Genomic DNA, 55517 nt, shown 5'->3' with positions numbered 1-55517 from the left:
CTGGCGGCTGAGCAGCAGCGCGGTGGGGCGCGACTGGTTCTGCAGCGCCACGGCCCAGGCCACGGCCGTTTCAGCCGTGTCGCCCGGACGCCAGACGTCCAGGTTGGGAATGAGGCGCAGCGACGCGGCGTGCTCGATCGACTGGTGCGTGGGGCCGTCTTCGCCCAGGCCGATGGAGTCGTGCGTGAACACATGCACCACGCGGCGCTTCATGAGCGCGGCCATGCGGATGGCGTTGCGGCTGTAGTCGCTGAAGGTGAGGAAGGTGCCGCCGTAAGGAATGAAGCCGCCGTGCAGCGCCACGCCGTTCATGATGGCCGCCATGCCGAACTCGCGCACGCCGTAGTTGATGTGGCGGCCGATCACGCCGTGGGGCGGCTCGGCCTTGTCGGCGGTGCTGTCGGGCTTGGGCTCGTCTTCGGCGCCCTGGGCGGGCTGCTGCGGCTGGCCCATGACCACGGCACCGGTCTTTGCATCGAAGCGCAAGGCCGCGGTGCTCTTGGTGTTGGTGAGGTTGGAGCCGGTGAGGTCGGCGCTGCCGCCGAGCATTTCGGGCAGGGCGGCGGTAAAGGCCTCGAGCGCGAGCTGGCTGGCCTTGCGGCTGGCAACGGTTTCGCCCTTGGTGTGGGCAGCCACCACGGTGTCGAACGCCACCTGGTGGAAGTTCCTGGGCAGCTCGCCCTTCATGCGGCGGGTGAACTCGGCGGCCAAGCCGGGATAAGCCTCGGCGTAGGCGGCAAACTTGTCGTTCCAGGCGGCTTCGGCCTTGGCGCCGTCGGCCTTGTGGTCCCAGTCGGCGTAGGCTTCCTGCGGCACTTCGAAGGCAGGGTACGGCCAGTTCAGCGCGGCGCGGGTGAGGGTGATCTCATCGGCGCCCAGCGGCTCGCCGTGCGCCTTGGCGGTGTTGGCGCGGTTCGGGCTGCCCTTGCCGATTTGCGTCTTGCAGATGATGAGGGTGGGCTTCGAATCTTCCTTCTTGGCCTTGGCAATGGCCTTGGACACATCCTTGGCGTCGTTGCCGTCGATCGGGCCGATGACATTCCAGCCGTAGGCCTTGAAGCGTTCTTCGGTGTTGTCGATGAACCAGGGCTTGACCTGGCCGTCGATGCTGATGCCGTTGTCGTCGTACAGCGCGATCAGCTTGTTCAGGTGCCATGCGCCGGCCAGCGCGCAGGCTTCGTGGCTGATGCCTTCCATCATGCAACCGTCGCCCAGGAAGGCGTAGGTGTGGTGGTCGACGATGTCGTGGTTCTTGCGGTTGAACTCGGCGGCGAGCAGCTTCTCGGCCAATGCGAAGCCCACGGCGTTGGTGATGCCCTGGCCCAGCGGGCCGGTGGTGGTTTCCACGCCGGGGGTCACGTCGACTTCAGGATGGCCTGCGGTCTTGCTGTGCAGCTGGCGGAAGTTCTTGAGCTCGCCGATGGGCAAGTCGTAGCCGGTGAGGTGCAGCACCGCGTACAGCAGCATCGAGGCATGGCCGTTCGAGAGCACGAAGCGGTCGCGGTCGAACCAGTGCGGGTTGGCCGGGTTGTAGCGCAGGTGTTCGCCCCAGAGTGCGACGGCCATGTCGGCCATGCCCATCGGTGCGCCCGGATGTCCGGAGTTAGCTTGTTGGACGGCATCCATGGCCAGCGCGCGAATCGCGTTGGCCATCAGGGCTTGGTTTGCCATGGGCGGTGGACTTTCGGGGAATGTGGATTGGGGGGAACCCGCGATTTTACCGGGCTCGCTCCGACCCGCTCCAATACGGCCTGAACACCCCACTGATGTTCTTTGGCGACAGCCGGACTGCTAGAGTTGCCACCCATGCATGGGCTGCACCTCACCGCCGATCTCCACGACTGCCAATGCGCGATGCAATGGCTCACCGACAAGGAGGCGCTCGGCGCCGTCTGCCTGAAGGCCGTAACCGCCGCGGGGCTGCAGCCGGTGGGCAAGCTGGTGCACGGGTTTCCGGCCACGCCGCAGGGGCCGGGCGGCGTCACGGCCACGGTGCTGCTGGCCGAATCGCACCTGTGCATCCACACCTGGCCAGAGCAGCGCGGCGCCACACTCGACGTGTACGTGTGCAACTTTGGCGGTGACCATTCGGCCAAGGCGCATGCCTTGATGGAATGCCTGGTCGCGCTCTTCCAGCCAGGCCGCAGCGAGCGCAACGAACTCGTACGCGGCCAGGTTGCCCAGGTGGCCGCTTGAAGCCGGCGCCTTCCCCGGTGCGAGCCATGATCCTCGCGGCCGGACGCGGCGAGCGCATGCGGCCGCTGACCGACACCACGCCCAAGCCGCTGCTCGAAGTGCGCGGCAAGCCGCTGATGCAATGGCCCATGGAAGCCCTGGCGGCCGGCGGATTCACCGAACTGGTGGTCAACACCGACTGGCTCGGCGAGCAGATTTCGAGCCGCTTCGGTGCCGAGCCGCAAATTGGCAGGCAGGGCGCGCTATCAATTTCATATTCCGACGAGGGCCGCGACTTTGGCGGCGCGCTGGAAACGGCCGGCGGCATCGTGCGCGCTCTGCCGCGGCTGGGCGATATTTTCTGGGTGGCGGCGGGCGACGTGTTTGCACCGGACTTCGCCTTTACACAGGCTTCGGTGGAGCGCTTTGCGGCCAGCGGCAAGCTCGCACACCTGTGGCTCGTGCCCAACCCGGCGCACAACCCGAAGGGCGATTTCGGGCTTTCGACCGAGGGACTCGCGCTCAACTCGGCGGCGGAGAAATACACCTTCTCGACCATCGGCCTGTACCGCGCTGCGCTCTTTGCGGCGCCCTACTGCAATATTCCCGCCGGCAACCCGGCGGGCCTCAAAGCCCCCCTGGCACCTATCTTGCGCGCCGCGATGGACAATGAACTCGCGAGCGCCGAGCTCTACGCCGGCCCCTGGACCGATGTGGGAACGCCCGAACGGCTTCTTCAACTGAACACGCCAAGATGACCTCAGAAGACAACAAGATCTACGCCGAGCGCCGCGCGCGCCTCGCCTCGCAACTGGGCAAGGACGGCATCGCCATCGTGCCGACGGCGCCCGAGCGGCAGCGCAACCGCGACAGCGACTTCCTGTTTAGGCACGACAGCTACTTCTACTACCTGACGGGCTTCACCGAGCCGAACGCCTGGCTGGTGCTGGCGGGCGATGGCCGAAGCACGCTGTTCTGTGCCCCCAAAGACCTGGAACGCGAAATCTGGGACGGCTACCGCCTGGGCCCCGACGCAGCCCCTGAGGCGCTTGGCGTGAACGAGGCCTTCTCGGTCAACGACCTCGACGCAAAGCTGCCGAAGCTGCTCGAGAACAGGTCGACCGTGTGGTTTCCGTTTGCTACCCACAAGGGGCTCGAAACCCGTATCGACGGCTGGCTGCAATCGGTGCGCGCGCGCGTGCGCTACGGCGCGCTGTGCCCGCAGGAGCAGCACGACCTGTGCGGCCCGCTCGATGAAATGCGCCTGGTCAAGGACGCACACGAACAGGACATCATGCGGCGCGCTGCGCAGATCAGCGCCAGGGCCCATATTCGCGCGATGCAGCTTTCGGCCCGCATGCTGCGCGACGGCAAGGACGTGCGCGAATACCACCTCGATGCCGAGCTGCTGCACGAGTTCCGCCTGGGCGGCTCGCAGTACCCTGCCTACGGCTCCATCGTGGCGGCGGGCGCCAACGCCTGCGTGCTGCACTACCGCGCCGACGCAGCCCCGGTTCGAAGCGGCGAGCTGGTGCTCATCGACGCGGGCTGCGAGCTCGACGGCTACGCCAGCGACATCACGCGCACCTTTCCGGCCAATGGCAAGTTCAGCGGCCCGCAACGCGCGCTGTACGACCTGGTGCTTGCAAGCCAGGACGCATCGGCCGCGGCCACCAAGGCCGGCAGCCGTTTCAACGACCCCCACGATGCGGCGGTGAAGGTGCTCGCGCAGGGCATGCTCGACCTGGGCCTGCTCGACGGAAACAAGGTGGGAAGCGTGGACGACGTGATCGACAGCCGCGCGTACTTCCAGTTCTACATGCACCGCACCGGCCACTGGCTGGGCATGGACGTGCACGACTGCGGCAGCTACGTCGAGCCCGCGCAGGTGGGCGAAGTGAGCGAACGGAAAGATCCGCTGTCGAACGAAGTCATCAAGAACCGGCCGAGCCGCATCCTGCAGCCCGGCATGGTGCTGACGCTGGAGCCCGGCATCTACGTGCGGCCCGGCGAGGGCGTGCCCGAGCAGTTCCACAACATCGGCATTCGCATAGAAGACGATGCAATCGTCACGGCCACCGGATGCGAGCTTATTTCGCGCGGCGTGCCGGTGAAGGCGGACGAGATCGAGGCACTGATGCGAGCTTGACCGCCCGCTGGGAAACCGGCGGCGGCTCATGCCGCGCCTGCAGGAAGTCGATGAACACCCGCAGCTTGCGCGGTATTTGCGCGGAGCTCGGGTGATAGAGGTAAAAGCCCGGAAAGGTCGGCCACCAGGGCTCCAGTAGCGGCACAAGCCCGCCGTTTTCGATATCGCCGCGCACGGAGCCCTCGAACGCCACTGCAATGCCGGCGCCGTTGCGCGCTGCCGCCAGCAGCACGTCGCCGTCGTTGCTGATCAGCGGACCGGCCACCTCGATGTCGAGCACGCGGCCGTCCTGCGCGTACTCCCACCGATAAAGGCCGCCGGTGGTCAGGCGGTAGTTCATGCACTGGTGCTCGCGCAGGTCTTCGGGCGTCTTCGGCAACTGGCGTTCTGCAAGGTAGCGCGGCGACGCAACGGTCACCATGCGCTGCGGTCCGCCCACCGGCAACGCCACCACGTCTTGCGCCAGGCTTTCTCCAAGCCGGATGCCCGCATCGAAACCGCCTTCGACCAGATCGACCATGCGGTTGTCGCAGACCAGCTCCAGCGTGATGTCCGGAAAGGCTTCGGCAAAGTCCCCCAGGTGGGGATACAGCAGTAGCTCGGCCGACGCGCGCGCAACGTTCAGGCGCAGCAGGCCGGCCGGCTTGTCTCGCGCCTCGTTGATGCCTTCAACCGTTTGCGCGAGCGCGGCAAGCGCCGGCTGCGCACCCTTCAGAAGTTGCTGGCCCAGTTCGGTCACGCCCACGCGGCGCGTGGTGCGATCGAGCAGGCGCACGCCGAGCCGCCGCTCAAGCGTGCGCAGGGTCTGCGACAGGGCCGAAGGCGATACGCCCAGCTCTTCCGCCGCCCGCGTGAAGCTGGCGTGATGCGCAACGCGTGCAAAAGCGGCAATGGCAGGAAGCAGTTCGGGCGACATGCGCCCGATTATCGAGACCCTGGCAGACCCCGGCTACTTCGCCTGCAGCAACGCGCCCGCTTCGAGCAGCACCAGTTCGTTGTCGTCCGCCCTGTTCGGCTCGCGGCTGCTGGAAAACGGCAGGTTGTTGTCGTTGCCGACCACGATGTGGGTGGGGTCGACGACATCGACGTTCTCAATGGTGAAGAACGGAAACTTGAGCACACCGTCGTTGAGCGGCTTGCGCGCGAGTCCGGCCGGATCGGCAATGTTCAGCAGGTCGATGTAGCCGATCTTGCGCACTGCGCCGCCTACGTTGGCATCGTTCAATTCGACCTTGTAGACGCGCTTGAACCTGGCGATGTCGTGGAAGCAGTCGGTCCGCTTCTGCCCTTCAGGGCAGGCCTTGTCACTGGTGCCTTCGCCGTTGTCGCGTTCGATGATGAGGCCCGTGGTGCCGTCGATCATGTTGAAGTCGCCGATGGCATTGCCGTTGGTTTCGAGTGCGTACTTCCAGTGGCGGCCGGTCCACTTTTCCGAGGCCACGTCGAACTCCAGCACGCGCAGCGCTTCCTTGCCGTCCTGCTTCTCGTAGTCCTTCGCATCGGCGTTCCACACCGGGCCTTCGAGCAGCGCATAGAGCTTGCTGCCGTCTTTCGACGCCGCCATGCCCTCGAAGCCCTTGGAGCGCTTGATCTGGAAATCGACCGCGCCGCCAGGTGCGCCCGGCGTCGTCACCGCGGGATGGTCCGGCGAGCGCACGGCCTTGCCATCGACAAGCGTATCGAACACCGCGAGCACCTTGCCCTTGAGGTCGGCCTTGATCAGGAAAGGGCCGAACTCATCGCCGATCCACATCGCGCCACCCGCGAACTGGAAACTCTCGGGGTCGAAGTCGGAGCCCGTCAGGTAGCGCTGCTTCGTGCCTTCGTGAACGATGCGAAAGGGCACCTTCTTGTCGGGGTCGTGCAGAAAGACGGTTTCGAGGCGGTTGAACTTGCCGCTCTTGAAGTCCACCTTGTAGTGGTTCAGGTAGAGCATGAAGTCGGGCGAGTTAGCCTTGGCACCGGCGCCGTTGTCGGTGATGATCCAGAACGAGCCGTCGTCCATCTTCTTGATGCCCGAGTGGCCCTGCAGCGGCTGGCCCTTGAAGGGGACCGACACGCCGGTGCCGCGTCCACCCGAGAGACCTTCAACCGTGCCCAGCGCCTCGACGCGCCTGCCCGAGGTGAATTTGCCGCTGACTTGCAGATCTGCCGGCGCATCCTTGGGCGCGCCCACGAAGCTCTGCGCGGGTAGAACGGCATGGCCAGCGAGCGTGGCGGGAAAGGCGGTTTGTGCGGCGGCGTTGCCGCAAACGAATGCGGCGGCAAGGGCGATGAAGGAGAGGGAAGCGATGCGCGTCATGGGAGCAAGCAGAGAGAGGTTTCAGTCGAAACGCGAGACCATGCCGACGCCGCGTGACGCGGCCATGACATGCGGCGCTCAGAACTGGAGCGGGGGCTTGTTCGCCACTGCGCAGAACGCAGCGACCGCGACAAAGATCTTTACGCGACGCCCATGCCCGCAACATGCCCGCGCGTGAAGGCTTCTTCGAAAATCGAATAGCCCGACCAGTCCGCATGCGCAAAGGAGAGCCGGCCGGCAGCAATGGGGCCGCGGTGCGCGGGCCCCAGCCGTGCCAGCAAGCCCGGTGTGGGAATGGCCATGGCGTGCCCATAGCGGGTGATCTCGACGCGGGTTGCCAGCCGCGGCAGGTCTGGGTGTGGCACCGAGAGTTCGGCAAGCAGATCGTCACGCCAGCCGCTCCAGGGGCGCTCCTGCAGCACACGGCGGCCGTCGGGCGCGTCGTAGCGGCTGGGGCCAAGAGGGCGATACCAGCTGATGACGGTGCCGCGCGGCGTGGGGTCGAGCGTCTGGTGGCGCGCATCGACGTAGCCCAGGCCCCGCGTGCCATAGACCACGTTGTCCCAGCTCGGCGCGGCGCCGGGGCGGTCGGCAAACGGGCCGCTCAGGTGCACGTTGGCGACCAGCCACGGCGCATAGCGCGTGTGCGTGGCGGCGTTGCGCAGCACCTCTGGCGCGTTCTCGACGATGCGGGCGGCAATGAACACCGGCAGTGCGACGATGCAGCGCTCGGCCTGCCAGCGCACCAGAGATTTAGCTTGAGCGTCCCATGCATCGACCTCTATTCCGCCCCGCAAATCGGCGATTCGCGTGACGACCTGACCGGCGTGCAGCCGGTGACCGAGGGGCTCTGCAAGCCGTTTCGTGAGCCAGCCGTTGCCCTCAGGCCAGGTGAGTACGCCGTCGCGCTCGGGATTCGAGTCGGCCCCGGTGCCCGATGAACCCGGCGCATGAAACCCGTGCCGGCTGGCAAAGTAATGGATGCCGGCCCAGGCTGAAACATGGGCAATGCCGGCGCCGTAGTCGTCGCGGCAGCAGTAGTCGAGGTACCACCGAAGCTGCGGATCGCTGAAGCCTTCGCTGTCGAGCCAGCGTTCGAACGGAACGGCGTCGAGCGCGAGCAGCTCGGCGGATACCGCCACCTTGAGCGTGGGAATAGCGAAATGCTCGGCGTGCTGCAGTGCCTCGATTCGCTGCGCGAACTTGCGGTACTGGGCATGGGTGCTTTCACCAACGTCATGAACGGGCAAGAGGCCGTCTTGCCACTCGCCGCGAAAGAACAGGCGCTCCTGGGGGCTGTGGCAAAGATGGCGCTCGTCATATTCCCAGCGGCCCGACACGCGGCGGCGCAGGCCCAGCTCTTCGAGCAGGTCTTGCACTTCGCGGGCGTTGTCGTCGGGCACCGGCAGGTAATGTGCGCCTAGCGGGCACGCAATGCCGTTGACCGTGCCGCCGCGCGAGTTGCCTCCAGCGGTGTCTTCGAGTTCGAGCAGGGCGAAGTCTTCGATGCCTGAAAGCCGCAAGGCGCGCGCAGCCGCAAGACCCGCGACTCCACCTCCGGCGATGACCACGCGGGCGCGCTTTACGGTTGCGGGGGTCTGGCTCTTGAGCGCGCCATCCCGCATCGCGTGGCCTCGCGCCATGTCGATGCCGGTGAAGCCGCCTTCGATGGTTGGCTGCGGCGCCTCGCAGCCGGCGAGCGCCAATGCGCCTGCCGCACCTGCCACGCCCAGAAAATCGCGCCGCTGCATGCCGGGGCTAGTGCGCCATGACCTTGCCCCACTCCTGCTCGTAGGTGGTGACAAGGGTCTGGTTCGACAGGCGATTGACCTCCGCGGGCACGCGCGCCATGTCGAGCGGAAAGTCGAACATCAGTGGTAGCGTGGACGGTGCCAGGAAGCGCAGGCCGGAAGGCAGCGCATCGGGCATGCGGTACGGGCGGCGGCTGGCGATGATGTAGCCCCACTCGCCAAAGCTCGGCACGTGCGCGTGATACGGCGTGGCCTTCAGCCCGACCGATTCGATGGTCGTTGCGACGGTCCAGTAGCTCTTGCGCGCCACCAGCGGAGAGGTGGTCTGGATGACCGCGTAGCCGCTTGCGGAAAGACGCTTTTCGAGCAGCGAATAGAAGCTGTTGGTGTAGAGCTTGCCAATGGCAAAGTTGGTGGGGTCGGGAAAGTCCACCACGATGACGTCGAACATGTCTCCTGGCTGCTGCAGCCACTGGAAGGCATCGGTATTGACGACCTTCACCTTGGGTGAAGACAGCGAATGCCCGTTGAGTGCCGCCAGCGTTTCATGATCGGTGAAGAGCCGGGTCATGTTCGGGTCGAGCTCCACCAGCGTGACCGATTCGACCGAGGGGTATTTCAGAATCTCGCGCACCGCCATGCCGTCGCCACCGCCGAGCACCGCGACTTTCTTCGGTGCGCCATGGGCGGCCATTGCCGGATGAACGAGCGCCTCGTGGTAGCGGTATTCGTCGCGCTCCGCAAACTGCAGGTTGCCGTTCAGGAAAAGACGGTGGCCGAGTTGCCCGCGCGTGACCACGATGCGCTGGTAAGGCGAAGTGGCGCTGAACACGATGCGGTCCTGGTAGAACTTGTCTTCGGCCAGGGTGGTGATGTGGTCGGCCCACACAAAGGCGCCGATCAGCGCAGCCAGCGCAAGAAAGCAGGCCAGCGCATGCGCACCCATGCGGCGCAGTTCGTGGCGAAACAGCCATAGCGCCCACACGGCCACGGCCGCGTTCATGAAGCCGAACAGGAGCCCCGTGCGGATCATGCCGAGCTGCGGCACCAGGATGAGCGGAAAGGCGACCGACACCGCCAGCGCGCCAAGATAGTCGAAGGTGAGCACCTGCGACACGAGGTTCTTGAGCTGGATGTTGCGCTTCAGGATGCGCATCACAAGCGGTATCTCGAGCCCCACCAGGGTGCCCACCACCATCACAAGGCCGTAGAGCAGCAGGCGGAACGCGCCGGGTACATAGGCATTCGCCAGGAACAGAATGGCCGGCAGCGCGCCGCCGACGAGCGCGACGAGCAGCTCGATGCGAAGGAAGTGCGCGGGCAGTTGCCGCTCGAAATAGCGCGAGAGCCACGAGCCGACGCCCATGGCGAACAGGTAGGTGCCGATGATGGTGCTGAACTGCAGCACCGAATCGCCTAGCAGGTAGGAGCTCAGCGCTGCGGCGGTCAGTTCGTAGACGAGGCCGCAGGCGGCCACCACGAACACGCTGGCGAGCAGCGCAATTTCAACGGGCTGCGGCCCCTTGGCCGGCCGCGCCGGGCTGGCAGGAGCATCCACGGAAGCCAACGAAGCGCTAATGAATTGCCGCCGCCACGATGACGCAGATGCCCAGGCTCATCGCCGCGACCACCAGCCCCAGCGCGACGTTCTGCTTCTCGACGATCTCGCCCCACAGGTCATAGGGCGTGAGCTTGTCGATGATTAAGAAGCAAAGCCAGAAGATCAGCACGCCGAGCAGCGCATACACGAGCGATCCGAGGACCACGCCCGGTTTCAGCCATTCAAATCCCATGGGGACCTCCAGTCGTAGTAGCAGTAGTAGTGAGTGTCATCGACGCGAACCTGGTTGCGTTCTTCATTTGTGGCCGCCTCCGCTCGAGTAGCCGCCGTACGAGCCGCCCGAACTGCGCGACCCGCTCGACGAGCTGCTGCAGGTGCTCAGGATGATGAGCAGAACGATGACGATGATCGCGATGAGGATGATCGTGCCGCAGCCCAGGCCCGATGCAGCGCTGACGGGCAATGCGTCGCCGCGCACGAACATGTCCTTCTTGTCGTCGAGCTTGAACGCCGCGGACACCGCGCCGCTGTCGAGCTTGCTGCCCGAAGACCAGGTCAGCTCGTTGGCCGAGCGCTCCATCGACAGCAGCGAGTTGCCGCTGGCGAAGTCGCGATTGAACGTTTTCTGCCCGCGCTCGACCTGCCAGTAGAACTCGCCCGCCACGTAGGTGGTTTCGGCGTTGTAGGCGTATTGCTGGGTGTAGCGTTTGCCGAGATAGGTGGCGCTGCTGCCGTTCTCGGCCATGACGGGCGCGCCGGTGGTCGGCTTGACCATGCTCCAGCCGTCTTCGGCGTCGACCAGGAAGCTGAAGCCGCGCTTCTTGTTGTAAAGCAGGTACTCGCTCCAGCCGAAATGCTCGTCGTCGCCGGGCTCCGTGCCCATGCGGTGCTGGAAGCCCACCACCTGCCACTGCGCACCCTGCAGCTGGCCCACGCTGCCGATGGCGATGAGCGGACGAACGGGTTCGTTCTGCTCGGCGTGCCTCAGCTCCCCGCCGATGCCGTGCGACAGGTCGATGATGCTGTTGCACGAGCCGCAGGTAATGCTCTTGCTGTCGGCCAGGTTGACGGTAACGGGCGCACCGCAATTGGGGCAGTTGAAGGCGCGGCCTTTTTCGTCCTTGGCGGACTCGTCGCGCAGACCGGTGAGCTGCAGGTCTTCGAGCTGTACCGAGCGGCCCAGGTACGCGCTGGGCGGGTGCGTGCTGTAGTCGAGGCTGAGCACCAGCCCGTTGCCGCTGCGCAGTTCGACCATGGGGAACGAACGGCCCAGTTCCGGCAGATGCGACAGCTCGCCCTGGGCGGAAAGCAGCGCCACCTGTTCGTTCGACGAAACGGTGTAGCTCTGGCCGTTGAACGCGCTTGTCGCGCCCACGCGCAGGTCGGTTGGCGGCGGCGCGTCGCGCTGCAGCTCGAAGGGCAGCGCAAAGACATAGGCGCCGTTGTCCTCGCTGAGGATGCCGGTGCGGTCGCCGTCGAGTGCGGCAATCCATTCGGTCCAGCGACCGCCGGGGTTGCTGTATTGCAGCCGCCCGACGATGGTGAACGGCTTGCCCTGGATGCGGCCCGCCGCAAACAGCTGCAGCGGGCTGAAATCGTCGAACAGCTCGGCCATCTTGCCGATGCGCGCGAGCGTGTCGCCCTGGCGCACGACCGTGCTCTGGCAGTACGGGCACACCGCATGCGTCGATTGCGCGGAACGGAATTCGACCGGTGCGCCGCAGCCGGGGCAGGGCGCACGGTAGGCGCGCTGGGCGCCTGGTTGCTCAGCCATTGCCGGTGCTTAGACCAGCTTCTTGAGCAGTTCCGCCTTCTTGGCGTCGAACTCTTCCTGCGTGAGGATGCCCTTGGCCTTGAGTTCGCCGAGTTTCTCCAGCGTGGTCATGACGTCGTTGGGGCTCACCACGGCAACCGCCGGCTGCTGCTGCGTTGCCGCGGCCTGGGCTGCTGCATTGGGGCTCAGGCCCTGCGCAAGGTTTTGCGCCAGCACCTGGCCAAGCGCCACGCCGGCGCCAAGACCCATGGCGTCGCCCGCGATGCCGCCGCCGTTGCCAGCACCCTCGGCAAACTTGGGAATGGCCTGCGCCGTCTGGTACTGCATGAACTTGCCCATGTCGTTGCCGACCATGCCCATGCCGATCTTCTGGTCGAGGATCTTCTGCAGCTCTTCGGGCAGCGAGACGTTCTGGACCGTGATGTTCTCGAGCTTGATGCCGATCTTCTCGAACTCGGGCACCAACTGGGCGGCAAGCGCCTGCGCAAACTGGATCTGGTTGGCCGCCAGGTCGAGAAAGGGCACGCCGCTGGAGGCAATGGCGTTGCTGATGTTCTGCAACACCAGGCCGCGCAGCTGGCCGTCGAGGTCGGCCACGCTGTAGATGTCGCGCGTGCCGGAAATTTCGGTGTGAAAGAGCTTTGCGTCGCCGATGCGGAACGAATAGTTGCCGAAGGCGCGCAGGCGCACGGCGCCGAAATCCTTGTCGCGAATGGTGATGGGCTGCGGCGTGCCCCACTTCTGGTCAACCTGCTGGCGCGTGCTGAAGAAGTACACGTCGCTCTTGAAGGGGGATTCGAAGAGCTTGTCCCAGTTCTTGAGGTACGTAAGCACGGGCAGCGTCTGCGTCGTGAGCTTGTACATGCCGGGGCCGAACACGTCGGCCACCTGACCCTCGTTGACGAAAACGGCCACTTGCGACTCGCGCACGGTGAGCGAGGCGCCGTTCTGGATTTCCATCTCCGCCATTGGGAAACGCCAGGCGAGCGTGCCATCGCCAGTCTCGGTCCACTGGATGATGTCGATGAACTGTTTCTTGATGAAATCCATCAGGGCCATGGCTGCTCCTCGTCGAATTTTTTTACAGACTGCGCATATTGCCACATCGCCTTGACAGGCCGTGTTGCTTTCGGCATGCCTTGTGCCTTGCCATGTGGCATATGGCTCGATGGGCCGAGGTCTACAATCGGCGCCCCCAGAAGAAGCGCCACCAGGAGCAACGGCACATGTCCGATTCGACGAACTCATCGACCCCTACGCCCGAAGACAAGCGCGCCGAGTTGCGTCGCGCAGCCCTCGAATATCACGAGCTTCCGGTGCCGGGCAAGATTGCCATCGCCGCGACCAAGCAGATGGTGAACCAGCGCGACCTGTCGCTGGCCTATTCGCCCGGCGTTGCCGCGCCCTGCGAGGAAATCGTCAAGGACCCGGCCAACGCCTTCAAATACACGGCGCGCGGCAACCTGGTGGCGGTAATCACCAACGGTACCGCGGTGCTGGGCCTGGGCGACATCGGCCCGCTGGCGGCCAAGCCGGTGATGGAAGGCAAGGGCGTGCTTTTCAAGAAGTTCGCCGGCGTCGACGTGTTCGACATCGAGATCGACGAAAAAGACCCGGCCAAGCTGGTCGAGGTGATTGCAGCGCTGGAGCCGACTTTCGGCGCCATCAACCTCGAAGACATCAAGGCCCCCGATTGCTTCTACGTCGAGCGCGAGCTGCGCAAGCGCATGAAGATCCCGGTGTTCCATGACGACCAACACGGCACGGCCATTACGGTGGCGGCGGCCATGCTCAACGGCCTGAAGGTGGCGGGCAAGGACATCACCCAGGTCAAGCTGGTGACCTCCGGCGCAGGCGCCGCGGCGCTGGCGTGCCTGAACCTGCTGCTCAAGGTGGGCCTGAAGCGCGAGAACGTGTTCGTGACCGACCTGGCCGGCGTGGTCTACGAAGGCCGCGAAGAGCTCATGGACGACGACAAGCGCCAGTACATGCAGAAAACCACGGCGCGTACGCTGGCCGAGGTGATCGAAGGCGCCGACGTGTTCCTGGGCCTCTCTGCAGGCGGCGTGCTCAAGCCCGCCATGGTGGCCAAGATGGCACCCAGGCCGGTGATCTTTGCGCTGGCCAACCCGAACCCCGAAATCTCGCCTGAAGACGCCCATGCGGTGCGCCCTGACGTGATCATGGCCACGGGCCGCACCGACTATCCGAACCAGGTCAATAACGTCCTGTGCTTTCCGTACATCTTCCGCGGCGCACTCGACTCGGGCGCCACCACCATCACCGACGAGATGGAAATTGCTGCGGTGCACGCCATTGCCGACCTGGCCCAGGCCGAGCAGAGCGAGCGCGTAGCTGCCGCCTACGTCGGCGAAAAGCTGTCTTTTGGCCCTGAATACCTCATTCCGAAGCCGTTCGATCCTCGCTTGATGATGAAGATTGCTCCGGCGGTGGCCAAGGCCGCGGCAGAAAGCGGCGTGGCCACGCGTCCCATCAAGGACATGGACGCGTACCGCGATCGCCTGCAGAGCTTCGTCTACGCCTCGGGCACCACCATGAAGCCGATCTTCGACGCCGCCAAGCGGGCGCAGAAGAAGCGCGTGGCGTACTGCGAGGGCGAGGAAGAGCGCGTTCTGCGCGCCGCGCAGATCGTGGTGGACGAAGGCATTGCACGCCCCACGCTGATCGGCCGTCCGGCCATCATTGCGCAGCGCATCGAGAAGTTCGGCCTGCGCCTGAAGGAAGAGCTCGACTACGACATCGTCAACGTCGAGCAGGACCACCGCTACCGCGACTTCTGGCAGACCTACCACCGCATGACGGAGCGCAAGGGCCAGACGGTGCAAACCGCCAAGATCGAAATGCGCCGCCGCCTGACGCTGATCGGCGCCATGCTGCTGCACAAGGACGAGGTCGACGGCATGATCTGCGGTACCTGGGGTACCACGCTGATCCACCTGCACTACATCGACCAGGTGATCGGCAAGCGCCCGGGCGGCTGCGAAAGCACCCCGCAGGACGTGCCGGTGTACGCCTGCATGAATGGCCTGCTGCTGCCCGACCGGCAGGTGTTCCTGGTCGACACCCACGTCAACTACGACCCCTCGCCCGAGGAACTGGCCGAAATCACGACCATGGCCGCCGAGGAGATGATGCGGTTCGGCCTCAAGCCCAAGGCCGCTTTGCTGTCGCATTCCAACTTTGGCACCAGCAACGAGCCCAGCGCGGTCAAGATGCGCAAGACGCTCGACCTGCTGCGCGTTCAAGCGCCCTGGCTCGAAGTGGACGGCGAAATGCACGGCGACGTGGCGCTCGACAGCAAGCAGCGCGCGATCGTCATGCCGCACAGCGCTCTGGCGGGAGACGCCAACCTGTTGGTTTTCCCAAACATCGATGCAGCCAATATTTCTTACAACCTGCTCAAGACTGCGGCAGGCGGAAATATCGCAATCGGCCCGGTGTTGCTCGGCGCCGCCAAACCTGTGCATATTCTCACGGCCAGCGCAACTGTTCGGCGCATCGTGAACATGACAGCCTTGACAGTCGCTGACGCAAACGCAGAGCGATAGGTCATTTGGCGAGAGTGGTCACCCACTTAGGGCGCCACTCTCCGCTCTCTCCCACTGCTCAAACTTTGGGCAGTCACTTGCTATTTTCGCCAGCGTGGTGCACACTCGCGGGCTTGAATTTGCGGGTTAACCCCATGGTTTCCTGCAATTCGGAACCCCGCTCTTTTCTTGTGGTGCCCCATGGCGGCTTACGCCTCGATCACGTCCTCTGTCACTAAGTTTGCGCTCACCGGCTTTGTGCTGGTGGCGTTGGCGACGGGGGCCGAGGCCCGCCGCGAGTGGTTCGGCACCGGAAAGCCCGCCCAGGAATCGATCGCACTGTCCGAATTGCCGGTACAGGGCCAGCGAACCTACGAAGCCATTCTGAGTGGCGGCCCCTTCCGATACGAAAAGGACGGCACGGTATTTGGCAATCGCGAGCGTCTTTTGCCGCCAGCGCGGCGCGGTCACTACCGCGAGTACACGGTGGCAACACCCGGCTCGCGCGATCGCGGTGCACGGCGCATTGTCTGCGGCGGTGAACAGCGCACCACACCCGAGGCCTGCTGGTATACGGCAGACCACTACGCGAGTTTCAGACGGATTGCACCATGAGCGATGACAACGATTTGAGCGGCGCCCCGAAGCGCCCCGAAGAAATGATGATGACTATGGAAAGACCAGCGGAGATGACCTTATCCCTTCGTGCCGTACGCCCGAACATCGTGCAATCGATTCGTGCGTTCCGCGTGAACGACCTGCAGGAAGCCGCCAACGCAGCCGGCCAGCACTTCCTGTACGCCAACCTGGGCAACGCCCAGACCAAGCAGGACGTTCTCGACCTCATCGCGCAGCAGTTCACCTTTCCGGCGCACTTCGGCAAGAATTTCGACGCGCTGTACGACTGCATGACCGACCCGTTGCATAAATCGGGCCCGCAGCCCGGTTTTGTCATCGTGCTCGAGCAGATCCCGGCCAACGCCAAGTTCGACAAGGAAGCCCGCGAGCAACTGCTCGACATCTTCCGCGACGCCTCCGACTACTGGGGAGACCGAAAAGTCCCGTTCCGGTGCTTCTATTCTTTTCTGTAGCCCGTTCTGCACACACCAGCCAAGCAGAACGGGCGAACGAGGCTCAGCCGAACGGCGCAGCACTCGATGGCATCGAAATCAATGGCGGCACAGCTGCAGCGGCAACCGGCACGGAGCCGGAAGGCGAAAAAATGCCGACCGACAAACTGGTCGACGTTTCGCCGCTCGCATTGCGCATGAGCAGCCCCTTCAACGCGGGCTACTGGCTCGCAGCAGCATAGGACTCGCTCCACCCGCAATAAAAAGCCCGTTTCGACGGGCTTTTTTTATTTGATCTCGGGAGGCACGGCCTGTGCCAAGGCCACGTATTCGGCCACGGGCACTTCTTCGGCCCTTCGCTGGGCATCGAATTCGCCGGCAAAGCCGTGCTCCTCGAGCCACTTGCCCAACGTATGCCGCATGATCTTGCGGCGCTGGCTGAACGCGACCTGCACGATTTCTGCAAGGCGTGCGGCATTGACGGCCGGCGGCTGGGCCAGCGGCACCATGCGCACCACGGCGCTGTCGACGCGAGGCGGCGGATCAAAACTTTCCGGCGGCACGAACAGCACGTTTTCCATCTCATAGCGCCACTGCAACATCACGCTCAGGCGGCTGTAGTCAGAAGTAGCAGGCTTGGCGACCATGCGGTCGATCACTTCCTTCTGCAGCATGAAATGCTGGTCGGCAATCAGGTGCGCGAAGCCCAGCAGATGGAAAAGAATGGGCGTCGAGATGTTGTAGGGCAGGTTGCCGACCACGCGCAGCGGCGTCGGGAAGCGCGCGGCCAGCTCGCCAAAATCGACCTTGAGCACGTCTGATTCGATGACGTCCAGCTGCGGGTGGTCCCGCAGCCGCTTGGCCAGGTCGCGGTCGAGCTCGACCACCGTGAGGCGCCCGAGCCGTTCGACCAGCGGCTGCGTGAGCGCCGCGAGCCCCGGGCCGATCTCGACCATGGCGTCGCCGGGCTGCGGCGCGATCTCGTGCACGATCGCATCGATGATGCCTCCGTCGGACAGGAAGTGCTGCCCGAACCGCTTCCTGGCGATGTGTGCCATCAGGACTGCGGCGGCTCGCGGTATTCGACGTAGGCGCGCGCGCGCACTTCCTGCACCCAGGTGGTGAAAGCTTCCTCGACCCGCTGCTCGCGCAGTACGGCGCGTGCGGCTTCGCGCTGCTCGGATTGGGTGAGCTTGGATTCACGGCGGCCGACGACCTGGATCAGGTGAACGCCAAAGCGGGACACCACCGGGTCGCTGATCTGGCCGGGCGCGAGGCGGTCCATGGCTTCTTCGAATTCAGGCACGAACTGGCCGGGGCGCGACCAACCGAGGTCGCCGCCCTCTTTGGCGCTGGCGTCTTGCGAGTTGTCGCGCGCCAGGCCTGCAAAGTCGGCCGAGCCGGCTTGCAGGCGGCGCTTGAATTCCGCCAGCTGTGCAACCGCTTGCGCCGTTGTGCGCTTGGGATCGTTGAGCAGCAGGATGTGGCGCACCTGGGTTTGCGTAACGGTTGCATCCATGGCGCCCAATTGGGCCTTGGCCAGCACCTTCAGCACATGAAAGCCCGCACCAGAACGGATGGGCCCCGCAATGCCGTTGACCGGCGTCGACTGGATGGCTTCGACGAACAGCGTCGGATAACGGTCGGCGCTGCGCATGCCGATGGCGCCGCCGTTGGCGCGGTCGGGCGAATCGGAGTTTTCCTGCACCAGCTTGGCAAAGTCTTCGCCCGAACGGGCGCGCTGCGCAAGGCCCTGCGCCTTTTGCTGCAGCGTAGCGACCTGTGCGCTGGTGGCGTTCTCGGGCACGGCCACGAGCAGCTGCGCAAGGTTGATGTTCTGCAGGGCGGCGTCCTTGGTGGGCGAGTTGCGCTGGTCGCGCAGGTATTCGTCGGCCTCGGAATCGCTGATCTTGACCTTCGATTCGACTTCGCGGTCGCGCAGGCGCGTGAGCAGCAGCTGGTCGCGCAGGTCGTTGCGGAACTGGCGTGCAGTGATGCCTTCGGCGACCACGCGGCGGCGCAGTTCTTCAACGCTGAGTTCGTTCTGGCGCGCCACGGTCTGTTCGGCCTGGTCGATCGCCACGTCGTCCACCTTGATGCCGTTTTCCTTCGCCAACTGGAGCTGGGCTCGCTCGGAAATCAGGCGCTCGAGCACGAGGCGCGTGAGCTCGGCACGCGGCAGGCGTTCGGCCTCGGGATTTTCGCGCACGAGGCGCATGACGCGGGTCTGGACCTCGGTGTTGGTGATGGGCTCGGAATTGACCAGGGCAACAATGTATTCAGCCGAACGCTGCACGGGCGCCGCGGCGGGAGGCGCACTGCGCTGCACCGGGGGCGCAAGGCGCGGCCCCGCGCGCATGATGTCCGTGATGCCGCCGCCGCCGCTGGGACGCAGGCCCTGCGCGCCCGACGTTGCAGCCAGCGCCGCAAGGCAGCTCAGGGTAATGATGGAACGGATGTGTTTCATGGCGTTGCTCAATCGTCTCAGTCGTAATTGGTGAAGCGGCTCGGCGCCTCGGTGGGCTCGCGCAGGGGCTGATAGCGCTGGATGTTTTGCCGCAGGGCCTGCATGGGACTCGATCCGATGCTGGAAAATCCGACAAATTCGAGCTGGAACATGATGCGGGTGTTGGCCGTGACCTGTCCGGTGGTCACGCGCTGCAGCACCACGCGGCCGATCCAGCAGCAACCGTCGTACTCGAAGCCGAGCACGCCGTCCGTGAGCTTCTTGTCCTGCAGGCTGTAGTTGAGCCGGCCCACTGCATACCAGCGGCCGCCGCCCTGGCCCTTGCCCGGGCCGAGGTCCTTGCCCTTGTCGCCCCACAGGTCGTTGAGCGGCCACTGCCAGCCCACGTCGATCGACTTGTTGCCGTCGGTGGCGGCCGGGGTGCTGGGCGCCTGGTAGCGGAACGCGGCGCTGAGGTTGTGATACGGCTCGGGGTTGTAGCGCGCACTGATGGCCGAACGCGTGGATCTTTGCGTGTCGGGGTTGTATTGCACGACGGTGTCCAGGCTCCACTTGGGCGTCCAGTTGATCTGGGCACCCACCAGCAGGTCGCTCGCACGATCGGTTACCGGCACGCCGCCCGGCAGCGTGACCTTCTGGTCGCTGAAGCGCAGCCGCTGCGCAATGCCGAACCGCGCCGCTTCGACGCCCGTGTCGGGGTCGATCAGCCGGGACGTCACGCCAAGCGTGAGGGTGTTGGTATCGGAAATGCGATCGTTGCCCGAGAAAGCGTTCTCGGTATAGATGGTCGCAAAGCTGAAATCGTTGGCGGCCGAATCGTAGTTCGGCAGCATGCTCTGGTTGCGGTACGGCGTATAGACGTAGTAGGCGCGCGGTTCCAGCGTCTGGCGGAAGGCGCGGCCAAAGTAGTTCGCGTCGCGCTCGAAGATAAGGCCGCTGTCGAGGCTGAAGGTGGGGACCGTGCGGGTGCTCGAAGTCGGAAGGTAGTACAGCGAATTCGGGTTGTAGGGCACGCCGTTCACGTAGGTGATTCCGTTGACGGTGAGCTTCGGAATGTCCGCCTGCGGCACGTAGTAGCTGTACGAAGTCGCGTGCAGCTGCAGCTTCGGAATGATGAACGAGCTTGGCGTGATGAAAGGGCGGCTGATGGTTGCCTGCGCAAAGGCGCGGTCCCCGTCGGGTTGCGACTGCTGGTTGAAGTCGTAGCCGGGCTGGCCGTTCAGGATGCTGTTGACGCGGAAGCGCGTGTAGTCGAGGTTCAGCCCCACGTCGAAGCCGTGCCAGTCGTACTTTCTATAGTTGGCCGTGATCTGCGGCATGCGGTCATAAGACGGCACGATGGGCGACGCGGCGTATTGCAGCGTCTGGTAGCGCGTGGTGCGCAGAATGCCGCTCCAGTCGTCCTTGGCCCAGTTGAGCGCCGCTTCGTTGGGCAGCTGCCGCTGTGCCAGCGTGGGGGTCCGCGTGAAGTCCCGCCAGTAATCGTTGTCGCTGACCCGGTTGATGTTGATGTTGGCCGTCAGCGAGTCCAGGCCCAGCGCCTTGGCATTGAATTCCTGGTGGTGGCTGGCCCAGATACCCCAGCGCTTGGTGCTGTTGGGTGCGGCAGTCAGGTCCTTGGCCTGGATTTCTCCATTGGCCAACTGCTGAAGCTGGCTGGTGCGCAACTCGTTGTAGCGCTGGCCCACCAGGCGGTCGCTGCCCATGAAGTCGAGGCGAATGGCGCCGTCGTACCCCTTCTCGAGGTAGCGGAATTCCGAGCCCAGGTTGAGCCCGCGCTTGCTCATCAGCGTGGGCGTGAAGGTGGCGTCCCGGTTGGGTGCGATGTTCCAGTAGTACGGCTGCGAAATCTCGATGCCGTTGGTGTTGTCGACGCCGATCGTGGGCGGCAGCAGGCCGCTCTTGCGTTCGCTCGACAGCGGGAAGCTCACGCTCGGAAGCGGCGGCGTGCTGATGCCCATGAAGCTCAGCCGCGCATCCGTGGCCACGCCGACGTTTTCTTCGGTGTCGGTGGTCATGGTTGCGGCAGTCAAGAGCCATGCCGGCATCCAGCCAGGGTAGTCTTCGCGGCGGCAGGTGGTGTAGGTGGCGCGGCGGGCCACGGACACGCTGCTGTCGACAAAATCGATGCGCTGGGCCTCGCCGTGCCCGCCGGTGGCCAGAAAGCTGTAGCGAACGTTGTTGAAGAAGCCTTCGAAGGTCTCCAGCTTGAGTTCGAGTTCGGGGCCTTCGTACACGTTGCCGGCCTGGTTGACGCGCACGTTGCCGCGCGCCTTGGCGCGGTCGTCTGGCTGGTAGTACTCGAGCCTGTCGGCGGTGATGGCCACTTCGCCGCGCCGCAGGGTGGCGTTGCCTTCGACCACGGTTTCGAGATCCTGGCGCCCCGAGAGGCGGTCGCCGGTAATCAGGCTGGGCAACTGGCCGCGCTCGGCGGGCGGCAGGGTTTCGGTGAGTTGAGGCGTGCGCTTGAGCACGAGCGGGCCGTCGAGGCCGCCCGCCGGCTGCGCGGAGGCGCCGTGTGCATGCAGCAGCGCGAGCGACAACAACGCCAAGGGCAGCGGCGGGCCGGAACGCCGCGGGGCGGCAGCACGTCGGCTCATCAAGCCTCCCGCCGCGTCGTTCCGGAGAAGGACCGCAGTCTCCCCGAGGAGGGCTGCGAGTGCACAAGGTGCCAAACGTGGGAGCTTTGGATCGTAGGCATCGGTCAGGAACGAAGGATCGTCGGGAGGACGGCGCGGCAGGCCGGCAGGTTGCAGGAGCCCGCGGCAACTCTGTTCGACCAGGGGACCGCAGGAGTTGCCGCGCCAGGCGGATTTGTAGAATCGATTATCCATGACAGCACCCCCGTCCCCGGCCACCGAGCCCGCATCCCCTGCCAACCCCATCCTGTGGGCCGATCCGCAGCGCGCCGCAGTGTTCGAAGGCTGGCTGGCCGGCATTGCCGCCGCGCACCACCTGCTGCCCGGCAGCGTGCGGCTTGCCTCGGCGGACGCAAGCTTCAGGCGCTACTTCCGTGTCGACACCACGCAAGCCCCCGGCACCCGCATCGTGATGGATGCACCACCCGACAAGGAAAACAGCGAACCGTTCGTGCACGTCGCCCGCCTGATGGCCGAGGCCGGCGTGACAGCGCCACGGGTGCTCGAATGGGACCGGCCCAACGGCTTTCTGCTGCTCGACGATCTGGGTCACCAGACCATGCTCGACGTGATCGATCCGGCCAGGCCCGATGCGAGCCGTCCGCTCTACGACCAGGCGATCGACGCGCTGATCCGCTGGCAGCTGGCTTCCAGGCCGGATGTGCTGCCGCCTTACGACAGGGCTTTGCTGGAACGCGAGCTGGCGCTTTTTCCCGAGTGGTACATCGGCCGCCATCGCGGGATTGCCGTCGAAGGCAAGCTCAAGGAGCGGCTGGAGCGCAGCTTCAAGCTCATTGTCGAGAGCAATCTGGCCTCGCCAAGTGTCTACGTCCACCGCGACTTCATGCCCCGCAACCTGATGGTCCGTGGCGGGGCCGACCTCGGCGTGCTCGACTTCCAGGATGCGGTTTACGGCCCGATCACCTACGACATCGCGAGCCTGATGCGCGACGCCTTCCTGAGCTGGGAGGAAGAGTTCGTGCTCGACATCACGATTCGCTACTGGGAGGCCGCTCGCAAGGCCAAGCTGCCGGTCGACCCTGATTTCGGCGCCTTCTACCGCTCGGTGGAATGGATGGGCTTGCAGCGCCACCTCAAGGTCGCCGGCATCTTCGCCCGCCTTACGCTGCGAGACGGCAAGCCGCGTTACCTTGCGGACACGCCGCGTTTCATTGCCTACATCCGCTCCACGGCCAGCCGCTATATGGAACTGACTCCGCTGCTGCGCGTGATCGACGAAGTCGAAGGCAGTTCGGCCGTTACGGGCTTTGCCTACGGCCGGGTCTAGATGCCCCGCTTTCACTGCCCGGTGCCGCTGGCCTCCGGCGCCACGCTGGCGTTGCCGCCCGGCGCCGCGCGCCATGTGCAAGTGCTGCGGATGCAGCCCGGCGATGCGCTGACGCTGTTCAATGGCTCGGGCGGCGAATACACCGCGGTTGTCGAGCGCATGGGGCGCAGCGACGTTTCGGTCACGGTCGGCGCCCATGCGCCGGCGGAGCGCGAGGCCGTGCGCGCGGTGCATCTCGCGGTTGGCATGCCAGCCAACGAACGCATGGACTGGCTGGTCGAAAAGGCCACCGAGCTTGGCGTTGCAAGCATTCAGCCCCTGGCCACCGCCCACGGCGTGCTGCGCCTTTCGGGCGAACGCGCCGAGAAGAAAAGAGCGCACTGGGAGGCTATTGCCATTGCCGCTTGCGAGCAGTGCGGCCGCAACCGCGTACCGGTGATTCATCCGGTGCGGTCTTTCTCGAGCCCATCGGCATGGATCGATTCGACGGCGGGCGAGGGAGCTCTGCGCCTCATCCTGAGCTTGGCCGAAGGAACGCGCCGTCTTGCCGACACCATCGCATCCGCTCCGGCCGACCGCAGCGTGCTGGTGCTGAGCGGCCCCGAGGGCGGCTTGAGCGGCGCCGAAGAGCAGGAAGCGCTTGCGTCCGGCTTTGCTCCGGTCACGCTCGGCCCGCGCGTGCTGCGCGCCGAAACGGCAGCGCTCGCCGCGCTGGTGTCGCTGACCGCGGGCTAGGCGGCCGCGGGCGCAAGTTGCGGAACAATGCTTGCTCAACCCCTTTCGTCAAGACAAGAGAAGGATCTTCACGCCATGCTCCGCTCGCCATGCGCGCTCCGATTTGCACCCCTCGCTCCCCTTGTGCTGGCCATGTTGGTCGCAGCCCAGGGCGCGCAAGCCCAGAACACCGCCGTAGCCCCGACGCCCGCGCAAGTCGCTCCGGAGGTGGACAAGGCCTTTGCCCAGTTGACGGCCGCACCCGCAATCCAGAAGCTGCTCGACGCAGTCAAGGCCGACCACGAGCGCTCGGTCGAAGACTTGAAGATGCTGACGGAGATCGAGGCGCCTCCCTTCAAGGAGCAGAAGCGTGCCGAGGCCTTCCTGGCGCGCATGAAGGCACTTGGCCTCACCGACGCCAAGATCGACGCCGAAGGTAACGTGGTCGGCCTGCGCAAGGGCACCGGCAACGGGCCCAAGCTGCTGGTTTCGGCGCACCTCGACACCGTGTTTCCCGCCGGCACCGACGTGAAGGTGAAGGAGCGTGACGGCAAACTGCACGCGCCCGGCATCGCCGACGACACGCGCGGCCTGTCGGTGCTGCTGTCGTGGCTCAAGGTGCTCAACGACAACAAGGTGCAGACCGTAGGCGACCTGCTGTTCGTCGGCAATGTCGGCGAGGAAGAACTGGGCAACCTGCGCGGCATGAAGGCGATCTTCCGCGACCACCTCGACATCGACGGAATGGTGGGACTGGAGCCTTCGCCAGACGGCAACGTGCTGGTGCTGGGCACCGCGAGCCACCGTTATGAAGTCACGTTCAAGGGTCCGGGCGGCCACAGCTTCGGGGCTTTTGGCCAGGTGCCCAGCGCCATCCACGGCATGGGCCGTGCCATCGCCAAGATTGCCGAGGTGCGCACGCCGAGCTTTCCGAAAACCACCTTCACGGTCGGCACCGTGGGCGGCGGCACGTCGGTGAACACCATTGCGCCCGACGCGCGCATGGCCATCGACATTCGCTCGGACGACATGGCCTCGCTGCTCGAAACCGAGAAGAAAATCCTCGCCGCCATCGACGAAGCCGTGGCCGAGGAGAACAAGCGCTGGAACGTGACCACTCTGAGTGCCAGCAACAAGTTGATCGGCGACCGCCCCGGTGGCCGCACGCCCTCGGATTCGGTGATGGTGGAAGCAGCCGTCCGCTCGAACACCGCCTTCGGCCACAAGACGTTGCTGCGCGGCGGCAGCACCGACGCCAACGTGCCCATGTCGTACGGCATTCCCGCCATCATCATCGGCGGCGGGGGCAAGTCCACCGGCTTTCATGCCCTGAGCGAGTCGATCGACGTGACAGATGCGTGGAAAGGCGCGCAGAATTCGCTCGTGACAGTGCTGGGGCTGATCGGCGTGCAAGGGGTGAGCCCGGCCTTGCTGCCGAAACGCGCGGCGCGCACCAAGTAATTTGTCACGCAGTGCGGTCGAAAGTGGACCGCCTCTTTCGACCGTGGCCGATAGCGCTGGGACAATGCCAGCAGTTCTGTCACACACCAAGGAAACGCCATGGGATTGCTCGATTCGGTACTCGGCCAGGTGCTGGGAGGCGCTGCCCAGCAGCAGCACCAACAGCAAGGCGGCGGCCTGGGAGACCTGGGCGGCCTTGCTGGCGCGCTGGGTGGCCTGCTCGCCAATAACGGCGGACAAGGTGGCTTGGGAGGGCTGGTCTCCAAGTTCGAGCAGGCCGGCATGGGCGACGTGATCGGCTCGTGGATCGGCAAGGGAGAAAACAAGCCGGTCTCGGGCGGCCAGCTGCAAGACGCGCTGGGCAGCGACACCATCGCCAACATTGCATCCAAGCTCGGCATCAATGCACAAACGCTGCTGCCGATGCTGGTCACCATGTTGCCGGCCCTCATCGATCAACTCACGCCGCATGGCAAGGTGCCCGAGCAAGGCCTCGACACCCCCAACGACCTCTTGGGCTCGCTCAGCGGCCTGCTGCAGAACAAGCAGCCGTAAGCAAAATTGCTCATTGAAGTTCAGGCGCCCGCGAGGGCGCTTTTTTTTGCCCGCATTTCGACTGGCGCATGCGTGGCGAATCACGTAGAACCTCAGCCTTCATGCCGCAACCTGCTTCGAGCTCCTTTCCATGAACCGCAACCTCTGGCTGCTTGCCATTTGCCAGGGCTTGTTCCTGACCAACAACGTCACGTTCATTGCCATCAACGGCCTTGTCGGCTTGAGCATTGCGCCGCGCGGCTGGATGGCCACCCTGCCGATCATGGGCTACGTGGTGGGCGGCGCGCTCACCACTGGGCTGGTGGCACGCACGCAGCAGCGCTTCGGCCGGCGCCGATCCTTCCAGATCGCCTTGGTCGTCGGGTTCGGGTCGGCCTTGCTGTGCGCATTCGCCGCCGTTTCGAAGAACTTCTGGCTGCTGTGCTTTGCCACGCTGGTGGCTGGCTACTACAACGCCAATGCCGGCCTCTACCGCTTTGCAGCCGCCGAACTTGCGGCCCCGGCGTGGCGCGAAAAGGCCGTGTCGCTGGTCATGGCCGGCGGATTGATCGGCGCAGTGGCCGGGCCCAATCTGGCGGCAGCCACGCGCGAAGTGTTCGCCGTGCCGTTCGCGGGTGCCTACATTGCCTTGGCGGGCGTCGCGGTGCTGTCGATGGTGATCATGCGGTTCATCGAGTTTCCAGCCCCGCTCACGCGCGAGCAGGCGCTCGGCGGGCGAACCTTGCGGGAGATCATGCGGCAGCCGGTCTTCATTGTGGCGGCAGCATCGGGCGCGCTGGGTTTTGGCGTGATGAACCTGCTGATGGCGGCCACGCCGATTGCCATGCAGATCTGCAGCCTGCCTTTCTCCGATGCCGCGCTGGTGCTCGAATGGCACGTGATCGGCATGTTCGCGCCGGGCTTCTTTACCGGCCACCTGATCCGCCGCTTCGGCGCGCTGCCCGTCATGGGCGTGGGGCTGCTGCTCAACTTCTGCTGCATTGCGGTGGCGCTGTCGGGCGTGGAGCTGCAGCACTTTCTCGTGGCGCTTTGCCTCTTGGGCGTGGGCTGGAACTTCCTCTTTACCGGCAGCACCACGCTTTCGCTCACGGCCTACACGGCAGAAGAACGCGACAGGGCGCAGGGCGCGCTCAATTTCTGCGTGTTTGCGACAGTGGCGATCACTTCGTTCGCCTCGGGCGTGCTGGTGACGACACAAGGCTGGCAGCTGTTGAACTACGGCTCGCTGGTACCTGTGGTGCTCACGGGCGCCGGCTGCTGTGGCTTGCGCAGACCCGGCGGCGCAAGGCAGCCGCAAACGCCTGACGCGCCGCTTCAAGCGGGCGTGACGCTGAAACGCGCCGCAGCAGGAGCTGCTGCGGCGCGATACCGATCAAGCAGCAGCCGGATCCGCTGCGGCGGCGCGATGCGCGGCGGGCAACGCCGCAATCACTTCGGCCACGGCGGCGGTCAGTTTCTTGGCATAGGGCACATGCAGGAACTCGTTGGGGCCGTGCGCATTGCTCTTGGGGCCGAGCACGCCGCAGACCATCATCTGCGCCTTGGGGAAGCCGGCGCTCAGCATGTTCATGAGCGGAATGGTGCCGCCTTGGCCGATATAGCCGCACGAAGCGCCGAAGTGCGCCTGCGAGGCCTTGTTGAGCGCGTCTTCGAACCATGGCGTGATCGTCGGCGCGTTCCAGCCGGTGGCGCCGCCGCCGCTCTCGAAGGTGACCCGGGCCTGGTAGGGCGCGTTGTCCTCGAGCAGGGCTTTCAGCTTCTGCACTGCCTCGGCCGCATCGACGAGCGGCGGCAGGCGTAGCGAGAGCTTGAATGCGGTGTAGGGGCGCAGCACGTTGCCCGCGTCTTTCAATGCAGGAAATCCTTCGGCCCCGGTAACCGATAGCGTGGGCTTCCAGGTGCGGTTGAGCAGCGCTTCCACGGGGTCGGTGGTGGTCGGCAGCGCGAAGACGGTCGAGCCGCCGCAGTCGTAGTGCGCCCACGGAAAGCGCTTGTAGACCTCTTCGCCAAGGATGGCGGCGGTAGCCCTGGCCTGCGCCAGCCGGTCGGCCGGCACTTCGCAATGGAAGCTGGCCGGCAGCAGGCGGCCGGTGGCGCTGTCTTCAAGGCGGTCCAGCACCTGCCGCATGATGCGGAAGCTCGACGGCACCAGGCCCGATGCGTCGCCGGAGTGAATGCCCTCGGTCAGCACTTCGACCTTGAGCGTGCCGCTGGCCATGCCGCGCAGCGACGTGGTGAGCCACAACTGGTCGTAGTTGCCGGCGCCGGAATCGAGGCAGATCACCAGTTCGACATTGCCCAGCCGCGGACGCAGCGCATCGACGTACGGCAGCAGGTCGTAGGAGCCGCTTTCCTCGCAGGTTTCAATGATCCCGACGATTCGCGGGTGCGCCGCGCCCTGGTTCTTGAGCGCCTGCAGCGCCGCCACGCTCGCGTAGACCGCGTAGCCGTCGTCCGCGCCGCCGCGGCCGTAGAGCAGGCCGTTTTCGTACTTGGGCGTCCAGGGGCCGAGGTCGTTGCGCCAGCCGGTGAACTCGGGTTGCTTGTCGAGGTGGCCGTACATCAGCACGGTTTCGCCCATGTCGGTGCCGGTGGCCGGCACTTCGAAGAACAGCACCGGCGTGCGGCCCGGCAGGCGCACGATCTCCAGCTTCAGGCCCTCGACCTTCTGCGCCTCGACCCATGCCGCCGCGTTGCGCAGCACGGTTTCCAGGTAGCCGTTGGCCGACCAGTCCTTGTCGAAGCCGGGCGACTTGGCAGGAATGGCGATGTAGTCGGTGAGTTGCTTGACGATGTCGCCGTCCCATTGGGCGGTGACATCGGAGAGGGCGCGCTCGGCATCGAGCGTTCCGGCGGGCATTTCGCGGTGCAGGGGGGCGTTCATCGGTGGGTTCTCCGCGGGGGGGTGACGAAAAAACGCATTTTGCGCCTCGGCGCGACCCCGCGTAGAGTGCTGCGATCTCAACCCGGAGGGCAATGTGAGCAAGGCAACATCGACTCGGACCCAGGCGAACATCAAGGTCGGCATCGGCGGCTGGACCTATGAGCCATGGCGGGACAATTTCTACCCCAAGGGGCTCGCGCACGCAAAAGAGCTGCGGTATGCCAGCCGCAAGGTGAGTGCCATCGAGATCAACGGCACCTACTACAGCACCTTCAAGCCGGAGACTTTTCGCAAGTGGCATGACGAGGTGCCAGACGACTTCATGTTCTCGATGAAGGCCTCGCGCTTTTCGACCAACCGCAAGGTGCTTGCCACCGCGGAAGACTCGATCAAGCGCTTCATCGACAGCGGGGTGAGCGAGCTGGGCGACAAGCTCGGTCCGATCGTCTGGCAGTTCATGCCCACCAAGCAATTCGATGCGGAGGATTTCGAGGCCTTTCTGGAGCTGCTACCCACGAAGGAGGGCAGCCGCGCGCTGCGCCACGTAATGGACGTGCGGCACGAAAGCTTCATCACGCCCGCCTACCGGGCGCTCGCGAAGAAGTACAAGGTGTCGACCGTGTTCACCGACGCGGACAAGTTTCCGTCGTTCGAAGAGCCCGAGGGCGACTTTGCCTATGCGCGGCTCATGATGGCCGACGCCAAACTGAAGGCCGGCTATGCGCCCAAAGCGCTCGACAGCTGGGCCGAACGCGCGCAGCAGTGGGCCGAGTCGCCCAAGAAGCGCGACGTGTTCGTGTACTTCATCAATGGCGCCAAAGAAAAAGCACCGGCCGCGGCCGGTGCCTTGCTGGAGCGCCTGGGTTGGAAGCCGCCCGAAGAGGCGGCCTGAGAGCTGGAAGCTGGAAGCTGGAAGCTGGAAGCTGGAAGCTGGAAACGGATCAAGCGGCCGCTTGCAGCGACTGCTTGGCGCCGAAGCTGATTTCGCCCGAAAGCTGGCCGCCTTCTTCGATCACGATCTTGCCGTAGCGGATCTTGCCGGTGACCTTGCCGGTCGAATGGATCACCAGCTTTTCGCGCACCGTGAGGCTGCCGTCGAAAATGCCGCGGATTTCAGCGATGTCTATTTCGGCCGAGCCCTTGAATTCGCCCTGTTCGGCGATCTGCATCAGGCGCGAGTCCATGGTGGCCTCGACCAGGCCTTCAACCACGAGCGTGTCGCAATCGGTGATCTCGACGCCCTTGAGCTTGATGTTCGGGCCGACGGTGAGCTTGCTGCCGCCTTCCTTGGCGGCAGGGGCTGCTGCCGGTGCCAGGCCGCCTTGCTGTGCGGTAAGGGAAGAAGGATTGACGGGCGAACCAGAGAGATTGGTACCCGAGCCCACCAGCGGCGCGGGGCGGGAGGTCAACGAGTCGGTGTCACGATCACGCTTGCCGAAAAATGGGGACTGTGTAGCCAATGGGGAGCTCCTCAACAAAGGGGCTATCGTAAGAACCAGTCCATGGCCTGCGGCACTTCATTGCGCAATAAACGTAACTGAATAAATCCACCTGGCGTCGGACAATGCCCCTTTTCGCGACCTCCTTGCACGCAAGATGACCCGATCGAACACCGCTCCCGCTTCCCGGAACCTGGCTATCTCCTCGACGATCGATGCGCGGTTCGACAAGCCGGCAAGCGGATGGCGGCGCCGGCTGTTCACGGTGATCTTCGAGGCCGATACGCGTGCCGGGCTGCTGTTCGACCTTGCACTGATCGCCGTCATCGTGACCAGTGTGCTGGTGGTCATTCTCGACAGCGTGCAGTCGATTCGCGAGCAGTGGCGGCCGCTGTTCAATGCGTTCGAGTGGGGGTTCACCATTCTCTTCACGCTCGAATACATCGCGCGGCTCGCCTGCGTGAACAAGCCGATGCGTTATGCGTTGAGCTTCTACGGCGTGATCGACCTGCTTGCGTTGCTTCCGACCTACCTGGTGGCGTTCGCGCCCGAGCTCGCCTATCTCATCGATGTGCGCGTGTTGCGGCTGCTGCGCGTGTTTCGCATCTTCAAGCTGTCGCGCTACTCGGTGGAGTACCGCGCGCTGGTGTCGGCCGTGGCCGCGAGCCGCCGGAAGATCACGGTGTTCGTCGGCTTCGTGATGCTGGTGGTGCTGGTAATGGGCACGCTGATGTACGTGGTCGAAGGGCCGGTGCACGGCTTCACCAGCATTCCGGTGGCAATCTACTGGGCAATATCGACCATGGCCACGGTGGGCTTCGGCGACCTGGTGCCCAAGACCGATCTCGGCCGCGCGATCGCTTCGGTGATGATGCTGCTCGGCTGGGGTGTGCTGGCGGTGCCAACGGGCATCGTCACCGCCGAGATGGCGCGCCGCGGCCCTGGCGACGAAGAGGCACCCGTGGTGCTCGCGCCGCGCGGCGTGCTGGCGATGACGCCGCCCCCGGCGCCCGCGGTTCCTGCGCGGCGGATTACGCCTGCGGCCAGACGGCGCGCCCTTGCGCAGCATCGTCGAGGCGGGCGATGAAGGCGTTGGCGTCGGGCCCGGGCAGCGTGAACGTAAAGTCCACCGCATTGCCATGCCGCACTTCTACAAGTGAAGCGCCGCTCACGGCTGCGATCTCGCGCCGCACGAGCCCTTCCAGCGCATAGGGCACGGTGCATTGCAGCTGCCGCTGGCGCACCAGCGGAACCAGCGTTGCACCGACACAAGCCTGCGCAACCGCATCGGTATAGGCCCGCACGAGTCCGCCCGCACCGAGCTTGATGCCGCCGAAATACCGCACCACGGTGGCGAGCACGCCTTCGAGTTGTTGGTGCCGCAGCACCTCGAGCATCGGCCGTCCGGCGGTGCCGCCCGGTTCGCCGTCGTCGTTGGCCGCCGACTGGCCGCCGGCCATGAGCGCCCAGCACACATGCGCGGCGGCAGGGTGTTCGCTGCGCAGCGCCGTCACGATGGCGAGCGCAGCGGCGCGGTCGGCCACCGGTTGCACGCAACCGATGAAGCGGCTTTTCTTGACCAGCAGTTCGCTGTGCGCCGGATGCGAGAGCGTGAAGCTCATGAGCGCGCCCTGTTCCGGGTTTGCGAGGATGCGAAAGCGCTCAGCGCTCCCGCTCGAACTTGAACACCGCCGTGCCCGCGCGCGCGTTGGGCAACCAGCGCACGCTGCGGCCTTCCTGCACACCGAATGCATCGAGCACGCGCAGGCTGTTTTTTTGCGCCAGCACCTCGAAGTCCTTGAAGGTGCCGACCCGGATGTTGGGCGTGTCGTACCACTGGTAGGGCAGGCGGCGCGTCACGGGCATGCGGCCCCGCGCAATGCTGATGCGATTCGGCCAGTGGGCAAAGTTTGGAAAGGCGACGATGCCGATGCGGCCCACGCGCGCGGTTTCGCGCAACATGACCTCGGCATTGCGCAAATGCTGCAGCGTGTCGATCTGCAGCACCACGTCGAACGTGGCGTCGTCGAACACCGCAAGGCCTTCGTCGAGGTTCAGCTGGATCACGTCGACGCCGCGGCGAATGCACTGCAGCACGTTGCCGTCGGCAATTTCCACACCGTAGCCGGTGCAACCGCGCTCGCGCTGCAGCATGTCGAGCAGGGCGCCGTCGCCGCAGCCGAGGTCGAGCACGCGGGCGCCTTCGGGCACAAGGTTCGCGATGAGGCGCTGGGTTTCGATGTCGCTCATTGGGCAGCACTCCCTTCGGCCTGGATCTCATGCGCCACGCGCTCGAAGTAAGACCGCACCACGCCCATGTATCGCACGTCGTCGAGCAGGAAGGCGTCGTGCCCGTGGGGCGCGTCGATTTCGGCGTAGCTCACGTTGCGCCGGTTGTCGAGCAGCGCTTTCACCAGTTCGCGGCTGCGCGCGGGCGAAAACCGCCAGTCGGTCTTGAAGCTAACGAGCAGGAACTTGGCGGTGGCTTTAGCAAGCGCCGCGCTGAGGTTGCCGCCGTGCGCACGCGCGGGGTCGAAGTAGTCGAGTGCGCGCGTGATCAGGAGATAGGTGTTGGCGTCGAAGTACTCGCTGAACTTGTCGCCCTGGTAGCGCAGGTAGCTTTCGATCTGGAACTCGATTTCCTGCGTGGAATAGCGGTAGTCGAGCGCCGCCGCCTCGCCTTCGACCGCGCTGCGCAGGATGCGTCCGAACTTCTCGTTCATGACGTCGTCGCTCAGGTAGGTAATGTGGCCGATCATTCGCGCAATGCGCAGGCCCCGCTTGGGCACGACGCCGTGCTCGTAGAAATGGCCGCCATGAAAGTCGGGGTCGGTAACGATAGCGCGGCGCGCCACTTCGTTGAAGGCGATGTTCTCGGCCGTGAGGTTGGGCGCACTGGCCACCACGACGGCGTGGCGCACGCGGTCCGGGTACTGCAGCGTCCACGACAGCGCCTGCATACCGCCCAGGCTGCCGCCCATCACGGCCGCAAGCGTGCGAATGCCGAGCGCGTCGAGCAGTGCGGCCTGCGCGTCGACCCAGTCTTCGACCGTGACCACCGGAAAGTCCGCGCCGTAGATGCGCCCGGTGCCCGGGTTGGTGTGCATCGGCCCGGTCGAGCCGAAGCAGGAGCCGAGGTTGTTTACGCCAATCACGAAGAAGCGGTTGGTGTCGACCGGCTTGCCGGGCCCCACCATGTTGTCCCACCAGCCTTCGGACCTGGCCTGGCCTTCGTAGACGCCGGCCACGTGGTGCGACGCATTCAGCGCATGGCACACCAGCACCGCGTTGCTGCGCTCGGCGTTCAGGGTGCCGTAGGTTTCGTAGGCGAGCGTGTAGCTGCCGAGCGAGGCGCCGCTGCGCAAGGCCAGCGGGCCCGCGAACTGCATCGACTGCGCAGAAACGACCAAAGAAGTTGACGACATCTATGAAAAAACCCGGCCTCGCCAAAAACGAGCCGGGTTGTTCGCCAACTGACTGTCTTTAGCTGAATTTATAAAGCGCCCGCAAGCTGAAGCAAATCGGCGCAGACGGCAGTATATCGCCGCGCCGCATTACCAGCCGACGATCATCACGATGCCAAGCACAAGGAAGATGGCCGCCGATATGCCGTGCACGAGCGTGATCGGCACCCGCTTCACGATCTTGTCGCCCAGCCAGACGACCGGCGCATTGGCCAGCATCATGCCCAGCGTGGTGCCCGCAACGACCCAGGCGTAGGCCTCGGTAAACCGGGCGGCGAGCATGACGGTGGCGATCTGGGTCTTGTCGCCCATCTCGGCCAGGAAGAATGCAATGAGCGTGGTGCCAAAAACGCCGTAGTGCGAGGCTGCGGGCGCGTCGTCTTCGTCGAGCTTGTCCGGAATCAGCATCCAGGCAGCCATGGCAATGAACGAGCCGCCAAGAATCCAGCGCAGGACTTCGGGGCCGAGCCAATGGGTGATGTAGTTGCCGACGGCACCGGCCAGGGCATGGTTGACGACGGTGGCAACGAAGATCCCGAGCACGATCGGCCAGGGTTTTCTGAAGCGGGCGGCAAGCAAGAGGGCCAGCAACTGGGTCTTGTCGCCCATTTCGGCGAGCGCGACCACACCGGTTGCAACGAGAAAAGCTTCCATGAGAGCAGGGGTTCCTTGGGCCGAAGGACGCAATTGACCGTGCAACACCTTCGGCCATATTCCCGAAGTTGCACGGTCAAAGGTCTCGCCAGGTGAATCACTGCACGCGCCATGTCCTGTGGGGCAGGACAAGTCTGTTGACGCGGGCCCTTCTCGTGTTGGAAGGCGGCTACTCCCCAATGACGGAGCGCATTCTACCTGCGCTGTTTGCAGCCCTTTTGCCCCGAGTTGTAAGCGGGCGCTAGCTTCTTTTAATTTTTAGCGGTCCTACAGGAAGCAGCAAATTCCTGCTTGCATTTTGTGTATTTCACCCATAATGCACGAGCCTCCCTCTTCATTTTGCCGGGGCGGCAGTTCGGTGATCGGTCAGTTTCGCGCGACTCGACAGCTCTTGGTTGAGTGATGCTTTCGGGACTCCATCGCTTTTCTTGCTTTGTGTTTATAGGAGTCCCTTGATGGGCAACAAACTGTATGTCGGCAACCTGCCTTACTCGGTGCGCGACGGTGATCTCGAACAGGCTTTCGGACAATTCGGCTCGGTGACCAGTGCAAAGGTCATGATGGAACGCGACACGGGCCGCTCGAAGGGCTTCGGCTTTGTCGAAATGGGCAGCGACGCGGAAGCCCAGGCAGCAATCAACGGCATGAACGGCCAGCCGCTGGGCGGCCGCAGCGTCGTCGTCAATGAAGCACGTCCCATGGAAGCACGTCCCCCGCGCAGCGGTGGTGGCGGCTACGGCGGCGGCGGTGGTGGTTATGGCGGCGGTGGTGGCGGTGGCTACGGCGGCGGTGGTGGTGGCTACGGTGGCGGTGGCGATCGCAGCGGCGGTGGTGGCTACGGTGGCGGCGGCGATCGCAGCGGCGGTGGTGGCCGTTCCGGCGGTGGCGGCTATGGCGGTGGTGGCCGCAGTGGCGGCGGCGGTGGTGGTGGCGACGGTGGTTTCCGCAGCCCCTACGGCGCCGGTCCGCGTGGCGGCGGCGGTGGCCGCTCCGGCGGTGGCGGCGGCTACGGCGGCGGAAACAGCGGCTACTGAGCCCTGCATTCCGGGCACAAAAAAAGGCGCCTCGGGAGCCTTTTTTGTTGGCTTTGCTGCAGGCCGGCGTGCGGCGAAAAAAATCAGCTTTCGCCGCTGCGCTTCTTGCGGCCCCGCCCTTGCACGGCGCGGTCGAGCAGGGCGTTCGGCAGCATGCGCATGAGCTTGGAAATGACACCCATCTGCCACGGAATCACGCGGTAGCTGGTACCAGCCTGAATGGCGGCGAGCGCCTGTTCCGCAAAGTCTTCTGCCTTCATGAGAAAGGGCATGCCGTATCGGTTCCCCTGGGTGAGCGGCGTGTCGATGTAGCCCGGGCAGATGGTGACAACCTTGACGCCGCTTTTGTGCAGCTCGCCGCGCAAGCTCTCGCAGTAAGCGACCACGCCCGCCTTGCTGGCGCAATAAGCGCCATGTCCGGGCAGGCCGCGAATGGCCGCGACGCTCCCGATGCCAACGAGCCGGCCGCTGCCGCGCTGCCGCATTGCCGCAACAAAAGGGTGGAAGGTGGCCATCAGGCCCACGTTGTTGGTGGCAAAGGTTCGCGCCATCACGTCGATGTCTTCCCGCTCGGTCGTGTCGATGCCCACGCTGATGCCGGCGTTGGCAATCACCACATCGGGCAGGCCCTGGCGCTCGATACAGGCGGCCCCGGCGGCCACGATGCTGTCCGTCTGCGCCACGTCCGCGCTATAGACCTGGTAGCGCGCCAGATCCAGGTTGCGGGCGGTCGCCCATGATTCGATCTCTGCGGTGCGCCGCGCCACGAGTGCCAGCCGGTAGCCGGCGTCATAGAAGCTGGCGGCCAGAGCCTGGCCGATGCCGCTCGATGCACCGGTAATGAAGACTAGCGGGGACGTACTCATGGGGTGCGAGGGGCTTCCGGTAATTTTTTGCTTTAGCGCGGCTTGCCGCCTGGAGCGGCCGCCGACGGAATCAGAACGCCGCGCACCCGGCCGGTCAGGTTGGCGACCCCGCTCAGGTTGTCGTAGTCGAGGTTGTCCGCGGTGAACTGGTCGGTACCGCGAATGAGCGTGACAGGCTTGTTCGAAGTCACGCGTTCGGTGTCGAGAAAGGCATGGAGAAAGTCACCGCGAAACTCGAGCCGCGGCGTGCCCTTGCCATTGGGATTGACCACCGGATCGCGGATGACGACCGCATTGCCGAACAGCTGGATCTCGCTGCCGTCGGAATTCGAGAGCCCCCGGTTGGCCGTGGCGTGCGTGGTGTAGCCCTGCGGCGAGACGGAGCGAACGCGCACGTCGTCGACCTCGGTGGTGTCGGTGTCGGGGTAGTGCCGGCCTTCCTTGCCGTGGAGTTCGCTGCGCAGGTCGCCGTTGGGCAGGTAGTTCTTGATGACGAAGCCGCGCATGAAATAGTCGGGCTCGTGCGTGGGTGCGGCCTTGGCGGTGGGCTCGAGCAGCTTGGGCGCGTTGCGCACCAGCCAATAGGTGCCGAGCGCCACGGCTGCCGTCAGGATGATGGGCAGGTAGATGGTGGCGCGGTCAACCGCGTTGCGCAGCAGGTTCCAGGCGCGGTTCATTGCGTGGGGCCTCGCGCTGCATCGAGCAGGCGCCTGTACTGGCCGCAAGCCGTGAGCAGCAAATCGCAGAACTCGCGCGCGGCACCCTCGCCGCCGCGCGCACGGGTCACGTAGTTGACGGCGTCGCGCACTTCCACGTGCGCGTTGGCGGGCGCCGCGGCAAAACCGACGCGCGCCAGCACCGGCAAGTCGGGCCAGTCGTCACCGATGGCCGCGGCCTGGTGCCAACCGAAGCCCAGCTGCTCCAGCATGGCTTCGGCCGCGGGCAGCTTGTCTTCAGTGCCGTAGCGCACATGCTGTATGCCGAGCGCCTCGAGCCGCACGCGCAACGGCTTGGAGTCGCGCCCGGTAATTACTGCCGGCGTAATGCCCGCCACGCGAAGCAGCTTGAGCCCGTAGCCGTCGAGGATGCTGAAGCGCTTGAGCGTTTCGCCGTGCTCGGTGAAGTAAACGCCGCCGTCGGTCAGCACGCCATCGATGTCGAAAAAGGCCATTCGCACATCCTGCGCGGCCAGCAAGGTTTCGGCCTGGAATTCGAGCGGCATCAGATGACCTTCGCGCGCATCAGGTCGTTGATGCTGAGCGCGCCGATCAAATGCCCTGCGGGGTCGACGATGAGCACGCTGGTAATGCGGTGTTCTTCCATCAGCTCGGCTGCCTCGACCGCCAGCGCCTCGGAGCGCAGCGTGCGCGGCCCGGGGTGCATTACGTCGGCGGCGGTAAGGCCGCGCAGGTCGCCGCCGGTCTCGACCTGCCGGCGCAAATCGCCATCGGTAAAGATGCCAATGGCACGGCCGTCGACGTCGACCACGGCCGTGGCGCCCAGGCCCTTGGAGCTCATCTCGCGCATCAATTCGCTGAGCGTTGCGGTGGGTGCGACGCGCGGCACGTCGTCGCCCGAGCGCATCACGTCGCTCACGTGGGTGAGCAGCTTGCGGCCGAGCGCACCGCCCGGGTGCGAGCGCGCGAAGTCTTCGGAGCCGAAGCCGCGCGCATCGAGCAGCGCCACCGCCAAGGCATCGCCCATCGCCATCTGGGCGGTAGTGCTTGCGGTGGGGGCCAGGTTGAGCGGGCAGGCTTCCTTGGCAACGCCGGCATCGATCACGATGTCGGCATGGCGCGCCAGGGTGGAATCGGTGCGGCCTGTCATTGCAATGAGGGGCACGCCCTGGCGCTTGACCACGGGCAGGATCACGGTGAGCTCGTCGACCTCGCCGCTGTTGGAGATGGCCAGCACCAGGTCGACCGACTTGATCATGCCGAGATCGCCGTGGCTGGCCTCGGCCGGGTGGACGAACATGGCCGGCGTGCCGGTGGAGGCGAGGGTGGCGGCAATCTTGCGGCCGACGTGGCCGCTCTTGCCCATGCCCATGACGACCACGCGCCCGCGCACTTCGAGCACCTTGCGCACGGCCTCGACGAAGCTCGGGCCCACGCGCGACTTGAGGCCGAGTACGGCATCGGACTCGATGTCGAAGGTGGCACGGGCCCGCGCGAGTATTGCGTCGGCGTCGACCACGGGGGGCAGGGGAGCTGAACTCATCGGCGGATTTTACGGGGCGCCCGGCATCTGCCGTTATCGGCTGAAAGCGGCGCGCGCGGGGCATGGACATTGCTCTAGCATCCAGCCATGTCTTCGTTCGATCTCACGCTGTTGTATTTGCTTGCCGCGGTCATCGGCGTTGTGGTCTGCCGCTCGCTGAAGCTGCCGCCAATGCTCGGCTATCTGTCGGCCGGCGTGCTGATCGGCCCTCATGCGCTGGCATTGGCGCAGAACTCCGAAGGCATTCGCCACCTGGGTGAATTTGGCGTGGTATTCCTGATGTTCGTCATCGGGCTGGAGTTCAGCCTGCCCAAGCTGCGCGCCATGCGCAAGCATGTGTTCGGGCTCGGCCTGCTCCAGGTGTTGCTGACGATGACCCTCGCCACCGCCGGCGCGCTCTTGATAGCCTCGCAACTGCCGCCGGCCTGGCGGCTTGGCTGGCAAACGGCACTGGCACTTTCGGGCGCACTCACCATGAGCAGCACCGCCATCGTGGTCAAGCTGATGGCCGAAAGGCTCGAACTGGAAAGCGAGCACGGCAAGCGGGTGATGGGCGTGCTGCTCTTCCAGGATTTGGCCGTGGTGCCGCTGCTGGTGCTGATTCCGGCTCTTGGCGCGCCGCCCGAGGCACTGGCCAAGGCAATCGGCTTCGCGATGGTGAAGGCGGTCTTGCTGATCGGCGTGCTGCTTTATGGTGGCCCGCGGGTCATGCGCTGGTGGCTCACGCTCGTGGCGCGGCGGCGCAGCGAAGAGCTCTTCATCCTGAACGTGCTGCTGATCACGCTCGGCCTGGCCTGGCTCACCGAACTGGCCGGACTGAGCCTGGCGCTGGGGGCCTTCATTGCCGGCATGCTGGTTTCCGAGACCGAATACAAGCACCAGGTGGAAACCGACATCCGCCCGTTCCACGATGTGCTGCTGGGGCTCTTCTTCATCACGGTGGGCATGTCGCTCGACTGGCACATCGTGGTGGAACGCTGGGCGCTGGTGGGTGTGCTGCTGCTGGTGCCGCTGGGTTTCAAGCTGGTTCTGGTCACGGTGCTGGCGCGGGTGCTTGGCGCCACATCGGGTGTGTCGTTGCGCACCGGCCTGTATCTGGCGCAGGCCGGCGAATTCGGCTTTGTGCTGCTGACGCTCGCGCAGGAGCGCAGCCTGCTGCCGCCGTGGCTGGCCAATCCGGTGCTGGCGTCGATGGTTCTGTCGATGCTGGCCACGCCTTTCATCGTGATGTACACCAACGCCATCGTGCGCAAGCTGGTGGCAAGCGACTGGCTCCAGCAGTCGCTCCAGATGACGTCCATCGCGCGCAAGACCATCAACACTGCCAAGCACGTGATCATCTGCGGCTACGGGCGCTGCGGCCAGAACCTGGCGCGCATCCTGGAGCGTGAGGGCATTCCGTACATGGCGCTCGACCTCGACCCCGACCGGGTGCGCCAGGCCGCCGCGGCCGGCGATTCGGTGGTGTTCGGCGACGCCGCACGGCTGCAGGCCCTGATGGCGGCCGGCCTCGCCCGCGCCAGCGCCGTGGTCGTGACTTATCTCGATGTGCCCGGCGCCATGAAGGTGCTGGCCAACACACGCGCTCATGCGCCCCAGGTGCCGGTGATCGTGCGCACGCAGGACGACCACGACCTGGAAAAGCTGCAGGCAGCCGGCGCCACCGAGGTGGTGCCCGAAGCCATCGAGGGTTCGCTGATGCTCGCAAGCCATGCGCTGGCGCTGGTCGGTGTACCGATGCGCCGCGTGATCCGCGTGGTGCAGGACCAGCGAGATGCGCGCTACAACCTGCTGCGCGGCTACTTTCACGGTGCCGACGACGACAACGCGGACGAGCTCGACCATGAGCGGCTCAACACCTTCACGCTCACGCCCGGGACACGGGCCGTCGGCCAGACGCTGGCGCGAATGGCACTGGAAACGTTGGGTGTGCGCGTCGCCGGCCTGCGCCGGCATGACGGGCAGCCGCATGTGCCAAGCGACGACACAGTACTGACCGACGGGGACACCCTGGTGCTGTCGGGCAAACCTGCCGCATTGGCCGTTGCCATCGAGCGCCTGCAAAAAGGCTGACCGGGCAACTCGGCAGCAGGGCGGCCCCTGCCCTGGAATGCGCTCAGTTCACCAGCGTGGGATTGCGCTTTTCTTCTTCGATCCGCTGCTGGCGGCGCACCGCTTCGCATTGCGCGTGCGGCTTGAACTCGGGCTTGAGGCATTGCGCGGCCATGCACTGGGCCTTCGCGATGAAATTGCGGTCGCCGCAGATGGACATCGGATCGGCCGGTCCAGTGGCTGCTGGTTGTGGCGCGGGCGCGGGGGCGGCTGTCGGTGCGGTTTCGGGCGCACCGGGTTGCGGGGTTGCTGCTGGCGCCGGCTTGCGCAGCTTGGAGGCGGCGGAAGACGGCTTTGAGTTTGTGGCCGCAGGGGTAGCCGTGACCGCGGCAGCAGGTGTAGCGTCTGCAGCAGCCGGTGGCTCGGCAGGCTGGGGCTCGGGTGCAGGCGGGGCTTCGGGCGCCGCGGTCGGCGCAATGGCCGGCGGGGCGGGTGGCGCAACAGGCGCAACCGGCGCCGCAGCTTCAGCCTGCTCGGCCGGCTTGCCCTTTCCGTAGCCGTGCCAGCCGGCAACGATCATGAGCAGGCCCACCGCCAGCAATACCAGCCAAAGCAGCATTCCGCGCAAACGTGGCGGTTTCTGCGCCTCGGCGGCTGCGGGTCGCGGCGTCCTTGGCCTGGAGGCTTTTTTGACCCGGGGTTCGCGCGGCGGCGAGGACGGCCGTTTCGAGCGGCCCGCCCCGACGATGACCGTCTTTTCGTCAGCCGGCTCTGCTGCCGCATTTGCGTACGGCGGTTGCGAAGCAAGCGGCAAGTTGGCGTCGAAAAGCCCGCCAGGAATGGTGGGTGCACGCAGTTGTGCGGGCGCCGTAGCGGCCCATTCGCGCTCGGAGCGGCCTTCCGGGGCTGGTGGCGGCGCCATCGGCGCAGGCGGTGTGGATGGTGCGGGTGCCAGCTTGCCGCCGCAACTCCTGCAGAAATTAGCGCCCTCGCGGTTCTCCGCGCTGCACACCGGACAGATCAAGGCCATGACGACTGACTTCTAGGGAAACGATTTCGAAAAAACTGGCTGCGAAGAGCCGTCTGGGCCTGGATTGCGGAACTGACCCGATAGATGTTCAGGTGACCGCGACGCGCTTGGACCGGTGCGCCATGCGCTTGGCGATTACCGCGCCGAGCCCCATGGCAATTTCGAGGGCCAGGTTGGGCTGGCGATTCGACATTTCCGCAAAACGGATTGCCGTGAGCCGCCAGACCCGGCCCGCGCCGGTGACCACCACGTTGGCCGAATGCGGCTCGCGCGAGAAGAAAGAACCTTCGCCCACCACGGCGCCCGGCATGAGCACGGCCAGCTTCATCTGCTCTTTGCTGCTGACACGATGCACGCTGATTGCACCGGTTTCAAGAAAGTACACCGAACGATCGTGCGTGCCTTGCTCGATGAGAACGTCGCCAACGCCGGTGTCGATGGGCTGCAGGTAGCCCGCCAGCGTTTCCCATTGCTGTACGTTGAGCGTCAACGCAAAGGCGTCGTTGCTGTTGTTGTCCGCGATGGCGCGGCTCAGGTTCTGGATGGACATGCTTTTCTCAACCCCCGCATCAGTGCCGAAGTATCCGCGAAGGCCACAGGTTTCGGCTACAACTCTTTACGTTTTTCGTTGCGGCTGTCGCTATTTGCCGATGCAGAAGCGCGAAAAGATGACTCCCAGCAGGTCGTCGGCGCCAAATTCGCCGGTGATTTCGTTGAGCGCGTTCTGCGCGAGACGCAACTCCTCAGCCAGCAGATCGAGCAACTGGGCCTGGGCCGCCAAGTGGCTTGAGGCCAGCGCAAGGTGGGTTTCGACCCGGCCGAGTGCCTGCACATGGCGCGCCCGCGCCAGATAAACACCCTCGGGCACCGACTGCCAGCCTGCCATGGCCAACAATTGCTCGCGCAAGGCCTCGATGCCGAGACCCGTCTTCGCGGACAAGACGATGCCTTGTGCTGCGCCGGCCACGCCGGCCGCTGACGCAGCGTCCTGCTTGTTCCAGACATCCAGCACCGGCACGCGCGCGGGCAGCTTCTGCCAAAGGTTGCGCAAGATTTCTGCGTCGGCGGCGGCGTAGTCGGCGAGGCCCGCGCGTGTCAGGTCGTGCAGGAACAGCACGGCGTCGGCGGTTTCGATCTGGCCCCAGGCCCGTGCCACGCCGATCTGTTCGACCTCGTCGCTGCTCTCGCGCAGCCCCGCGGTGTCGGCCACGTGCAGCGGCACGCCGTGGATCTGGATGGTTTGCGAAACCACGTCGCGCGTTGTGCCCGCCACCGCACTCACAATGGCCAGTTCGGCGCCGGCGAGCGCGTTGAGCAGCGAGCTCTTGCCTGCATTGGGCTGGCCTGCGATGACCACCTTGATGCCCTCGCGCAGCAGCGCCCCCTGCTTGGCGCGTTGCTGAACCGCCGCCAGTTGCGCCTGCAACTTCGCCAGTTGACCGGCCGCATCGGCCTTTTGAAGAAAGTCGATTTCCTCTTCAGGAAAATCGAGCGTCGCCTCGACCAGCATCCGCAGATGAATGAGCGCATCGCGCAGCGTGTGGATCTCGCGCGAAAAAGCGCCTGAAAGCGAACGGCCTGCACTGCGCGCGGCCGCCTCGGTGCTGGCGTCGATCAGGTCTGCAATGGCCTCGGCCTGGGCCAGGTCGATCTTGCCGTTCAGAAACGCGCGCTGGCTGAACTCGCCGGGCTCGGCCACGCGAAGGCCGGGCAGCCGCGGTCGGCCGGTAATCGGGTCGGGCTCGGCGGCCGCTTCGAGGCAGCGTGCCAGCAGAAGCTGCAGCACGACCGTGCCGCCATGGGCCTGCAGTTCGAGCACGTCTTCACCGGTGAACGAATGCGGCGAGGGAAAGTGAATTGCCAGCCCGTGGTCGACCGGCTCGCCGTCCGCGTCGCGAAAGGGAAGGTAGGTGGCCTCGCGCGGCTTGAGCGGCCTGCCGCAGAGTGCGTCGACAAGCGGCGCGAGCCGGGCGCCAGATACGCGCACGATGCCGACCGCTCCGCGCCCCGAGGCGGTGGCAATGGCGACGATGGGATCGGTGGTGCGGGCGAATGTCATGGAAGCGCGATTCTTTCAGCAAAAGCAAAAGGGCCGCGAATGCGGCCCTTTTGCGGAGTGGCGAAAACGGCCGCGGCTTACTTGCCCAGCACGCCCAGCCGCTTGTTGATGAACCACTGCTGCGCAATCGACAGCACGTTGTTGGTGATCCAGTACAGCACCAGGCCGGCCGGGAAGAAGATGAACATCACGCTGAAAGCGAGCGGCATGATCCACATCAGCTTGGCTTGCATCGGATCGGGTGGCGTCGGGTTGAGCCAGGTCTGGAACAGCGAGGTGAGCGTCATCACGATCGGCAGGATGTACCAGGGATCGGGTGCCGAGAGGTCGGTGATCCAGCCGATCCACGGCGCGTGGCGCATTTCAACCGACGACAGCAGCACCCAGTAGAGCGCGATGAACACCGGGATCTGGATGACGATCGGGAAGCAGCCGCCCATCGGGTTGACCTTCTCGGTCTTGTAGATGCGCATCATCTCCTGCTGCATTTCTTGCGGCTTGTCCTTCAGCCGCTCGCGCATTTCCATGATCTTGGGGTTGATGGCCTTCATCTTGGCCATGCTGGCGTAGGCCTTGGCGTTGAGCCAGTAGAAGGCCGCCTTCAGCAGCACCACCAGCGCCACGATGGACCAGCCCCAGTTGCCCAGAATGCCGTGCAGCTGGTTCAGCAGCCAGTACAGCGGCTTGGAAATGATCGCGAAGATGCCGTAGTCCTTGACCAGGTCGAGGCCCGGTGCAATGGCTTCAAGCTTCTTTTCTTCTTCGGGGCCTGCGAACAGCGCGCTATTGACCACCAGGGTCTGGCCCGGAGCAATCTTCGGCAGCGTGGCCACCATGGCAACGGTAAAGAGGTTGTCGCCCAGGTCCTTCACGCGGAACTCGCGCTTGAGCTGCTCGCTCGCGGGGTCGCCCTTCAGGAGCCACGCCGACACGAAGTAATGCTGCACCATTGCAATCCAGCCATCGTTGGCGGGCGGCGGCGGCTCGACCTTGCCCTTGGCAATGTCCTTGAAGTCGAGCTTGTGGAACTTCTTCTCGTTGGTGTACGCGGCGGGGCCGGTGAAGGTGTTGGTGCCGAACATCGTGCCCGCTGCCACCGTGCCGTGGCGCAGCAACTGCATGTAGAGCTGCGCGTCGCGCGGCTGGTCGCTCACGTTGACCACTTCGTGGCGGACGCCAACGGTGTACTCGCCGCGCTTGAACACATAGGTCTTGACGTACTTCAAGCCGCCCGAGGGCGCGCTTTCGAAGCTCACTTCGAGCGTGTTCTGGCCCTCGGCCATTTCGCGCGGACCGGCCTTCGGCGTCATCGGCGTCAGGTGGTTGGGAAAGGCTTCCCCGCTCTGGCTCAGCAGGCCGGTTTGTGCCACGTAGCGGGTGGCGGGCGAGTCGTTCTCGAACAGCACCACATGCTTGGTGCGGTCGGCTTCGTCGAACTTCAGCAGCTCGAGATAGTTGACCGTGGCGCCTTCGCTGTCGATCACCGCCTTGAACAGGTCGGTGGTGACGCTGACCCGCTCACGCGGTGCGACCGGCGCGGCTTGCGTGAGCACGGCCGCGGCGCTGCCGCCCGGGGCCGATGCAGTCGGAACGCCGTTGGCGGCGGCCGGCGTGCTGCCCGCGGGCGCGGTGGCCACGGCAGCCGGCTTGGTCGACGGCAGGAAGGTCGGCTTGTTGCCGTTGAAGACCTGCCATTGGTCCCACAGCAGCACCAGCGAGAAACCAAAAATCACCCACAGGATCGTGCGGCGTATATCGTTCATGACGAAGACTTCTTGTCGGAGGAAAGGAGAGACGAAAACAGTGAGCCTGGCTTGCCATTGCGACACTGTGATGCCGGTGGTACCGGATCGTGCCCGCCCTGGCACCAGGGCTGGCAGCGCACGATGCGGTGCAGGGTGAGATAGCTGCCCTTCAGGGCACCATGCGTCTCGAGCGCTTCGATCGAGTAAAGCGAGCAGGTCGGCTCGAAGCGGCACGACTGGCCGAGCCAGGGGCTCAGCAGCAGGCGGTAGCCCTTCACGAGGCCGATCAGCAGGCGTTTCATGATGAAGGTGCGGACGCAGATGCGGGTGCGCGCGCGGCCCGTGCCAGCAGTTGCTGGAGCTCGGCGCGCACTGCGGCCTTGAGCTTGTCGGAGTTGGCGCTCACGAATTCCTTGCGATCGAACGCCGCGCGCAGCCGCACCACGTGCGCCGCACGGGGCAGGCCGACGTCAAGTGCGGCGCTCACGGTGTAGATCTGTCGCTTGATGGCGTTGCGCGTGACAGCGCGGCGCGCCCAGCGCTTGGGCACCATGGCACCCAGCCAGACATCGTCGGACGCGAACAAGGGCTGCGCGCCCGATGTGAAATCGAGTGCGCAGCGATGCAATGCGAAATGAGCAGTGCGCGCCACGGTGGCACCTGCAAGGACGGCCTGGAATTGCGCGCGGGTCTTGAGCCGCTGCATGGAAGCCGGGCCAGACACGCCAGAAGCACTGGCTACGAAAGCTGGCGCTGGCGGGTCGGCGGCTGGCAACGGCAGAGGAACTGCCGTCAGACGGCCAGGCGCTTGCGGCCCTTGGCGCGGCGTGCGTTGATGACGGCGCGGCCGCCACGGGTCTTCATGCGGACCAGAAAGCCGTGGGTACGGGCGCGGCGGACTTTGGAAGCTTGGTAAGTGCGTTTCATGATGAGATTTCCTGCTGATTCCCCCGATATCCACCGTGGCCAACGAGGCCTTGAAAGGCCAGATCGGACAGGCGGGCGCTGGGAGCGTTTTTCGGATGACCCCCGAAAGACGCAATGAGGTTTTCAGGGAAACCCGCAATTATCGCAAACATTCGGCCCAACACCAAACATCGAGTAACTTTGCGGGCCTTTGCGTGGTGCCCGGGGGGATGTGGATAAGGTTTTGACAAGTTAGAATGCGGGCCGCCTTGCAGCAGAGAATATCCACAATACATATACCAAAAAATGGACGAGGGACGAACCACTTTTTCAAGCACCCATGTCGACTGACGGCATCGGTGAAAGCCTCTGGCAAGCCTGTGTCGACCAGCTCGCGCAGGAGCTGTCCGAGCAGCAATTCAATACCTGGATCAAACCCCTGACAGCGCAGGTCACCGACGACCTTTCGCGCATGACGGTGTTCGTTGCCAACCGCTTCAAGCTCGACTGGATCCGCGCCCAGTACGCCGGCAAGATCGCCGCCATGGCCGAGAAGATGTACGGCCAGCCGGTGGCCGTAGAGTTAGCGCTTGCTCCGCGCGAAGCCCCCGTGCGGTCTGCACCCATTGCCGTGATGGCAGAAACCGATGTGCCGCGCGACATGGCCGGTCCCGGCGAGGAGCCGGCCGCTGCAGGTTTCAAGAATCGCCTTAATTCGGGCCTCACCTTCGACACGCTGGTGGAGGGCACGGCCAACCGCATGGCGCGCGCTGCCGCCATGCACGTGGCCGGCATGCCGGGGCATCTGTACAACCCGCTGTTCATCTACGGCGGCGTCGGCCTGGGCAAGACCCACCTGATGCATGCTGTGGGTAACCGGCTGCTCGCCGACCGGCCCGATTCCAAAGTTCTCTACATCCATGCCGAGCAGTTCGTGTCGGATGTGGTCAAGGCATACCAGCGCAAGACTTTCGACGAGTTCAAGGAGCGCTACCACTCGCTCGACCTGCTCCTGATCGACGATGTGCAGTTCTTCGCCAACAAGGACCGCACGCAAGAAGAATTCTTCAATGCGTTCGAGGCCCTGCTGGCCAAGAAGTCGCACATCGTGATGACCAGCGACACCTATCCCAAGGGCCTGGCCGACATTCACGAGCGGCTGGTTTCGCGTTTCGATTCGGGCCTGACGGTGGCCATAGAGCCGCCCGAGCTTGAAATGCGCGTGGCCATCCTGATCAACAAGGCGCGCGCCGAATCGGCCGAAATGCCGGAAGAAGTCGCCTTTTTCGTTGCCAAGAACGTGCGCTCCAACGTGCGCGAGCTCGAAGGGGCGCTGCGCAAGATCCTGGCTTATTCGCGCTTCAACCAGAAAGAAATCTCGATTGCCCTGGCGCGCGAGGCGCTGCGCGACCTGCTGTCGATCCAGAATCGGCAGATCTCGGTCGAAAATATCCAGAAGACGGTGGCCGACTACTACAAGATCAAGGTCGCCGACATGTACAGCAAGAAGCGCCCGGCCAGCATTGCGCGGCCGCGGCAGATCGCGATGTACCTGGCCAAGGAACTCACCCAGAAGAGCCTGCCCGAAATCGGCGAGCTGTTCGGTGGGCGCGATCACACAACGGTGCTGCATGCGGTGCGCAAGATCTCGGGCGAGCGCCAGCAGCTCACCGAACTGAACCAGCAACTCCACGTGCTCGAACAAACGCTCAAGGGCTGACCCCGGATGTCATCAAGAAAGCCACCCGCAACGGCGGAGAATGGCGTCTTACAAGCGGATTCAAAGAGATAAGAGAAGAGGAAGAAGACATGATCGTTTTGAAGGCAACCCAAGACAAAGTCCTCGCCGCGCTGCAATCGGTGGCGGGCATCGTGGAGCGGCGCCATACCCTGCCTATCCTGGCCAACGTGCTGATTCGCAAGACCGGCGGCCAGCTGCAGCTCACAACCAGCGACCTCGAGATCCAGATCCGCACCACGGCTGAGCTTGGCGGCGACGAAGGCAACTTCACCACCACCATCGGCGCGCGCAAGCTCATCGACATCCTGCGCACCATGCCGGCCGACCAGACCGTGAGCCTTGAATCGAGCGCGAGCAAGCTGGTGCTCAAGGGCGGCAAGAGCCGCTTCACGCTGCAATCGCTGCCGGCCGAAGACTTTCCGCTGGTGCAAGAGGCCGCCAATTTCGGCCCCGTGTTCAGCGTGCCGCAAAAGACGCTGAAAGACCTGCTCTCGCAAGTCTCCTTTGCCATGGCCGTGCACGACATTCGCTACTACCTCAACGGCATCTTGTTCGTGGCCGAAGGCAAGCAGCTGAGCCTGGTGGCCACCGATGGCCACCGCCTGGCGTTTTCGTCGGCCACGCTCGACGTCGAGGTGCCGCGGCAAGAGGTCATTCTTCCGCGCAAGACCGTGCTCGAAATGCAGCGCCTGCTGTCTGATGCCGAAGGCGCCATCGAGATGCAGTTTGCAAACAACCAGGCCAAGTTCAGCTTTGGCGGCATGGAGTTCGTCACCAAGCTGGTCGAGGGCAAGTTCCCCGACTACAACCGCGTGATTCCCAAGAACCACAAGAACAGCGTCACGCTCGGCCGCGCCCCTTTGCTGGCCAGCCTGCAGCGCACCGCCATCCTGACGAGCGAAAAGTTCAAGGGCGTGCGCCTCAACATCGAGCCCGGCACCCTGCGCATTGCGTCCAACAATGCAGAGCAGGAAGAAGCGCAGGACGAGCTCGACATCGACTACGGCGGCGACGCCATCGAGATCGGCTTCAACGTGACCTACCTGATCGATGCCCTCGCCAACATGGGCCAGGACATGGTCAAGCTGGACCTGGCCGACTCCAACAGCTCCGCCCTTTTAACCATCCCCGAGAACGCATCCTTCAAATATGTCGTGATGCCGATGCGAATCTAGAAGACAGAAAACACAGCGCCTTGCGCAGACAGCCCGCGGCCCTCCGCGGGTTTGCGCTTTCAAGAGGCAGGAAAAGCAGGCCCCAAAGGCCCGAAAAATCCCGTGAATGCCGTGAGAGATAGAGGAATATCCGAATGAGTGCAGAAGAAAACAAGCCCGAAGTACCCCACACCGAACCGGTCTATACGCCCGAGATCGAGAGTGCGGTGCCGATCGAGATCACGCCCGCCGACACCAGCTACGGCGAAGGCTCGATCACGATCCTCGAAGGGCTCGAGGCGGTGCGCAAGCGCCCCGGCATGTACATCGGCGACACCTCCGACGGCACGGGCCTGCACCACCTGGTGTTCGAAGTGGTCGACAACTCCATCGACGAAGCGCTGGCCGGCCACTGCGACGACATCGTCGTCACCATCCACAGCGACAACTCGATTTCCGTTACCGACAACGGCCGCGGCATTCCCACGGGCGTGAAGATGGACGACAAGCACGAGCCCAAGCGCTCGGCTGCCGAAATTGCGCTGACCGAGCTGCACGCCGGTGGCAAGTTCAACCAGAACAGCTACAAGGTGTCGGGCGGCCTGCACGGCGTCGGCGTGAGCTGCGTGAACGCGCTGAGCGTAATGCTGCGCCTGGTGGTGCGCCGCGAGGGCAAGATCCATGAACTCGAATTCAGCCGTGGCTTCGTGCAGAACCGTTTGCTCGAAACCGTGAACGGTTTCGAGGTCTCGCCCATGAAGATCATCGGCGACACGGACAAGCGCGGCACCGAGGTGCACTTTCTGCCCGACACGGAGATCTTCAAGGAGAACAACGATTTCCACTACGAAATCCTCTCCAAGCGCCTGCGCGAGCTGAGCTTCCTGAACAACGGCGTGCGCATCCGCCTGAAGGACGAGCGCACCGGCAAGGAAGACGACTTCTCGGGCGCAGGCGGCGTGCGCGGCTTTGTCGAATTCATCAACAAGGGCAAGACCGTCCTGCATCCGAACTCGTTCTACGCGGCGGGCGAAAAGCCGGCCGACACCTACGGCGGCATTCCTGGCACGCACATCGGCGTGGAAGTGGCCATGCAGTGGAACAGCGGCTACAACGAGCAGGTGCTGTGCTTCACCAACAACATCCCGCAGCGTGACGGCGGCACCCACCTCACGGGCCTGCGCGCCGCAATGACGCGCGTCATCAACAAGTACATCGAAGAAAACGAGCTGGCCAAGAAGGCCAAGGTCGAGGTCACCGGCGATGACATGCGCGAAGGCCTGTGCTGCGTGCTGAGCGTGAAGGTGCCCGAGCCCAAGTTCTCGAGCCAGACCAAGGACAAGCTGGTGTCCAGCGAAGTGCGCGCGCCGGTCGAAGACATCGTCGGGCGCCTGCTCACCGATTACCTGCAAGAGCGCCCAAGCGACGCAAAGATCATCTGCGGCAAGATCATCGAGGCCGCCCGCGCCCGCGAAGCCGCGCGCAAGGCCCGCGAAATGACGCGCCGCAAGGGCGTGCTCGACGGCATGGGCCTGCCAGGCAAGCTGGCCGACTGCCAGGAAAAGGACCCCGCGCTGTGCGAGGTCTACCTGGTGGAGGGCGACTCCGCCGGCGGCTCCGCCAAGCAGGGCCGCGACCGTAAGTTCCAGGCCATCCTGCCGCTGCGCGGCAAGATCTTGAACGTGGAAAAAGCGCGCTACGAGAAGCTGCTCACCAGCAACGAAATTCTCACCATGATCACGGCACTGGGCACCGGCATCGGCCGCGCCGGCGCCACCACCGCGGGCGGCGGGGCCGACGACTTCAACGTTGCCAAGCTGCGCTACCACCGCATCATCATCATGACCGACGCCGACGTCGACGGCGCCCACATCCGCACGCTGCTGCTCACGTTCTTCTACCGGCAGATGCCCGAGCTGGTCGAGCGCGGCCACATCTACATTGCGCAGCCGCCGCTCTACAAGGTGAAGGTCGGCAAGGAAGAGCAGTACCTGAAGGACGGCCCCGCGCTGGACGCCTTCCTGCTGAAGGTAGCCCTGAAGGACGCGAGCATCGAAACCGGCGGCCCCAACTCGACCACGCTGAGCGGCGACACCCTGGCCGAACTGGCGCGCAAGCACCAGGTGGCCGAAGCCGTGATTGCGCGCCTGCGCAACTTCATGGATGCCGAGGCGCTGCGCGCCATTGCCGACGGCGTGGCGCTCGACCTGGACACCACGCCCGCGGCCGAAGCCTCGGCCGTGGCGCTGCAAGCCAAGCTGCGCGAACTCAACACAACCGGCGTGCCCGCCGAAGTGAGCAGCGAGTTCGACGCCCGCACCGACAAGCCGCTGCTGCGCATCAGCCGCCGCCACCACGGCAACATCAAGAGCAGCGTGCTCACGCAAGACTTTGTGCACGGCGCCGACTACGCTGCGCTCGCCGAAGCCGCCAACACCTTCCGCAACCTCCTGAGCACTGACGGCGCCATCGTCCGCCGCGGCGAAGGCGAGCGTGCCAAGGAAGAAAAAGTGGCCGACTTCCGCATTGCGATGAAGTGGCTCATCGGCCAGGCCGAAAACGCTACCTCGCGCCAGCGCTACAAGGGCCTGGGCGAAATGAACCCCGCACAGCTGTGGGAAACCACCATGGACCCGACCGTGCGCCGCCTGCTGCGCGTGCAGATCGACGACGCGATCGAAGCCGATCGCGTGTTCACGATGCTGATGGGCGACGAGGTGGAGCCGCGCCGCGAGTTCATCGAGCAGAACGCGTTGCGGGCTGCGAATATCGACGTGTAGCAAGCACGGCAGCTAGGTCGCCGCCGCGAACAGCTGCTGTAAAAACGAAAAAGCGCCCAGCAATGCTGGGCGCTTTTTTTTTATTCCAAGCCCAACTCTGGCCTGGATTTCTTCGGGGCCTCTACCGAGGATTGGGAGCTACTGCCCCTGCCCCCAGAATATCCACCACCACACGCCCATCCGGTTACAGGCAGGCCATCAGGCGCGCCGAGCGCTGCACGCCTGTTCTGAATTCACGGCTTCAAGCCGGGAGACCAGCAATGAAGCTGCGCATATATCGAATGAACTCCGCCGGCTCTTCTTGAAACGGCCAGTGTCCGCTATTGGCGAAATACTTCAGCGCGGCGCCCGGAATGTTCTTTGCCAGCTTTTCGTCATCCCCAAAACGCCAGATATCACCCGAGCCATAGTTAACCGACGTGGGAACATTGATGGACGACAGTCGCGAAACAAAGTTGTAGTCGGCCAGAAGCTGGTTGCCGCGATTGAACGCCGCGCCTGAATAAGTTGTCCTTTGATCGACGTCTGCGATAACCCCGGCCGGCGGGGTTGCATTGTTGTAATACAAAGGCGCGCCGGCGGTCCATTTTTTACGAAGATCCTCATCGCTCGCGACTGGAGCTGCCAGCAATTGGCCCAGGGCCGCTTGCTGGTCAGGCGTTCCGCCGACCGGATTGCGCTGAACGAAAGATGCGGTGTCTGCCGCCGTGCACGACAAAACCAGGCCCGAAAGGCGATCAGGAAACCGCAGCGCGAAATCGAGCGCTACAAAACCACCGAACGAGTGGCCGACAAGAACGAACTTGTCGATGCCGAGCGCCTTGGTCAATGCGTTGCAATCGGCGCTCATGCGCTCAAGGGTCAGCTCGTCATAGCTGGCCGGGCGGTCTGATTTGCCTTGTCCCAACTGGTCGTAGCAAACGATGCGGGCGTGGTCGGCAAGCGGATCGATGAAAGGGCGGAAGTATTGGTGATCCAGGCCCAGGCCGCCGTGCATGAAGACGATTGGAACCCCCTTGCCGGAGCTCACGTGGTAAAGGTTTTTTCCGTTCACGGAAGCGAACCCCGAAGTCTCGGCTTTGGGAGCGGGCGAAGGAGCAATGGGCCAGACGGCATTGCCGCCCTCGCCACTTCCTCCTCCGCCGCAGCCGGCGAGGGTCAAGACTGAAAAAATGGACCCGGCTGCATTGAAATTACGTCGGCTGATCGTCACCAGAAAACCTCCCCGGAGCGGGCCGACAAACGATATTTGTGGCCGGCTCTTGACTGTCTCGGAAAGCCACAAAAAAGCGGCGCGAAGGGCGTAATAAATTAGCCCTCCGCGAGTCTAGATTCGCTTTGCCGCCGCTTATGTGAACCCGCGATCCGGGGTGATTTTTTGAGCCGAGATCGAGATATCTTTCACGATCCAAGCTCGGGGGAATTGCTGGAAAAAAAACGCTCGAACGTCTAATTCAAGCAAATACTTTACATTGATTTAATTCAATGACTGACGCCAGCAAAATTTACCGCGAATTGATGTGACGGTTCCGGTTACGGCATACGCATTGCGCGCCTGCCGCCAATGCCGCCCTGCAACACGCGGGCGACCCGCGCCAAGCCGCCCGTTCCGCTGGCCGCGCGGCCAACCAGTGCGCCGCCAGCCGCGCCCGCCACCACCCGGCGCACCAGCGACCGGCTGCGCCCGGCCGTCAGCAGCAGCAGCACGCCCGCCCCCAGAACGGCGAGGTGCTCGCCCGGAAAGTCCGGCCGCTGCGCATCCATCTTCTTGACTGCCTCGATCTTGGATCCGATGTTCATTGGAAGCTCCTTTTCTGTACGAACTTCTTCATATCAAGCGAGGCGATGCACCGGTGTAGGCGCCGGCCACCTGCAACGTGCCGGATCGGGCGTACGGCACCCCTCTCAGGGTTTTCACATAGACGAAGGCCGAAAACGGCTGGGCGGCCCGTCATAGGGGCGTCACGAGCTATTAAAACAATAGCGTTCAATACTTTCGCGAGGATCGTTCCTCGTAAACGCTATATCTAGCCCGACTCTTGCTAAGCAAAATCCTCGACGGATTCACGTCACCCATGATCGAGGACATCGAAGCAATGAACCTTTTGCGTCTCCGGCAGCCGATGGCTGCGTTGGTATTGGGCGGCACAGCAGCATTTCTGGGGGCGATGACCACATCGGCCCATGCGTTCTCGAACCCGCCCATACAGATGGCGCAAGGCGTCGAATACATGTGCGGGGGCACGAGCAAGGCCGAGGCTTCGTTCATGCAGATGGTGTCGCCGCGCTGGGCCGCGACCATCGAGTTCGGCATTAACGAAAGCACGCAGAAGAGCAATTTTCCGGTGCGGGCCGCGGTTCAGGTGCGCGAAAAGTACACCGGCCGGCCCGTGATGGAAGCGCAGTCGAACGGCCCCTACATGCTCGCCCGGCTCAATCCCGGCGCGTACGACGTGAACGTGACGCTCGGCGGCCTGACGATCACGCAGACGCTGACCGTCATTGTCGGCGTGCCGGCCCGCGCGGTTTTCATGTGGCCCTCGAATTTCGACATGGCCTCGGTGCTGCCGCCTGCACCGCAAACGCAGGCGTTTGCGCAGACATCCGCGGCCCGCTAGGCACTGTCCTGGCCCCCCGGCTCTGGCCGGGCCCTGGGTGCCGGTCCTTCCTTGTTAAGCCTTGTCTAAGGCGCGCGCCGCAGAGTGGCGGCGTGGCTCTTTGCCACGCAGACAAGCAAGAAAGGACTCAGACCATGACCACCCTGATTTCATCTCGCAGACGGCCCCTTGCGGCTGCTGCACTGTGCGGCGCCGTTCTTCTTGCGGCGCTTTCTTCGGCGCATGCAACGGTCAACCCGCCGATCTACATGACGCACGGCATCGAGTACATGAGCGGCGGCATCGGCAGCGACGAAGCCCAACTGATGGAAACGGTGGCACCGCGCTGGCCGGCCACCTTCGAATTTGCCATCAAGGACCACAAAGGCGCCGAGTTCGCGGCCGACGTTCACGTGACGGTGCGCGACAGCAAGGGCGCCGCGCTGATCGACAACGTGGTGTCGGGCGGCCCGTTCATGGTGGCGCGACTCGATCCCGGCACTTATGAAGTGGAGGCTCGCTTGCAGGGAAACACGCTGAAGCAAACGCTCCGTGTCTTGCCGGGTACGCCCGCGAAGGTGGCATTCGTGTGGCCGGCGGGCACCGACATGGCATCTGCCGGCACGCACTCGGTGCAGTAGCGCGCGCGTGCCACCGGCAAGCCGCCCGCCGGGCCGTAGAGTTCAGCGGATGAATCACCGGCAGCGCCTGCTATCCGGGCCACTGGCGCTACAGAAAAAATAGCGATCGGCGGCCGGGCTGGCGTCTTGAATGCGCGGCATGCGCCTTGCAGATGCTGCATCCCGGGCAGTGCCCGTTCCCATTGCCCCAATGCCGATACGTCCCCTGAGCGTCCTCACCGCGCTCCTGCATGTCTACATTGCGCTGCGCCTGGTGCCCGCGCTGGCCATGCTCACCCCCGCCTGGCCGCTGGCGCTTGCCGCGCTCGCCGTTTCGGCCTTCACGATTCCGCTGCCGTTCGTTTCGCGCCGCTCCGAGCGCAATGCTTCGCTGAAAGAAGCGCTCAAGTGGACCGGGCTGATCAGCATGGGCTGGTTCTCTTCGATGTTCGTGCTGACGCTGCTGCGCGACGTGGGCCTGTTGCTCACCTGGCTTGCGAGCGCGGGGGCCGGCCTGCATGTGTCCTGGGGCTCGGTGCTGCCGTGGAGCGCCATGGCCGTGCCTGTGGTGGCAACGCTGGCGTCGCTGGTGGGTTTTCTCAATGCGCGCCGCACCGCGGCCATCAAGCGCGTCGAGATTCCCATCCAGGGGCTGCCTTCCGCGCTCGAAGGTTTCACGATTGCGCAGCTCAGCGACATCCACGTGGGCCCGACGATCAGGAGCGACTACATCCAGCGCATCGTCGACGCGGTGAACCGCCTCGGCGCCGACGCCATCGCGATCACGGGCGACCTGGTGGACGGCACGGTGGCCGAGT

At 64.7% G+C, this 55517-nt stretch carries 50 protein-coding genes, 2 pseudogenes and 1 riboswitch (2 of these 53 cut by a window edge); of the genes and pseudogenes, 21 read left to right on the top strand and 31 right to left on the bottom strand.

Annotation, left to right across the window (positions count from 1 at the left end; all coding sequences use genetic code 11):
* A protein-coding gene (locus tag J2X67_RS20925; RefSeq protein WP_309956074.1) for a transketolase crosses the window boundary here: on the bottom strand, positions 1 to 1671 show its 5' portion. 438 nt of this gene lie to the left of the window's left edge; the window shows 1671 of its 2109 coding nt (coding positions 1-1671); its start codon is at positions 1669 to 1671; its stop codon lies beyond the left edge, outside the window.
* Positions 1672 to 1806: 135 nt separating this feature from the next.
* Between J2X67_RS20925 and speD the strand changes: the two genes are divergently transcribed.
* The 3 genes from speD to J2X67_RS20910 are packed head-to-tail and all read left to right on the top strand — an operon-like array spanning position 1807 to position 4324.
* Positions 1807 to 2196 (top strand): adenosylmethionine decarboxylase, encoded by a 390-nt coding sequence (speD, locus tag J2X67_RS20920; protein WP_309956072.1) that lies wholly within the window; start codon positions 1807 to 1809, stop codon positions 2194 to 2196.
* Between the two features lie 26 nt (positions 2197 to 2222).
* Entirely contained in the window at positions 2223 to 2933 is a 711-nt protein-coding gene (locus J2X67_RS20915) for a nucleotidyltransferase family protein (RefSeq protein ID WP_309956071.1), read from the top strand.
* Entirely contained in the window at positions 2930 to 4324 is a 1395-nt protein-coding gene (locus J2X67_RS20910) for an aminopeptidase P N-terminal domain-containing protein (RefSeq protein ID WP_309956069.1), read from the top strand. The genes J2X67_RS20915 and J2X67_RS20910 overlap by 4 nt, the downstream gene beginning before the upstream one ends.
* On the opposite strand, the gene J2X67_RS20905 is transcribed toward J2X67_RS20910, so the two are convergent.
* The 7 genes from J2X67_RS20905 to J2X67_RS20875 form a co-directional block, all read right to left on the bottom strand.
* A complete protein-coding gene (locus J2X67_RS20905) occupies positions 4266 to 5240 on the bottom strand; it encodes a LysR family transcriptional regulator (RefSeq protein WP_309956067.1) in 975 nt (324 codons plus the stop codon). The genes J2X67_RS20910 and J2X67_RS20905 overlap by 59 nt on opposite strands.
* 33 nt (positions 5241 to 5273) lie before the next feature.
* Positions 5274 to 6626 carry an esterase-like activity of phytase family protein gene (locus J2X67_RS20900; protein ID WP_309956065.1) on the bottom strand — a complete coding sequence of 451 codons (1353 nt, stop codon included), beginning with the start codon at positions 6624 to 6626 and terminating at the stop codon, positions 5274 to 5276.
* Between the two features lie 140 nt (positions 6627 to 6766).
* Complete coding sequence (locus J2X67_RS20895; protein ID WP_309956063.1) at positions 6767 to 8377, bottom strand: NAD(P)-binding protein; 1611 nt, start codon at positions 8375 to 8377, stop codon at positions 6767 to 6769.
* Between the two features lie 7 nt (positions 8378 to 8384).
* Entirely contained in the window at positions 8385 to 9935 is a 1551-nt protein-coding gene (locus J2X67_RS20890; RefSeq protein ID WP_309956062.1) for a polyamine aminopropyltransferase, read from the bottom strand.
* Positions 9936 to 9951: 16 nt separating this feature from the next.
* The gene (locus tag J2X67_RS20885; RefSeq protein ID WP_015868006.1) at positions 9952 to 10170 is read right to left on the bottom strand and encodes a DUF350 domain-containing protein; all 219 of its coding nucleotides are present in this window, start codon (positions 10168 to 10170) and stop codon (positions 9952 to 9954) included.
* A 63-nt stretch (positions 10171 to 10233) separates the two neighbouring features.
* Positions 10234 to 11712 (bottom strand): DUF4178 domain-containing protein, encoded by a 1479-nt coding sequence (locus J2X67_RS20880; protein ID WP_309956060.1) that lies wholly within the window; start codon positions 11710 to 11712, stop codon positions 10234 to 10236.
* Positions 11713 to 11721: 9 nt separating this feature from the next.
* A complete protein-coding gene (locus tag J2X67_RS20875; RefSeq protein WP_309956057.1) occupies positions 11722 to 12771 on the bottom strand; it encodes an SPFH domain-containing protein in 1050 nt (349 codons plus the stop codon).
* A 167-nt stretch (positions 12772 to 12938) separates the two neighbouring features.
* On the opposite strand from J2X67_RS20875, the gene J2X67_RS20870 reads away from it, so the two are divergent.
* The 3 genes from J2X67_RS20870 to J2X67_RS20860 all read left to right on the top strand — a co-directional run bounded on the left by J2X67_RS20870 (position 12939) and on the right by J2X67_RS20860 (position 16351).
* Positions 12939 to 15281, top strand: coding sequence for an NADP-dependent malic enzyme (locus J2X67_RS20870; RefSeq protein WP_309956055.1), 2343 nt, complete (start codon positions 12939 to 12941; stop codon positions 15279 to 15281).
* Positions 15282 to 15461: 180 nt separating this feature from the next.
* Positions 15462 to 15875 (top strand): ribonuclease domain-containing protein, encoded by a 414-nt coding sequence (locus J2X67_RS20865; RefSeq protein WP_309956053.1) that lies wholly within the window; start codon positions 15462 to 15464, stop codon positions 15873 to 15875.
* Between the two features lie 50 nt (positions 15876 to 15925).
* The gene (locus J2X67_RS20860; RefSeq protein ID WP_086012221.1) at positions 15926 to 16351 is read left to right on the top strand and encodes a barstar family protein; all 426 of its coding nucleotides are present in this window, start codon (positions 15926 to 15928) and stop codon (positions 16349 to 16351) included.
* Between the two features lie 266 nt (positions 16352 to 16617).
* On the opposite strand, the gene rsmA is transcribed toward J2X67_RS20860, so the two are convergent.
* From rsmA to J2X67_RS20845, 3 genes are read right to left on the bottom strand one after another with little or no spacing between them, the layout of a single operon-like run.
* Complete coding sequence (rsmA, locus tag J2X67_RS20855) at positions 16618 to 17388, bottom strand: 16S rRNA (adenine(1518)-N(6)/adenine(1519)-N(6))-dimethyltransferase RsmA (protein ID WP_309956051.1); 771 nt, start codon at positions 17386 to 17388, stop codon at positions 16618 to 16620.
* Positions 17388 to 18797 carry a peptidylprolyl isomerase gene (locus J2X67_RS20850; protein WP_309956049.1) on the bottom strand — a complete coding sequence of 470 codons (1410 nt, stop codon included), beginning with the start codon at positions 18795 to 18797 and terminating at the stop codon, positions 17388 to 17390. Before J2X67_RS20850 ends, rsmA begins: the two co-directional genes overlap by 1 nt.
* A 17-nt stretch (positions 18798 to 18814) precedes the next feature.
* Positions 18815 to 21397 (bottom strand): LPS-assembly protein LptD, encoded by a 2583-nt coding sequence (locus J2X67_RS20845; RefSeq protein WP_309956047.1) that lies wholly within the window; start codon positions 21395 to 21397, stop codon positions 18815 to 18817.
* A gap of 232 nt (positions 21398 to 21629) precedes the next feature.
* Between J2X67_RS20845 and J2X67_RS20840 the strand changes: the two genes are divergently transcribed.
* From J2X67_RS20840 to J2X67_RS20820, 5 genes and pseudogenes are all read left to right on the top strand, one after another.
* Positions 21630 to 22724 carry a phosphotransferase gene (locus J2X67_RS20840; RefSeq protein ID WP_309956045.1) on the top strand — a complete coding sequence of 365 codons (1095 nt, stop codon included), beginning with the start codon at positions 21630 to 21632 and terminating at the stop codon, positions 22722 to 22724.
* Complete coding sequence (locus J2X67_RS20835; RefSeq protein ID WP_309956043.1) at positions 22725 to 23459, top strand: 16S rRNA (uracil(1498)-N(3))-methyltransferase; 735 nt, start codon at positions 22725 to 22727, stop codon at positions 23457 to 23459.
* Between the two features lie 75 nt (positions 23460 to 23534).
* Positions 23535 to 24899: a M20/M25/M40 family metallo-hydrolase gene (locus J2X67_RS20830; RefSeq protein WP_309956041.1), complete on the top strand. Its 1365-nt coding sequence runs from the start codon at positions 23535 to 23537 to the stop codon at positions 24897 to 24899.
* A 99-nt stretch (positions 24900 to 24998) separates the two neighbouring features.
* Positions 24999 to 25454, top strand: coding sequence for a YidB family protein (locus tag J2X67_RS20825; RefSeq protein WP_409050523.1), 456 nt, complete (start codon positions 24999 to 25001; stop codon positions 25452 to 25454).
* A 130-nt stretch (positions 25455 to 25584) separates the two neighbouring features.
* Positions 25585 to 26759: pseudogene (locus tag J2X67_RS20820) on the top strand (MFS transporter).
* Between the two features lie 67 nt (positions 26760 to 26826).
* On the opposite strand, the gene J2X67_RS20815 reads toward J2X67_RS20820, so the two are convergent.
* The gene (locus J2X67_RS20815) at positions 26827 to 28338 is read right to left on the bottom strand and encodes a M20 family metallopeptidase (RefSeq protein WP_309956039.1); all 1512 of its coding nucleotides are present in this window, start codon (positions 28336 to 28338) and stop codon (positions 26827 to 26829) included.
* Positions 28339 to 28432: 94 nt separating this feature from the next.
* On the opposite strand from J2X67_RS20815, the gene J2X67_RS20810 reads away from it, so the two are divergent.
* Positions 28433 to 29230, top strand: coding sequence for a DUF72 domain-containing protein (locus tag J2X67_RS20810; protein WP_309956037.1), 798 nt, complete (start codon positions 28433 to 28435; stop codon positions 29228 to 29230).
* Positions 29231 to 29279: 49 nt separating this feature from the next.
* Here J2X67_RS20810 and J2X67_RS20805 read toward each other — a convergent pair whose 3' ends face one another.
* Complete coding sequence (locus J2X67_RS20805) at positions 29280 to 29798, bottom strand: polymer-forming cytoskeletal protein (RefSeq protein WP_281148907.1); 519 nt, start codon at positions 29796 to 29798, stop codon at positions 29280 to 29282.
* A gap of 136 nt (positions 29799 to 29934) precedes the next feature.
* Between J2X67_RS20805 and J2X67_RS20800 the strand changes: the two genes are divergently transcribed.
* Entirely contained in the window at positions 29935 to 30864 is a 930-nt protein-coding gene (locus tag J2X67_RS20800) for an ion transporter (RefSeq protein ID WP_309956035.1), read from the top strand.
* Here the strand turns inward: J2X67_RS20800 and J2X67_RS20795 are convergent.
* From J2X67_RS20795 to J2X67_RS20780, 4 genes are all read right to left on the bottom strand, one after another.
* Positions 30809 to 31399, bottom strand: coding sequence for a YigZ family protein (locus J2X67_RS20795; protein ID WP_309956033.1), 591 nt, complete (start codon positions 31397 to 31399; stop codon positions 30809 to 30811). The genes J2X67_RS20800 and J2X67_RS20795 overlap by 56 nt on opposite strands.
* 40 nt (positions 31400 to 31439) lie before the next feature.
* Entirely contained in the window at positions 31440 to 32027 is a 588-nt protein-coding gene (gene metW / locus J2X67_RS20790) for a methionine biosynthesis protein MetW (RefSeq protein ID WP_309956031.1), read from the bottom strand.
* The gene (locus J2X67_RS20785; RefSeq protein WP_309956029.1) at positions 32024 to 33202 is read right to left on the bottom strand and encodes a homoserine O-acetyltransferase; all 1179 of its coding nucleotides are present in this window, start codon (positions 33200 to 33202) and stop codon (positions 32024 to 32026) included. Before J2X67_RS20785 ends, metW begins: the two co-directional genes overlap by 4 nt.
* 129 nt (positions 33203 to 33331) lie before the next feature.
* Complete coding sequence (locus J2X67_RS20780) at positions 33332 to 33895, bottom strand: TMEM165/GDT1 family protein (protein ID WP_309956028.1); 564 nt, start codon at positions 33893 to 33895, stop codon at positions 33332 to 33334.
* A 32-nt stretch (positions 33896 to 33927) separates the two neighbouring features.
* A riboswitch (yybP-ykoY riboswitch) is annotated at positions 33928 to 34085 on the bottom strand.
* A 265-nt stretch (positions 34086 to 34350) separates the two neighbouring features.
* On the opposite strand from J2X67_RS20780, the gene J2X67_RS20775 reads away from it, so the two are divergent.
* On the top strand, positions 34351 to 34929 hold the full coding sequence (locus J2X67_RS20775) for an RNA-binding protein (protein ID WP_309956025.1): 579 nt from the start codon (positions 34351 to 34353) through the stop codon (positions 34927 to 34929).
* An 83-nt stretch (positions 34930 to 35012) separates the two neighbouring features.
* Here the strand turns inward: J2X67_RS20775 and J2X67_RS20770 are convergent, their stop codons facing one another.
* The 4 genes from J2X67_RS20770 to J2X67_RS20755 are packed head-to-tail and all read right to left on the bottom strand — an operon-like array spanning position 35013 to position 38015.
* The gene (locus tag J2X67_RS20770) at positions 35013 to 35795 is read right to left on the bottom strand and encodes an SDR family oxidoreductase (protein ID WP_309956023.1); all 783 of its coding nucleotides are present in this window, start codon (positions 35793 to 35795) and stop codon (positions 35013 to 35015) included.
* A 32-nt stretch (positions 35796 to 35827) separates the two neighbouring features.
* A complete protein-coding gene (gene lptC / locus J2X67_RS20765) occupies positions 35828 to 36472 on the bottom strand; it encodes an LPS export ABC transporter periplasmic protein LptC (RefSeq protein ID WP_309956021.1) in 645 nt (214 codons plus the stop codon).
* Complete coding sequence (locus J2X67_RS20760; protein WP_309956019.1) at positions 36469 to 37017, bottom strand: HAD hydrolase family protein; 549 nt, start codon at positions 37015 to 37017, stop codon at positions 36469 to 36471. The genes lptC and J2X67_RS20760 overlap by 4 nt, the downstream gene beginning before the upstream one ends.
* Positions 37017 to 38015, bottom strand: coding sequence for a KpsF/GutQ family sugar-phosphate isomerase (locus J2X67_RS20755; protein ID WP_309956017.1), 999 nt, complete (start codon positions 38013 to 38015; stop codon positions 37017 to 37019). The genes J2X67_RS20760 and J2X67_RS20755 overlap by 1 nt, the downstream gene beginning before the upstream one ends.
* Positions 38016 to 38102: 87 nt before the next feature.
* Here J2X67_RS20755 and J2X67_RS20750 point away from each other — a divergent pair, with 87 nt between their 5' ends.
* The gene (locus tag J2X67_RS20750) at positions 38103 to 40088 is read left to right on the top strand and encodes a monovalent cation:proton antiporter-2 (CPA2) family protein (protein WP_309956015.1); all 1986 of its coding nucleotides are present in this window, start codon (positions 38103 to 38105) and stop codon (positions 40086 to 40088) included.
* A 43-nt stretch (positions 40089 to 40131) separates the two neighbouring features.
* Here J2X67_RS20750 and J2X67_RS20745 read toward each other — a convergent pair whose 3' ends face one another.
* From J2X67_RS20745 to rpmH, 8 genes and pseudogenes are all read right to left on the bottom strand, one after another.
* Positions 40132 to 40686, bottom strand: coding sequence for a hypothetical protein (locus tag J2X67_RS20745; protein ID WP_309956013.1), 555 nt, complete (start codon positions 40684 to 40686; stop codon positions 40132 to 40134).
* 363 nt (positions 40687 to 41049) lie between these two features.
* Positions 41050 to 41097, bottom strand: a pseudogene (locus tag J2X67_RS27760) (hypothetical protein); the annotation flags it as partial.
* Between the two features lie 88 nt (positions 41098 to 41185).
* A complete protein-coding gene (locus J2X67_RS20735; RefSeq protein ID WP_309956009.1) occupies positions 41186 to 41647 on the bottom strand; it encodes a cyclic nucleotide-binding domain-containing protein in 462 nt (153 codons plus the stop codon).
* Positions 41648 to 41737: 90 nt separating this feature from the next.
* Positions 41738 to 43156: a tRNA uridine-5-carboxymethylaminomethyl(34) synthesis GTPase MnmE gene (gene mnmE / locus J2X67_RS20730; RefSeq protein WP_309956007.1), complete on the bottom strand. Its 1419-nt coding sequence runs from the start codon at positions 43154 to 43156 to the stop codon at positions 41738 to 41740.
* A gap of 77 nt (positions 43157 to 43233) precedes the next feature.
* A complete protein-coding gene (yidC, locus tag J2X67_RS20725) occupies positions 43234 to 44919 on the bottom strand; it encodes a membrane protein insertase YidC (RefSeq protein WP_309956005.1) in 1686 nt (561 codons plus the stop codon).
* Complete coding sequence (yidD, locus tag J2X67_RS20720; protein WP_309956003.1) at positions 44916 to 45203, bottom strand: membrane protein insertion efficiency factor YidD; 288 nt, start codon at positions 45201 to 45203, stop codon at positions 44916 to 44918. Before yidD ends, yidC begins: the two co-directional genes overlap by 4 nt.
* Positions 45200 to 45607: a ribonuclease P protein component gene (locus J2X67_RS20715; protein WP_309956001.1), complete on the bottom strand. Its 408-nt coding sequence runs from the start codon at positions 45605 to 45607 to the stop codon at positions 45200 to 45202. Before J2X67_RS20715 ends, yidD begins: the two co-directional genes overlap by 4 nt.
* Positions 45608 to 45693: 86 nt before the next feature.
* Entirely contained in the window at positions 45694 to 45828 is a 135-nt protein-coding gene (rpmH, locus tag J2X67_RS20710) for a 50S ribosomal protein L34 (protein WP_007834827.1), read from the bottom strand.
* Positions 45829 to 46147: 319 nt separating this feature from the next.
* On the opposite strand from rpmH, the gene dnaA reads away from it, so the two are divergent.
* The 3 genes from dnaA to gyrB all read left to right on the top strand — a co-directional run bounded on the left by dnaA (position 46148) and on the right by gyrB (position 51482).
* The gene (dnaA, locus tag J2X67_RS20705; RefSeq protein WP_126749323.1) at positions 46148 to 47527 is read left to right on the top strand and encodes a chromosomal replication initiator protein DnaA; all 1380 of its coding nucleotides are present in this window, start codon (positions 46148 to 46150) and stop codon (positions 47525 to 47527) included.
* Positions 47528 to 47616: 89 nt separating this feature from the next.
* The gene (gene dnaN, locus J2X67_RS20700; RefSeq protein WP_157611122.1) at positions 47617 to 48723 is read left to right on the top strand and encodes a DNA polymerase III subunit beta; all 1107 of its coding nucleotides are present in this window, start codon (positions 47617 to 47619) and stop codon (positions 48721 to 48723) included.
* Between the two features lie 134 nt (positions 48724 to 48857).
* Positions 48858 to 51482 (top strand): DNA topoisomerase (ATP-hydrolyzing) subunit B, encoded by a 2625-nt coding sequence (gene gyrB / locus J2X67_RS20695; protein WP_309955997.1) that lies wholly within the window; start codon positions 48858 to 48860, stop codon positions 51480 to 51482.
* 241 nt (positions 51483 to 51723) lie between these two features.
* On the opposite strand, the gene J2X67_RS20690 is transcribed toward gyrB, so the two are convergent.
* Together J2X67_RS20690 and J2X67_RS20685 are read right to left on the bottom strand one after the other, a co-directional pair.
* Positions 51724 to 52695 (bottom strand): alpha/beta hydrolase, encoded by a 972-nt coding sequence (locus J2X67_RS20690; RefSeq protein WP_309955995.1) that lies wholly within the window; start codon positions 52693 to 52695, stop codon positions 51724 to 51726.
* 320 nt (positions 52696 to 53015) lie between these two features.
* A complete protein-coding gene (locus J2X67_RS20685; protein WP_309955994.1) occupies positions 53016 to 53282 on the bottom strand; it encodes a hypothetical protein in 267 nt (88 codons plus the stop codon).
* 296 nt (positions 53283 to 53578) lie between these two features.
* On the opposite strand from J2X67_RS20685, the gene J2X67_RS20680 reads away from it, so the two are divergent.
* The 3 genes from J2X67_RS20680 to J2X67_RS20670 form a co-directional block, all read left to right on the top strand.
* The gene (locus J2X67_RS20680; protein WP_309955992.1) at positions 53579 to 54100 is read left to right on the top strand and encodes a hypothetical protein; all 522 of its coding nucleotides are present in this window, start codon (positions 53579 to 53581) and stop codon (positions 54098 to 54100) included.
* 134 nt (positions 54101 to 54234) lie between these two features.
* Complete coding sequence (locus J2X67_RS20675; RefSeq protein WP_309955990.1) at positions 54235 to 54720, top strand: hypothetical protein; 486 nt, start codon at positions 54235 to 54237, stop codon at positions 54718 to 54720.
* A 130-nt stretch (positions 54721 to 54850) separates the two neighbouring features.
* Positions 54851 to 55517, top strand: partial view of a metallophosphoesterase gene (locus J2X67_RS20670; RefSeq protein ID WP_309955988.1) — the 5' portion only. 581 nt of this gene lie beyond the right edge of the window; 667 of the gene's 1248 nt are visible here — the first part of the coding sequence; its start codon is at positions 54851 to 54853; its stop codon lies off the right edge, out of view.

Source organism: Variovorax sp. 3319 (genome assembly GCF_031456585.1).
Lineage (GTDB): Bacteria > Pseudomonadota > Gammaproteobacteria > Burkholderiales > Burkholderiaceae_C > Variovorax > Variovorax paradoxus_P.
Note: the sequence above shows the minus strand (reverse complement) of the source record. Positions and strands in the feature narration are given on the sequence as shown.

What these genes read in the sequence shown, in the direction of transcription:
- speD (WP_309956072.1), top strand. Translation starts at nt 1,807, where the DNA reads ATGCATGGGCTGCACCTCACCGCCGATCTCCACGACTGCCAATGCGCG.
- J2X67_RS20915 (WP_309956071.1), top strand. Translation starts at nt 2,223, where the DNA reads ATGATCCTCGCGGCCGGACGCGGCGAGCGCATGCGGCCGCTGACCGAC.
- J2X67_RS20910 (WP_309956069.1), top strand. Translation starts at nt 2,930, where the DNA reads ATGACCTCAGAAGACAACAAGATCTACGCCGAGCGCCGCGCGCGCCTC.
- J2X67_RS20905 (WP_309956067.1), bottom strand. Translation starts at nt 5,240, where the DNA reads ATGTCGCCCGAACTGCTTCCTGCCATTGCCGCTTTTGCACGCGTTGCG.
- J2X67_RS20900 (WP_309956065.1), bottom strand. Translation starts at nt 6,626, where the DNA reads ATGACGCGCATCGCTTCCCTCTCCTTCATCGCCCTTGCCGCCGCATTC.
- J2X67_RS20895 (WP_309956063.1), bottom strand. Translation starts at nt 8,377, where the DNA reads ATGCAGCGGCGCGATTTTCTGGGCGTGGCAGGTGCGGCAGGCGCATTG.
- J2X67_RS20885 (WP_015868006.1), bottom strand. Translation starts at nt 10,170, where the DNA reads ATGGGATTTGAATGGCTGAAACCGGGCGTGGTCCTCGGATCGCTCGTG.
- J2X67_RS20880 (WP_309956060.1), bottom strand. Translation starts at nt 11,712, where the DNA reads ATGGCTGAGCAACCAGGCGCCCAGCGCGCCTACCGTGCGCCCTGCCCC.
- J2X67_RS20875 (WP_309956057.1), bottom strand. Translation starts at nt 12,771, where the DNA reads ATGGCCCTGATGGATTTCATCAAGAAACAGTTCATCGACATCATCCAG.
- J2X67_RS20870 (WP_309956055.1), top strand. Translation starts at nt 12,939, where the DNA reads ATGTCCGATTCGACGAACTCATCGACCCCTACGCCCGAAGACAAGCGC.
- J2X67_RS20865 (WP_309956053.1), top strand. Translation starts at nt 15,462, where the DNA reads ATGGCGGCTTACGCCTCGATCACGTCCTCTGTCACTAAGTTTGCGCTC.
- J2X67_RS20860 (WP_086012221.1), top strand. Translation starts at nt 15,926, where the DNA reads ATGACTATGGAAAGACCAGCGGAGATGACCTTATCCCTTCGTGCCGTA.
- rsmA (WP_309956051.1), bottom strand. Translation starts at nt 17,388, where the DNA reads ATGGCACACATCGCCAGGAAGCGGTTCGGGCAGCACTTCCTGTCCGAC.
- J2X67_RS20850 (WP_309956049.1), bottom strand. Translation starts at nt 18,797, where the DNA reads ATGAAACACATCCGTTCCATCATTACCCTGAGCTGCCTTGCGGCGCTG.
- J2X67_RS20845 (WP_309956047.1), bottom strand. Translation starts at nt 21,397, where the DNA reads ATGAGCCGACGTGCTGCCGCCCCGCGGCGTTCCGGCCCGCCGCTGCCC.
- J2X67_RS20840 (WP_309956045.1), top strand. Translation starts at nt 21,630, where the DNA reads ATGACAGCACCCCCGTCCCCGGCCACCGAGCCCGCATCCCCTGCCAAC.
- J2X67_RS20835 (WP_309956043.1), top strand. Translation starts at nt 22,725, where the DNA reads ATGCCCCGCTTTCACTGCCCGGTGCCGCTGGCCTCCGGCGCCACGCTG.
- J2X67_RS20830 (WP_309956041.1), top strand. Translation starts at nt 23,535, where the DNA reads ATGCTCCGCTCGCCATGCGCGCTCCGATTTGCACCCCTCGCTCCCCTT.
- J2X67_RS20825 (WP_409050523.1), top strand. Translation starts at nt 24,999, where the DNA reads ATGGGATTGCTCGATTCGGTACTCGGCCAGGTGCTGGGAGGCGCTGCC.
- J2X67_RS20815 (WP_309956039.1), bottom strand. Translation starts at nt 28,338, where the DNA reads ATGAACGCCCCCCTGCACCGCGAAATGCCCGCCGGAACGCTCGATGCC.
- J2X67_RS20800 (WP_309956035.1), top strand. Translation starts at nt 29,935, where the DNA reads ATGACCCGATCGAACACCGCTCCCGCTTCCCGGAACCTGGCTATCTCC.
- J2X67_RS20795 (WP_309956033.1), bottom strand. Translation starts at nt 31,399, where the DNA reads ATGAGCTTCACGCTCTCGCATCCGGCGCACAGCGAACTGCTGGTCAAG.
- metW (WP_309956031.1), bottom strand. Translation starts at nt 32,027, where the DNA reads ATGAGCGACATCGAAACCCAGCGCCTCATCGCGAACCTTGTGCCCGAA.
- J2X67_RS20785 (WP_309956029.1), bottom strand. Translation starts at nt 33,202, where the DNA reads ATGTCGTCAACTTCTTTGGTCGTTTCTGCGCAGTCGATGCAGTTCGCG.
- J2X67_RS20780 (WP_309956028.1), bottom strand. Translation starts at nt 33,895, where the DNA reads ATGGAAGCTTTTCTCGTTGCAACCGGTGTGGTCGCGCTCGCCGAAATG.
- J2X67_RS20775 (WP_309956025.1), top strand. Translation starts at nt 34,351, where the DNA reads ATGGGCAACAAACTGTATGTCGGCAACCTGCCTTACTCGGTGCGCGAC.
- J2X67_RS20770 (WP_309956023.1), bottom strand. Translation starts at nt 35,795, where the DNA reads ATGAGTACGTCCCCGCTAGTCTTCATTACCGGTGCATCGAGCGGCATC.
- lptC (WP_309956021.1), bottom strand. Translation starts at nt 36,472, where the DNA reads ATGAACCGCGCCTGGAACCTGCTGCGCAACGCGGTTGACCGCGCCACC.
- J2X67_RS20760 (WP_309956019.1), bottom strand. Translation starts at nt 37,017, where the DNA reads ATGCCGCTCGAATTCCAGGCCGAAACCTTGCTGGCCGCGCAGGATGTG.
- J2X67_RS20755 (WP_309956017.1), bottom strand. Translation starts at nt 38,015, where the DNA reads ATGAGTTCAGCTCCCCTGCCCCCCGTGGTCGACGCCGACGCAATACTC.
- J2X67_RS20750 (WP_309956015.1), top strand. Translation starts at nt 38,103, where the DNA reads ATGTCTTCGTTCGATCTCACGCTGTTGTATTTGCTTGCCGCGGTCATC.
- J2X67_RS20745 (WP_309956013.1), bottom strand. Translation starts at nt 40,686, where the DNA reads ATGCTGCTTTGGCTGGTATTGCTGGCGGTGGGCCTGCTCATGATCGTT.
- J2X67_RS20735 (WP_309956009.1), bottom strand. Translation starts at nt 41,647, where the DNA reads ATGTCCATCCAGAACCTGAGCCGCGCCATCGCGGACAACAACAGCAAC.
- mnmE (WP_309956007.1), bottom strand. Translation starts at nt 43,156, where the DNA reads ATGACATTCGCCCGCACCACCGATCCCATCGTCGCCATTGCCACCGCC.
- yidC (WP_309956005.1), bottom strand. Translation starts at nt 44,919, where the DNA reads ATGAACGATATACGCCGCACGATCCTGTGGGTGATTTTTGGTTTCTCG.
- yidD (WP_309956003.1), bottom strand. Translation starts at nt 45,203, where the DNA reads ATGAAACGCCTGCTGATCGGCCTCGTGAAGGGCTACCGCCTGCTGCTG.
- J2X67_RS20715 (WP_309956001.1), bottom strand. Translation starts at nt 45,607, where the DNA reads ATGCAGCGGCTCAAGACCCGCGCGCAATTCCAGGCCGTCCTTGCAGGT.
- rpmH (WP_007834827.1), bottom strand. Translation starts at nt 45,828, where the DNA reads ATGAAACGCACTTACCAAGCTTCCAAAGTCCGCCGCGCCCGTACCCAC.
- dnaA (WP_126749323.1), top strand. Translation starts at nt 46,148, where the DNA reads ATGTCGACTGACGGCATCGGTGAAAGCCTCTGGCAAGCCTGTGTCGAC.
- dnaN (WP_157611122.1), top strand. Translation starts at nt 47,617, where the DNA reads ATGATCGTTTTGAAGGCAACCCAAGACAAAGTCCTCGCCGCGCTGCAA.
- gyrB (WP_309955997.1), top strand. Translation starts at nt 48,858, where the DNA reads ATGAGTGCAGAAGAAAACAAGCCCGAAGTACCCCACACCGAACCGGTC.
- J2X67_RS20685 (WP_309955994.1), bottom strand. Translation starts at nt 53,282, where the DNA reads ATGAACATCGGATCCAAGATCGAGGCAGTCAAGAAGATGGATGCGCAG.
- J2X67_RS20680 (WP_309955992.1), top strand. Translation starts at nt 53,579, where the DNA reads ATGAACCTTTTGCGTCTCCGGCAGCCGATGGCTGCGTTGGTATTGGGC.
- J2X67_RS20675 (WP_309955990.1), top strand. Translation starts at nt 54,235, where the DNA reads ATGACCACCCTGATTTCATCTCGCAGACGGCCCCTTGCGGCTGCTGCA.